General features: G+C 69.4%; 53 protein-coding genes and 3 tRNA genes (3 of these 56 cut by a window edge). 31 read left to right on the top strand and 25 right to left on the bottom strand.

The features are described from left to right. From ccrA to ACOGXE_RS08060, 6 genes are all read left to right on the top strand, one after another. Positions 1–1,247, top strand: the 3' portion of a protein-coding gene (gene ccrA / locus ACOGXE_RS08085; RefSeq protein ID WP_419933431.1) for a crotonyl-CoA carboxylase/reductase. Its footprint begins 121 nt before the window's first position; the window shows 1,247 of its 1,368 coding nt (coding positions 122–1,368); its start codon lies beyond the left edge, outside the window; it ends in the stop codon at positions 1,245–1,247. After that, positions 1,247–1,648 carry a methylmalonyl-CoA epimerase gene (mce, locus tag ACOGXE_RS08080; RefSeq protein WP_419933430.1) on the top strand — a complete coding sequence of 134 codons (402 nt, stop codon included), beginning with the start codon at positions 1,247–1,249 and terminating at the stop codon, positions 1,646–1,648. The genes ccrA and mce overlap by 1 nt, the downstream gene beginning before the upstream one ends. 66 nt (positions 1,649–1,714) lie before the next feature. Continuing rightward, positions 1,715–2,866 carry a BMP family ABC transporter substrate-binding protein gene (locus tag ACOGXE_RS08075; RefSeq protein WP_419933429.1) on the top strand — a complete coding sequence of 384 codons (1,152 nt, stop codon included), beginning with the start codon at positions 1,715–1,717 and terminating at the stop codon, positions 2,864–2,866. 52 nt (positions 2,867–2,918) lie between these two features. Next, positions 2,919–3,965, top strand: a complete 1,047-nt coding sequence (locus ACOGXE_RS08070; RefSeq protein ID WP_419933428.1) for an ABC transporter permease — start codon at positions 2,919–2,921, stop codon at positions 3,963–3,965. Further along, entirely contained in the window at positions 3,962–5,023 is a 1,062-nt protein-coding gene (locus ACOGXE_RS08065; protein ID WP_419933427.1) for an ABC transporter permease, read from the top strand. The genes ACOGXE_RS08070 and ACOGXE_RS08065 overlap by 4 nt, the downstream gene beginning before the upstream one ends. Continuing rightward, positions 5,020–6,684: an ABC transporter ATP-binding protein gene (locus ACOGXE_RS08060; protein WP_419933426.1), complete on the top strand. Its 1,665-nt coding sequence runs from the start codon at positions 5,020–5,022 to the stop codon at positions 6,682–6,684. The genes ACOGXE_RS08065 and ACOGXE_RS08060 overlap by 4 nt, the downstream gene beginning before the upstream one ends. 25 nt (positions 6,685–6,709) lie before the next feature. Here the strand turns inward: ACOGXE_RS08060 and ACOGXE_RS08055 are convergent, their stop codons facing one another. Together ACOGXE_RS08055 and mtnA are read right to left on the bottom strand one after the other, a co-directional pair. Beyond that, positions 6,710–8,740: a bifunctional aldolase/short-chain dehydrogenase gene (locus tag ACOGXE_RS08055; RefSeq protein ID WP_419933425.1), complete on the bottom strand. Its 2,031-nt coding sequence runs from the start codon at positions 8,738–8,740 to the stop codon at positions 6,710–6,712. Next, positions 8,734–9,822: an S-methyl-5-thioribose-1-phosphate isomerase gene (mtnA, locus tag ACOGXE_RS08050; protein ID WP_419933424.1), complete on the bottom strand. Its 1,089-nt coding sequence runs from the start codon at positions 9,820–9,822 to the stop codon at positions 8,734–8,736. The genes ACOGXE_RS08055 and mtnA overlap by 7 nt, the downstream gene beginning before the upstream one ends. Before the next feature lie 94 nt (positions 9,823–9,916). Between mtnA and ACOGXE_RS08045 the strand changes: the two genes are divergently transcribed. Then, positions 9,917–11,023, top strand: coding sequence for an AMP-binding protein (locus ACOGXE_RS08045; protein WP_419933423.1), 1,107 nt, complete (start codon positions 9,917–9,919; stop codon positions 11,021–11,023). Here the strand turns inward: ACOGXE_RS08045 and menC are convergent. Then, positions 11,020–12,060 carry an o-succinylbenzoate synthase gene (gene menC / locus ACOGXE_RS08040; RefSeq protein ID WP_419933422.1) on the bottom strand — a complete coding sequence of 347 codons (1,041 nt, stop codon included), beginning with the start codon at positions 12,058–12,060 and terminating at the stop codon, positions 11,020–11,022. The two genes, ACOGXE_RS08045 and menC, sit on opposite strands and share 4 nt — an antisense overlap. Positions 12,061–12,280: 220 nt before the next feature. On the opposite strand from menC, the gene ACOGXE_RS08035 reads away from it, so the two are divergent. Beyond that, positions 12,281–12,688 carry a cytidine deaminase gene (locus ACOGXE_RS08035; protein WP_419933421.1) on the top strand — a complete coding sequence of 136 codons (408 nt, stop codon included), beginning with the start codon at positions 12,281–12,283 and terminating at the stop codon, positions 12,686–12,688. A gap of 35 nt (positions 12,689–12,723) precedes the next feature. Here ACOGXE_RS08035 and menH read toward each other — a convergent pair whose 3' ends face one another. The 4 genes from menH to ACOGXE_RS08015 all read right to left on the bottom strand — a co-directional run bounded on the left by menH (position 12,724) and on the right by ACOGXE_RS08015 (position 17,468). After that, a complete protein-coding gene (menH, locus tag ACOGXE_RS08030; protein ID WP_419933420.1) occupies positions 12,724–13,545 on the bottom strand; it encodes a 2-succinyl-6-hydroxy-2,4-cyclohexadiene-1-carboxylate synthase in 822 nt (273 codons plus the stop codon). Between the two features lie 76 nt (positions 13,546–13,621). After that, positions 13,622–14,767 (bottom strand): hypothetical protein, encoded by a 1,146-nt coding sequence (locus tag ACOGXE_RS08025; RefSeq protein WP_419933419.1) that lies wholly within the window; start codon positions 14,765–14,767, stop codon positions 13,622–13,624. Further along, positions 14,761–15,324: a 2-succinyl-5-enolpyruvyl-6-hydroxy-3-cyclohexene-1-carboxylic-acid synthase gene (menD, locus tag ACOGXE_RS08020; protein ID WP_419933418.1), complete on the bottom strand. Its 564-nt coding sequence runs from the start codon at positions 15,322–15,324 to the stop codon at positions 14,761–14,763. Before menD ends, ACOGXE_RS08025 begins: the two co-directional genes overlap by 7 nt. An 8-nt stretch (positions 15,325–15,332) precedes the next feature. After that, entirely contained in the window at positions 15,333–17,468 is a 2,136-nt protein-coding gene (locus tag ACOGXE_RS08015; protein WP_419933417.1) for an isochorismate synthase, read from the bottom strand. Between the two features lie 176 nt (positions 17,469–17,644). Between ACOGXE_RS08015 and ACOGXE_RS08010 the strand changes: the two genes are divergently transcribed. Both ACOGXE_RS08010 and ACOGXE_RS08005 read left to right on the top strand, forming a co-directional pair. Then, entirely contained in the window at positions 17,645–18,247 is a 603-nt protein-coding gene (locus tag ACOGXE_RS08010) for a TetR/AcrR family transcriptional regulator (RefSeq protein WP_419933416.1), read from the top strand. Positions 18,248–18,319: 72 nt separating this feature from the next. Beyond that, positions 18,320–19,834 carry a trimethylamine methyltransferase family protein gene (locus tag ACOGXE_RS08005; RefSeq protein ID WP_419933415.1) on the top strand — a complete coding sequence of 505 codons (1,515 nt, stop codon included), beginning with the start codon at positions 18,320–18,322 and terminating at the stop codon, positions 19,832–19,834. On the opposite strand, the gene ACOGXE_RS08000 is transcribed toward ACOGXE_RS08005, so the two are convergent. Continuing rightward, positions 19,831–21,369: an AMP-binding protein gene (locus ACOGXE_RS08000; protein ID WP_419933414.1), complete on the bottom strand. Its 1,539-nt coding sequence runs from the start codon at positions 21,367–21,369 to the stop codon at positions 19,831–19,833. The genes ACOGXE_RS08005 and ACOGXE_RS08000 overlap by 4 nt on opposite strands. 152 nt (positions 21,370–21,521) lie before the next feature. Between ACOGXE_RS08000 and ACOGXE_RS07995 the strand changes: the two genes are divergently transcribed. Next, entirely contained in the window at positions 21,522–22,442 is a 921-nt protein-coding gene (locus tag ACOGXE_RS07995) for a 5'-3' exonuclease (protein WP_419933413.1), read from the top strand. 33 nt (positions 22,443–22,475) lie between these two features. Here ACOGXE_RS07995 and ACOGXE_RS07990 read toward each other — a convergent pair whose 3' ends face one another. Then, on the bottom strand, positions 22,476–22,835 hold the full coding sequence (locus ACOGXE_RS07990) for a VOC family protein (protein WP_419933412.1): 360 nt from the start codon (positions 22,833–22,835) through the stop codon (positions 22,476–22,478). Positions 22,836–22,910: 75 nt separating this feature from the next. Here ACOGXE_RS07990 and ACOGXE_RS07985 point away from each other — a divergent pair, with 75 nt between their 5' ends. The 3 genes from ACOGXE_RS07985 to ACOGXE_RS07975 are packed head-to-tail and all read left to right on the top strand — an operon-like array spanning position 22,911 to position 25,853. Then, positions 22,911–24,467, top strand: a complete 1,557-nt coding sequence (locus ACOGXE_RS07985) for an acyl-CoA carboxylase subunit beta (protein ID WP_419933411.1) — start codon at positions 22,911–22,913, stop codon at positions 24,465–24,467. A gap of 25 nt (positions 24,468–24,492) precedes the next feature. Then, positions 24,493–24,699: a hypothetical protein gene (locus tag ACOGXE_RS07980; protein WP_419933410.1), complete on the top strand. Its 207-nt coding sequence runs from the start codon at positions 24,493–24,495 to the stop codon at positions 24,697–24,699. A gap of 2 nt (positions 24,700–24,701) precedes the next feature. Beyond that, positions 24,702–25,853 (top strand): CaiB/BaiF CoA transferase family protein, encoded by a 1,152-nt coding sequence (locus tag ACOGXE_RS07975; RefSeq protein ID WP_419933409.1) that lies wholly within the window; start codon positions 24,702–24,704, stop codon positions 25,851–25,853. Here the strand turns inward: ACOGXE_RS07975 and ACOGXE_RS07970 are convergent. From ACOGXE_RS07970 to ACOGXE_RS07950, 5 genes are read right to left on the bottom strand one after another with little or no spacing between them, the layout of a single operon-like run. Further along, entirely contained in the window at positions 25,850–27,280 is a 1,431-nt protein-coding gene (locus ACOGXE_RS07970; protein WP_419933408.1) for a DCC1-like thiol-disulfide oxidoreductase family protein, read from the bottom strand. The genes ACOGXE_RS07975 and ACOGXE_RS07970 overlap by 4 nt on opposite strands. 3 nt (positions 27,281–27,283) lie before the next feature. Next, complete coding sequence (locus tag ACOGXE_RS07965; RefSeq protein ID WP_419933407.1) at positions 27,284–27,829, bottom strand: hypothetical protein; 546 nt, start codon at positions 27,827–27,829, stop codon at positions 27,284–27,286. Between the two features lie 22 nt (positions 27,830–27,851). After that, positions 27,852–29,897 (bottom strand): methylmalonyl-CoA mutase family protein, encoded by a 2,046-nt coding sequence (locus ACOGXE_RS07960; RefSeq protein WP_419933406.1) that lies wholly within the window; start codon positions 29,895–29,897, stop codon positions 27,852–27,854. A 13-nt stretch (positions 29,898–29,910) separates the two neighbouring features. Beyond that, positions 29,911–30,618 (bottom strand): leucyl/phenylalanyl-tRNA--protein transferase, encoded by a 708-nt coding sequence (aat, locus tag ACOGXE_RS07955; protein ID WP_419933405.1) that lies wholly within the window; start codon positions 30,616–30,618, stop codon positions 29,911–29,913. Between the two features lie 56 nt (positions 30,619–30,674). Beyond that, entirely contained in the window at positions 30,675–31,610 is a 936-nt protein-coding gene (locus ACOGXE_RS07950; protein WP_419933404.1) for a peptidylprolyl isomerase, read from the bottom strand. A gap of 67 nt (positions 31,611–31,677) precedes the next feature. On the opposite strand from ACOGXE_RS07950, the gene ACOGXE_RS07945 reads away from it, so the two are divergent. After that, a complete protein-coding gene (locus ACOGXE_RS07945; protein WP_419933403.1) occupies positions 31,678–32,904 on the top strand; it encodes an aspartate kinase in 1,227 nt (408 codons plus the stop codon). A 175-nt stretch (positions 32,905–33,079) separates the two neighbouring features. Next, positions 33,080–34,096: an aspartate-semialdehyde dehydrogenase gene (locus ACOGXE_RS07940; RefSeq protein ID WP_419933402.1), complete on the top strand. Its 1,017-nt coding sequence runs from the start codon at positions 33,080–33,082 to the stop codon at positions 34,094–34,096. Between the two features lie 154 nt (positions 34,097–34,250). Here the strand turns inward: ACOGXE_RS07940 and ACOGXE_RS07935 are convergent, their stop codons facing one another. The 3 genes from ACOGXE_RS07935 to ACOGXE_RS07925 all read right to left on the bottom strand — a co-directional run bounded on the left by ACOGXE_RS07935 (position 34,251) and on the right by ACOGXE_RS07925 (position 35,944). Then, positions 34,251–35,258, bottom strand: a complete 1,008-nt coding sequence (locus ACOGXE_RS07935) for an NAD(P)-dependent oxidoreductase (RefSeq protein WP_419933401.1) — start codon at positions 35,256–35,258, stop codon at positions 34,251–34,253. 145 nt (positions 35,259–35,403) lie between these two features. Then, positions 35,404–35,477, bottom strand: a tRNA-Pro gene (locus ACOGXE_RS07930). 80 nt (positions 35,478–35,557) lie between these two features. Then, the gene (locus ACOGXE_RS07925) at positions 35,558–35,944 is read right to left on the bottom strand and encodes a response regulator (RefSeq protein WP_419933400.1); all 387 of its coding nucleotides are present in this window, start codon (positions 35,942–35,944) and stop codon (positions 35,558–35,560) included. Between the two features lie 108 nt (positions 35,945–36,052). Here ACOGXE_RS07925 and ACOGXE_RS07920 point away from each other — a divergent pair, with 108 nt between their 5' ends. After that, positions 36,053–37,489, top strand: a complete 1,437-nt coding sequence (locus ACOGXE_RS07920; protein WP_419933399.1) for an NfeD family protein — start codon at positions 36,053–36,055, stop codon at positions 37,487–37,489. Positions 37,490–37,554: 65 nt separating this feature from the next. Then, positions 37,555–37,821 carry a WhiB family transcriptional regulator gene (locus ACOGXE_RS07915; protein WP_419933398.1) on the top strand — a complete coding sequence of 89 codons (267 nt, stop codon included), beginning with the start codon at positions 37,555–37,557 and terminating at the stop codon, positions 37,819–37,821. 11 nt (positions 37,822–37,832) lie between these two features. Here ACOGXE_RS07915 and selB read toward each other — a convergent pair whose 3' ends face one another. From selB to ACOGXE_RS07895, 4 genes are all read right to left on the bottom strand, one after another. Beyond that, positions 37,833–39,557, bottom strand: coding sequence for a selenocysteine-specific translation elongation factor (gene selB, locus ACOGXE_RS07910; RefSeq protein ID WP_419933397.1), 1,725 nt, complete (start codon positions 39,555–39,557; stop codon positions 37,833–37,835). Between the two features lie 115 nt (positions 39,558–39,672). Then, a tRNA-OTHER gene (locus ACOGXE_RS07905) sits at positions 39,673–39,745 on the bottom strand. A gap of 127 nt (positions 39,746–39,872) precedes the next feature. Next, positions 39,873–41,135 (bottom strand): L-seryl-tRNA(Sec) selenium transferase, encoded by a 1,263-nt coding sequence (gene selA, locus ACOGXE_RS07900; protein ID WP_419933396.1) that lies wholly within the window; start codon positions 41,133–41,135, stop codon positions 39,873–39,875. Positions 41,136–41,177: 42 nt separating this feature from the next. Further along, positions 41,178–42,368: an Mrp/NBP35 family ATP-binding protein gene (locus ACOGXE_RS07895; RefSeq protein WP_419933395.1), complete on the bottom strand. Its 1,191-nt coding sequence runs from the start codon at positions 42,366–42,368 to the stop codon at positions 41,178–41,180. Positions 42,369–42,501: 133 nt separating this feature from the next. Between ACOGXE_RS07895 and erpA the strand changes: the two genes are divergently transcribed. The 5 genes from erpA (at position 42,502) to ACOGXE_RS07870 (ending at position 45,684) form a co-directional block, all read left to right on the top strand. Continuing rightward, positions 42,502–42,837: an iron-sulfur cluster insertion protein ErpA gene (erpA, locus tag ACOGXE_RS07890; RefSeq protein ID WP_419933394.1), complete on the top strand. Its 336-nt coding sequence runs from the start codon at positions 42,502–42,504 to the stop codon at positions 42,835–42,837. Positions 42,838–42,950: 113 nt separating this feature from the next. Continuing rightward, entirely contained in the window at positions 42,951–44,471 is a 1,521-nt protein-coding gene (locus ACOGXE_RS07885; protein WP_419933393.1) for a 2Fe-2S iron-sulfur cluster-binding protein, read from the top strand. Positions 44,472–44,678: 207 nt separating this feature from the next. After that, positions 44,679–45,140: a pyridoxamine 5'-phosphate oxidase family protein gene (locus ACOGXE_RS07880; RefSeq protein ID WP_419933392.1), complete on the top strand. Its 462-nt coding sequence runs from the start codon at positions 44,679–44,681 to the stop codon at positions 45,138–45,140. Between the two features lie 19 nt (positions 45,141–45,159). Further along, positions 45,160–45,507, top strand: a complete 348-nt coding sequence (locus ACOGXE_RS07875) for a RidA family protein (protein WP_419933391.1) — start codon at positions 45,160–45,162, stop codon at positions 45,505–45,507. Between the two features lie 21 nt (positions 45,508–45,528). After that, positions 45,529–45,684: a hypothetical protein gene (locus ACOGXE_RS07870; RefSeq protein ID WP_419933390.1), complete on the top strand. Its 156-nt coding sequence runs from the start codon at positions 45,529–45,531 to the stop codon at positions 45,682–45,684. Between the two features lie 4 nt (positions 45,685–45,688). On the opposite strand, the gene ACOGXE_RS07865 is transcribed toward ACOGXE_RS07870, so the two are convergent. Both ACOGXE_RS07865 and ACOGXE_RS07860 read right to left on the bottom strand, forming a co-directional pair. After that, positions 45,689–46,372: a winged helix-turn-helix domain-containing protein gene (locus ACOGXE_RS07865; RefSeq protein WP_419933389.1), complete on the bottom strand. Its 684-nt coding sequence runs from the start codon at positions 46,370–46,372 to the stop codon at positions 45,689–45,691. A 10-nt stretch (positions 46,373–46,382) separates the two neighbouring features. Beyond that, a complete protein-coding gene (locus ACOGXE_RS07860; RefSeq protein ID WP_419933492.1) occupies positions 46,383–47,762 on the bottom strand; it encodes a glutamine synthetase family protein in 1,380 nt (459 codons plus the stop codon). Between the two features lie 238 nt (positions 47,763–48,000). On the opposite strand from ACOGXE_RS07860, the gene glnII reads away from it, so the two are divergent. Further along, on the top strand, positions 48,001–49,014 hold the full coding sequence (glnII, locus tag ACOGXE_RS07855) for a glutamine synthetase GlnII (protein WP_419933388.1): 1,014 nt from the start codon (positions 48,001–48,003) through the stop codon (positions 49,012–49,014). 27 nt (positions 49,015–49,041) lie between these two features. Here the strand turns inward: glnII and ACOGXE_RS07850 are convergent, their stop codons facing one another. Next, positions 49,042–50,850 carry an NAD+ synthase gene (locus tag ACOGXE_RS07850; protein ID WP_419933387.1) on the bottom strand — a complete coding sequence of 603 codons (1,809 nt, stop codon included), beginning with the start codon at positions 50,848–50,850 and terminating at the stop codon, positions 49,042–49,044. A gap of 160 nt (positions 50,851–51,010) precedes the next feature. Here ACOGXE_RS07850 and ACOGXE_RS07845 point away from each other — a divergent pair, with 160 nt between their 5' ends. Beyond that, on the top strand, positions 51,011–51,952 hold the full coding sequence (locus ACOGXE_RS07845; protein WP_419933386.1) for a sigma-70 family RNA polymerase sigma factor: 942 nt from the start codon (positions 51,011–51,013) through the stop codon (positions 51,950–51,952). 219 nt (positions 51,953–52,171) lie between these two features. Here ACOGXE_RS07845 and ACOGXE_RS07840 read toward each other — a convergent pair. Then, positions 52,172–52,267 (bottom strand) — tRNA-Sec (locus ACOGXE_RS07840). A gap of 152 nt (positions 52,268–52,419) precedes the next feature. On the opposite strand from ACOGXE_RS07840, the gene ACOGXE_RS07835 reads away from it, so the two are divergent. Next, positions 52,420–53,070 (top strand): hypothetical protein, encoded by a 651-nt coding sequence (locus ACOGXE_RS07835; protein WP_419933385.1) that lies wholly within the window; start codon positions 52,420–52,422, stop codon positions 53,068–53,070. Between the two features lie 41 nt (positions 53,071–53,111). Beyond that, positions 53,112–54,161, top strand: a complete 1,050-nt coding sequence (locus tag ACOGXE_RS07830) for a CpaF family protein (RefSeq protein WP_419933384.1) — start codon at positions 53,112–53,114, stop codon at positions 54,159–54,161. Further along, positions 54,155–54,793 carry a type II secretion system F family protein gene (locus ACOGXE_RS07825; RefSeq protein ID WP_419933383.1) on the top strand — a complete coding sequence of 213 codons (639 nt, stop codon included), beginning with the start codon at positions 54,155–54,157 and terminating at the stop codon, positions 54,791–54,793. The genes ACOGXE_RS07830 and ACOGXE_RS07825 overlap by 7 nt, the downstream gene beginning before the upstream one ends. After that, positions 54,757–55,506, top strand: a complete 750-nt coding sequence (locus tag ACOGXE_RS07820; protein ID WP_419933382.1) for a type II secretion system F family protein — start codon at positions 54,757–54,759, stop codon at positions 55,504–55,506. Before ACOGXE_RS07825 ends, ACOGXE_RS07820 begins: the two co-directional genes overlap by 37 nt. A 43-nt stretch (positions 55,507–55,549) precedes the next feature. Beyond that, positions 55,550–55,812, top strand: the 5' portion of a protein-coding gene (locus ACOGXE_RS07815; protein WP_419933381.1) for a Flp family type IVb pilin. The gene runs 1 nt beyond the window's last position; the window shows 263 of its 264 coding nt (coding positions 1–263); its start codon is at positions 55,550–55,552; only part of the stop codon is in view: it crosses the right edge, with 2 bases visible at positions 55,811–55,812. Next, positions 55,738–55,812: the start of a TadE/TadG family type IV pilus assembly protein gene (locus ACOGXE_RS07810; RefSeq protein WP_419933491.1), read on the top strand. It continues 450 nt past the right edge of the window; 75 of the gene's 525 nt are visible here — the first part of the coding sequence; the start codon lies at positions 55,738–55,740; its stop codon lies beyond the right edge, outside the window. The genes ACOGXE_RS07815 and ACOGXE_RS07810 overlap by 76 nt, the downstream gene beginning before the upstream one ends.

Below are 55,812 nucleotides of genomic sequence, written 5' to 3'. Positions count from 1 at the left end.
GCCGAGCCTCGGCGGACAAGGATCCCCGCGAGGCCACCCACATCGGCGAGGTCGCCACTCCCGAGCTGGCGCCCGATGAGGTGTACCTGGCGGTAATGGCCAGCGCCATCAACTTCAACACGGTGTGGACCTCGATATTCGAGCCGCTGTCGACGTTCGGCTTCTTGGATCGGCTGGGTCGTGAGAGCAGCTGGGGTGCCCGGCACGCGCTCGACTATCACGTGCTCGGCTCCGACGCCTCCGGCGTGGTGCTGCAGTGCGGCTCGGCGGTGCGCAATTGGCGCCCGGGCGACCGGGTGGTCGTCCACTGCAACTACGTGGACGATCAGGACCCCGCCGCCCATGAGGACTCGATGAAGGCCTCCAACCAGCGGATCTGGGGCTTCGAGAGCAACTTCGGCGGTCTTGCGGACCTGTCCATCGTCAAGGCCAACCAGCTCATGCCAAAGCCGGCGCACCTCTCCTGGGAGGAAGCCGCGGTCAACGCGCTGTGCGCCGCGACCTCGTACCGGATGCTGGTCGGCGACAACGCCGCTCGCATGAAGCAGGGCGATTCGGTGCTGATCTGGGGGGCCACCGGCGGGCTGGGGGGCTACGCCTGCCAGCTCGTGCTCAACGGCGGCGGCGTTCCCATCGGCGTCGTCAGCTCGCCCGACAAGGCGGAGCTGCTCGGCCAGCTCGGCGTCGAGCACGTCATCGATCGGAGCGCCGAGGGCTACCGCTTCTGGAGCGACGCGCACACCCAGGACGAGAGCGAATGGCGGCGCCTCGGCAAGAAGGTGCGCGGCCTCATCGGCGACGACCCCGACATCGTGTTCGAGCACCCCGGCAGGTCCACCATGGGCGCATCGGTGTTCGTCGCCAAGCGGGGCGGCACGGTCGTGACCTGCGCTGCCACCAGCGGGTACATGATCGAGTACGACAACCGGCATCTGTGGATGAAGCTGAAGCAGATTCTGTCGAGCCACTTCGCCAACTACGCCGAGGCGTGGGCCATGAATCACCTGATCGACCAGGGGCGCATCCAGCCGATCCTGTCCAAGACGTTCACGCTGGAAGAGACCGGCCTCGCTGCCTGGCAGGTCCATCACAACCTGCACGAGGGCAAGCTGGGCGTGCTGTGCCTGGCCCCCGAGCCGGGTCTGGGCATCACCGATCCAGAAAAGCGGGAACGCATCGGCGACGACCGCATCACGCTGTTCGCTCGCCACGCTGCATCGCTGGAAGCTGAACAGGGGGCAGCCTGATGATCCTGACCGAGATCGACCACGTCGCTATAGCCGTGAAGGATCTCGACGCCGCAGTCGCCTACTACAGCGACGCATTCGGCGCCGAGGTGGCCCACCGGGAGGTCGTCGACTCCGACGGTGTCGAAGAGGCGCTGATCAAGGTGGCCGACAGCTACATCCAGCTCACTGCTGCGACCCGTCCGGATTCGCCCATCGCCAAGTTCCTCGAGCGCCGGGGCGAAGGCCTGCACCACATCGGCTACCGCGTGGACGACTGCGCTGCAGCGCTCGCGGCCATGATCGACGCCGGGGCGGTGCCCATCGACACCGCGCCGCGGCCGGGCTCCCGGGGCACCACCGTCGCCTTCGTCCACCCGAAGGGCAATCTCGGCACCCTCGTGGAGCTCGTGGAGGAATAGAGTCAACACGGTCAGGGCGTACGGGTGCATGGACCAATCCCGCCGCCCGCACACGGGAGGCCCCAGATGACTGCATTCACCAGACGGCTCGCGATGGTGCTGGCTGTCGTGTCGATGCTCGCCGCCGCATGCTCTGGCAGCGATGAGCCGGAGACGACGGAGGCTGCTGCTGCGGCGACCACGGCTGCCGCTGCGGCCGATGAACCGAGCGGTGACATGGACGACGGCGACGGCATGGACGACGGCGACGACGGCATGGACGACGGCGGCGACATGGACGAGATGGACGATGCCGAGCCGTTCAAGATCGGGCTCGTCACCGACACCGGCAAGGTGGACGACAAGAGCTTCAACCAGTCGGCATGGGAAGGTGCGGAGCAGGCCGCCGCCGCGCTGGGGGCTGAGGCGAACTACATCGAGACCGAGGAAGCCAAGGACTACGAGAACAACATCGGCCTGTTCATCGACGACGGCGTCGATGTCATCATCACCGTCGGATTCGGTCTCGGCGACGCCACCATCGCCGCTGCACAGGCAAACCCGGACATCTTCTTCATCGGCGTCGACCAGTTCCAAGCCGAGGCGCTGCCCAACCTGGCCGGGCTGATCTTCCCCGAAGACCAGTCGGGCTTCCTGGCCGGCGCGCTCGCCGGCATGCTCACCGAGAGCAACATCGTGGGCGCCGTGCTGGGCACCGACCTGGTGCCGCCCGTCGTGGCCTTCAAAGAGGGCTGGGAGCACGGTGCGCGCTACACCAACCCCGACGTGCAGACGATCTCGACGTACCACCCGGGCGGTCTTGACGTGGCCTTCGGCGACCCGGACTGGGGTGCGGCCACCGCCCGTCAGGCACTCGACCAGGGCGCCGACATCATCTTCGGCGCAGGCGGTGCTACCGGCAACGGGGCGCTCATCGAGATTGCCTCGCAGGAAGGCGCCTACTGCGTCGGCGTCGACACCGACCAGTGGAACACGGTGCCCGAGGCGCGGCCGTGCCTGGTGACGAGCGCAATGAAGCTCATCACCCCGGGCGTGGCCGACCTGATCGCTCAAGCCCAGAGCGGCGACTTTGCCGGGGGCAACTATCTCGGCGAGGTCGGTCTGGCGCCATTCCATGACTTCGACGACATCGTCACCGACGACATGCGGGCAACACTCGCCGACGTCCTTGCCGGCCTGAACGCCGGTGAGATCGACACCGGGTGGCCGCCGGGCTGATCCCGGGGACGCTCGCGAGAGCTCCATGCGCGGGGTGATGCGCTCCGCTGCGGTGCCGTTGGCATCCGTAGTGCTGGGGCTGGTGCTCGGTGCAGTGCTCATCGCAGTGCAGGGGCACTCGGTCTCCAGCGCGTACAGCGCGCTGGTGCTCGGCGGGGCGGGCGACGCCGATGCGCTGCTGCGCACACTGCAGAAGGCGACACCGCTGGTCTTCGGCGGGCTGGCGGTCGCCTTCGCCTTCAAGGCGGGCCTGTTCAACATCGGCGGGCAGGGCCAGCTGCTGGTCGGCGCGGCGTTCGCCGCCGGCGTGGGCTTCGGGCTCGAGGGTGTGCCGCTGGTGGTGCATCTGCCGCTGGCGCTGCTGGTCGGTGCGGCTGCGGGCGCCGCATGGGGCGCCATCGCCGGGGTGCTGAAAGCCACGTCGGGTGCGCATGAGGTGATCGTCACCATCATGCTCAACTTCGTGGCCGGCAATCTCACCGACTGGCTGGCCGCGAACCCCTGGCAGGACCGATCGGGTTCCAACATCATCGCCCGGACCCCGCTGGTCCAGCCGTCGGCAGAGATACCCACGTGGGGATGGCTGCCCGCAGGCTTCGTGCTCGCGGTGATCGCCGCATTCGCCTGCTGGTTCATCCTGGAACGCACCACCTACGGCTTCGAGGTGCGAAGCGTGGGGGCGAACCGGCATGCAGCCCGGTACGCCGGGATCTCGGTGGGCTGGATCATGGCCTCGACGATGGCGGTGGCGGGGCTGCTGGCCGGCCTCGGCGGGGCGATCGAGTCGCTCGGCGTCGACGGTCGTTTCGAGGCCGGGGTGAACGTGGGCCTCGGCTTCGAGGGCATCACGATTGCGCTGCTGGCTCGCACCAACCCCATCGCCGTCATCCCCGCTGGCCTGCTGGTGGGGCTGATGGAGGCGGGCGCCGCGAAGATGCAGTTCGAGTCAGGGGTCGCGCCCGAGATCATCGACGTGATCCAGGCGCTCATCCTGCTGTTCGTGGCAGCGCCGCTGATCGTGCGCTGGATCCTGCGGCTGCGTGACCGGCCTGATGCGCCCGATCGCCGCCTGACGCTCGGTGCGGGGTGGGGCCGATGACGGTCACACACGACGCTGGCGCTGGCTCGGACGCGAGGTCGGCATCGGGAGGTGCCGGCATGGGCGGCTGGTCGCCGCAGCGCGTGTGGTCGGTGGCGGGGGCCGTTGTGCTCGTGGCGTGCGTGTGGGGTTTCTACGCCTGGGACGGCGCGCAGACCACAGCAGTGCTCGGTGGCACCGTCCGCGCCGCCACGCTGCTGGTGCTGGGCGCCATGTGCGGCATGATCGGTGAGCGTTCGGGAATCGTGAACATCGGCATCGAAGGCCAGTTCCTGATGTCGGCGTTCACGGCGTTCACCGTCGCGTCGATATCGGGCTCGCTCTTCTTGGGCGTCGTCGCGGGCGTCAGCACCGGTCTGGCGATGGGCTGGATGCTGGCCGCGATGTCGGTCGGGCTGCGAACCGACCAGATCATCGCCGGCACGGTCCTGAATATCGCGGCGCTGGGCCTGACCTCGTTCTTCTATGACCGGGGGCGTTCGCTGGGCCAGCCGAAATACCAGTCGATCGAGCTCGGCCCGCTCGCCGATCTGCCCGTCGTGGGCACGGCGCTGTTCAACCGCCCGCCGCTGACGTACCTGGCGCTCGTGCTGGTCGTGGTGCTTCACGTGCTGCTGCTGCGCTCGGTGTGGGGAATGCGCACGACCGCTATCGGCGAGCACCCGGGTGCCGCGGCCACCGTGGGCATCGATGTGATCCGCCTGCGTTACTGGAATGTGACGCTGGCGGGCGGATTGGCCGGCCTCGGCGGCGCGTACTTGGCGCTGGAGTCGGTGGGCACCTTCACCCGGGCGATGTCGGGCGGGCGGGGCTTCCTGGCGTTGGCGGTGATGATCTTCGGTCGCCGCACCCCGCTGGGCGCCTACGCAGCGGCGCTGTTCTTCGGCTTCACGACGGCATTGCAAGGCCAGTTCCAGCTCAACGACACGTTCGACATCCCGGCGCAGTTCGTGGGGATGCTGCCGTTCGTCGTCACGATCATCGTGGTGGCGGCAGCAGGTCTGTTCGGCCGCATGCGCGACCCGGCTGCGCTGGGCCAGCCCTACGAGGTCCGATGATGGCTGCAACCGCCGAGGCTGCTGCTTCGCAGGCTGAGCCCGAGGTGCTGCTGGCCGGCCACGGCATCACCAAGCGCTTCGGCTCAGTCGTGGCCAACGACGACGTGTCGGTGGAACTGCGGCCTGGGCGGATCCTGGCGCTGCTGGGCGAGAACGGTGCCGGCAAGAGCACCCTCGTCAACGTGCTTTTCGGCCTGCACCGCCCCGATGCGGGCCAGGTCGTGATTGCCGACGAGCAGGTCGAGCTGTCGAGCCCGCACGATGCCATCGCCCGCGGCGTCGGCATGGTGCACCAGCACTTCCAGCTCGTGCCCCCGATGAGCGTCGTGCGCAACATCGTGCTCGGCGCCGAGCCGCGCAAGCTCGGCATGATCGATGTGGCCCAGGCCCGCCGCCGGGTGATGGACTTGGCCGACCGGTTCGGGCTCCATGTGGACCCGGACGCGGCGGTGGAGGACCTGCCGGTCGGCGCACAGCAGCGGGTCGAGATCCTCAAGGCGCTGTACCGCGATGCCCGCGTGCTGATCGCCGATGAGCCGACCGCCGTGCTCACCCCGCAGGAAACCGACCACCTGCTCGGCGTGCTGCGCGGGCTGACCGAGCAAGGCGTGGGCATCGTGTTCATCACCCACAAGCTGCGCGAGGTCATGGCCGCGGCCGACGACATCGTCGTGCTGCGCGAGGGCAAGGTGGTGGGCACCACCACGCCCGCGCAGACCAGCGAGGCAGCGCTGGCGGAGCTGATGGTCGGCCGCGCTGTCGATTTGCATGGCGACCGGTTCGAGTCGGGTGCCACCGGCGTCGGATCGGCAGTCGCGGTGGTGACCGGGCCCGACGGCGCGACCCCGGCCGCCGAGGCGACGAACGCTGAGGACCCGGGGCGACCCGTGGTGCTCGACATCGCCGGCCTCTGTGCCGATGACGACCGCGGCCAGCGTGCCGTCGACGAGCTGTCGCTCGCCGTGCGCGCCGGCGAGATCGTGGGGGTCGCTGGCGTGGAGGGCAACGGTCAGCGCGAGCTGGTCGAAGCCATCACGGGCCTGCGCCACGCAACCGCCGGCACCGTGTCGATCAGCGACACCGATGCGTCGGGAGCCCGGCCCCGCCAGGTCACGGTCATCGGCGTGGGGCACATTCCCGAGGACCGGGCCAAGCACGGTCTCATCGGCTCCTACTCGGTGGCCGACAACTCAGTCCTGAACCGCTACTTCAGGCGGCCCTTCGCTGCGGGCGGCATGCTGCGGCGAGACCGCATCGACTCCCACGCTCGCGATGTCGTGGCCACCTTCGACGTGCGCACCCCCGACGTGGAGTCCCCGGCCGACAGCCTGTCGGGCGGCAACAAGCAGAAGCTCATCGTGGGCCGCGAGTTCTCCGACGAGATCGACCTGCTGATCGCGGCGCAGCCCACCCGTGGCATCGACATCGGTGCCATCGAGTTCATCTGGCGTCGCATCCGCGAGCGCCGAGACGAGGGCACAGCCGTGCTGCTGGTGTCCGCCGAGCTCGACGAGGTGCTGGCACTCAGCGACCGTGTCGCCGTCATGTACGAGGGTCGCATCGTGGCGACCGTCGACCCCCGCACGGCCACCCGCGAGGAGATCGGCCTGCTCATGGCCGGCGCAGCGCCAGTGCCGGAGAGCTCAGCATCGGGCGGCTAGAGGCCTCGCTCGGCGACAGCGGCGACTAGACAACCCTGTCGCTGCCGCCGTCCTGGGGGATCTGGGCACCGGTGGTGTGGGCGAAGGCCGGTCCGCACAGCTGGGCGATGAGGGCGCCGACATCGGCCGATGCCAGCTCGTGGCCGAGCAGGTTGCGCCGCCGGTACTGCTCGGACGTGAGCCCATAGGCAGCAGCGCGCTGGTCGATGAGCTCATCGGACCACAGCCCGGTGTCGAATACGCCGTCGGGGTGTACCACGTTGACGGTGATCCCGTCGGAGGCCCATTCGAGGGCGGCCACCCGGGCGAGCTGGGTGAGCGCGGCCTTGGATGCCGAGTAGGCCGCTGCGCCCCGGCCAGGTGCGGGCACGTTCTTCGAGCCGACTATGACGACCCGCCCGCCTGCCGGGGAGTGCCCCAGCACCCGATGCGCAGCGGCGAGCGTGTTCGCCGCGCCGCTCACGTTGATGTCGAAGGTCTGCTGCCATGCAGCGCCGAGGCTGGCGTCGTCGGCCAGGTCACCCAGCGCCGCCGAGGGTCCGAAGATGCCTGCCGCCGCCACCACGATGTCGATGCCGCCGAATCGCTCCACCGCGGCGGCCACTGCTCGGGCCACCGCACCAGAGTCGGTGACGTCGGCAATGGCGTGATGGCGCGCCGGCCCGGCGGTGCCCGCGGGTGCCGGCGCGAGGTCGATGCCGACCACCGCGGCGCCCGCGGCAGCGAGCGTCTCGGCCGCGGCGCGCCCGATGCCCGACGCGGCTCCGGTCACGAGCGCCACCTGGCCGGCCAGGGCGGCGGGCGTGCCCGCTTTCGCCAGCTTGGCCTGTTCCAGCTCCCAGTACTCCACATCGAACAGATCGGCCTCGCTGAGCGCGACGTAACCCCCCAGCGTCTCGGCGGCGCCGATCACGTCGATGGTGTGCAGGTAGATGTCCGCGGCGATGTCGCAGTCGACTGCCCTGCGGCCTGCGGTCCGCAGGCCGAGCTGGGGGTCCAGGACCACACGCGGTGCCGGGTCCAGCATGGTGAGGGCAGCCCGCGAGCCGTCGGCGTCGTGCCGGGCGCTGTTGCGCTCGAAGTAGGCGCGGTAGCCCTCGACGAAGGCGTCCACGTCTCGGCCCACCATCGGGAATTGCTTCGTGCGGATGATGTGATCCGGAGTCGCCGGCCCGCGGCAAGCCACCGACGCCACATCGTTGCGGGTGCAGAACGCTTCGGCACGCGGGTCGCGCACGGCGCGCAGCAGCACCGGCACGCCGGCAGCAGCGGAAAGAGCGGCCCGCAGTTGCGCCACCGTCTCGACTTCTTCGGCGCTGATGCTGCGCGTGCTGTCGTCATCCGCCGCGTCCGCACCGGCCTCGCCGAACGACGGCACGCCGGCCTGGGCGAGGGACTGCTCTGCTTCGCTGATCCGATCGATCATCGAGTCATACGCCTGGCGCGTGGTCTCGCCGAAGGTGAAGATCCCGTGATTCAGCAGCACCATCGCCTCGGTGCCGGCATGGGCCTGCGCCTGCCACTCGTCCGCACAGCGACGGGCCAGGTCGAAACCGGGCATCACGTAGGGCACCACCACCACCCGGTCGCCCCAGAGGTCGCGCACCCGCTCGTGGCCGTCGGCGGTGTTGGTGAGCGCCAGCACGGCGTCGGCGTGGCTGTGCAGCACCGCGCGATGAGGCAGCAGCGCATGCAGGATTGCTTCCACCGACGGGTTCGGGGCGCTGGCGTCGAGCAGATGGATGCGCAGCTGGTTCACCATCTCGGTGTCGCTGAGCTCCGCCAGCTCGGCCAAGCGCCGCACGGGCTCCAAGCGCAGCGGCGCAAAGCCGGGCGGCTCGATGGTGGCGAGATCCCAGCCGCTGCCCTTCACCCACAGCGTCGGGACCGGTTCGCCCCAGGCGTCGGTGCTGGTGCCCTTGACAGAGGTGTTGCCGCCGCCGTGCAGCACCAGTGCCTCGTCGGCGCCGACGAGGCGCGAGCCGTAGGTGATCTCGCCGAGATCGCCGAGCTCAGCCCAGCGAGCCGACTCAGTGTCATCCCAGCGATTCAGCATCGGCGATCTCCCGGTTGCCCACAACGGGTTGCGGCCAGAGCCGCAGCAATGGATTCGCCATAGGGCGGATGCAGGACACCTGCGTCGGTGATGATCGCGCTGATCAGGCGTGCGGGTGTCACATCGAAAGCCGGGTTGATCGCCTCCACACCGATCGGCGTGAGACGGCTGCCGCCGGCGTGATGCACCTCGTCGGGATCTCGCTGCTCGATGACGATGCGATCACCCGACGTCACCGCTGGATCGATTGTCGTAGTCGGCGCCGCGACGTAGAAGCCGATTCCCGCCTCGGCGGCAGCCAGGGCGTGCATCAGCGTGCCGACCTTGTTGGCGGTGTCGCCGTTCGCAGCGATGCGATCCGCTCCCACGATCACGGCGTCCACCTCGCCTCCGGCGATCAGCGACACCATTGCGGCGTCGGCGACCACCGACACGTCGATGCCCGCGTCGGCCAGCTCCCACGCAGTAAGACGAGCGCCCTGCAACAGCGGGCGCGTCTCAGCCGCCAGCACGCGCACCGGGTCTCCTCCGGCGGCCTTCGCGTAGGCCACGGCCAGTGCCGTGCCCGTGCCCGCCGTGGCCAGCCGCCCGGCGTTGCAGTGCGTAGCGATCACGGTGGCCTCCGCCAGCAGCTCGCGCCCGAGTCGCCCGATCTCAGCGCAGGCCCGCGCGTCCTCCTCGCTGATGGCGAGTGCTTCGCTGACGAGCCGCCGCCGCAGCTCAGCGACGCTGCGAACCGCCGCGTCGCCCAGCGCGGCGTCGATCGTCCGATCGACCGCCCAGCGCAGGTTGACCGCCGTCGGTCGGGCATCGCCGATCTCGGTCCTGAGTCGCTCGAGCACGGCGCGGGCCTCGGTCGTCGAGGCGGGCTGTGCCTCGTCCAGGCCGACGACCAGCGCGAGCGCCCCGAACGCCCCAAGTGCAGGCGCGCCCCGGATGGCCAGCCGCTCGATGGCGTCGACGGCGGTGGCCACATCACGCACGTCGATCAGCTCGAGCTGCGCGGGCAGCCGCGTCTGGTCGATGATCTCGATGCTGTCGCCGGTCCAGCGCAGCGTCGGCGTCTGAGCTGCTGTGCCCATGCAGCGGACAGTCTCGCGCCGGTGGCTGACAACTCCTCCGCCGCTGGCAAAAAACAGGGCAGCGACTGCGGATCCCGTCGCTAGCGTCCGCGCCGTGCATCGACTGGTGGCGCTGGCGCTAGGAGGCGGCGAACGATTCGTCGCCGAACTGCAGCGCGCCTGGGAGGCCGGCGACGCGGTGCTGCCGGTCGATCAGCGGCTGCCCGCTGGGGCCCAGGAGTCCCTCGTCGAGCGAATGGGCGCCGGCTTCGTAGTAGACAGCACCGGCCGTCACCGCCGCCGGGGCGGCTGGGACGTCGAGCCGGGCGATGCGCTGGTTATGGCCACCAGCGGCAGCACGGGCGAGCCGAAGGGCGCCGTGCTCACCCACGCTGCCATCGAGGCCAACGCGATGGCGACGAGCTCGGCGCTGGCGGTCGACCCCAGCACCGACCGCTGGTTGTCGTGCCTGCCGCTCGCTCACGTCGGCGGGCTGGCCGTCGTGGTGCGAGCACTGCTGACCGACACACCGCTGGACGTCCACGACGGCTTCGAGGCAGCCGCTGTCGAGGCGGCCGCCCGTCAGGGCGCGACGCTCACATCCCTGGTTCCCACTGCCCTCGCCCGCATCGACCCGTCGGCATTCCGGGCGATCCTGCTCGGCGGCTCCGCCATGCCCGCCCAGCGCCCGGCAAACACCGTCGCCACCTACGGCATGACCGAGACCTTCAGCGGCGTGGTCTACGAGGGTTGGCCGCTCGACGGCGTGGAGTTGCGCATCCACGACAACGAGGTCCAGCTGCGCTGCCCGATGCTGCTGCGCTGCTATCGCGACGGCACCGACCCCAGAACTGACGACGGCTGGTACCCCACCGGCGACGCCGGTGCCCTGTCAGACGACGGCCGACTCTCAGTGTTCGGAAGAGTCGACGACATGATCACCACCGGCGCCGAAAAAGTCTGGCCGGTAGCAGTCGAGCGGATTCTGACGGCGTTGCCGGGTATTGCTGATGTGGCGGTCGTCGGCAGACCAGACCCCGAATGGGGCCACGCCGTGACTGCCGTCGTCGTCCCGACCGATGCTGCTCGGCCACCCGAACTCGAATCGCTCCGAGACGCGGTCAAGACACACCTTCCGGCCTACTGCGCCCCCCGTGCACTAGAGCTAGTCAAAGAGCTCCCCCAAACCCCCCTAGGCAAAACCCAGCGCTGGCGTCTCTAGCTGGTGCTGGCAGAAGCCTCGGTGGGAACAGGCAGGTAGCCGCCGCTGGGTGTCACATCTTCGGGCAGCGGATCGGCGAACAGCGTGGCGGTGCCGATGCCGTGCACGCCACGCGGGTCGACCGCGACGGCGGTCTCACGGGCGATGCGCAGCCCCGCAGGGCCGCAGATGAACGATGACACCACCGAGCGCACACCGCGCATCGCCGCCCGGCGGGCCATGTCGTAGACCGCGTGCGGGCCGCCCAGCACCGCCGGCTTGAGCACGGCGACTTCGATGGCACCCACCTCGATCAGCCGGTCGAGCGCATCGGCGTGGCGCAGGTGCTCATCCGCAGCGACCCGGATGCCGACGGTGCGGCTGATCTGTGCCCAGTCAGCCGGCTGAGGCGTGGGTTCTTCGACGAACTCGATGTCGAGGTGGCCGACGGGACGCAGCACCTTCACTGCCGTAGAGCGATCCCAGCCGCCGTTGGCATCCAGCCGCAGGGCCACGCCGGCAGGCAGGGCGCGGCGGACGTGCGCGATCCGCACCGACTGGTCAGTGGCGGACATGGCAGCGCTGCCGTTGCCGTCTGAGCCATCGCGATCGTGGGCCGCAACCTTGAGCTTCACGGCGAGGTGACCCGCCGCGGCGGCGTGCGCTGCGCGTTGGGCCGCAGCCTCGGGATCCAGATCGGACACCAAAGCGTGGGTGGCGATACGCCGCTGCTTCGGCGCAGCCTCGGTCAGCAGCGTGGACAGCGTGACGCCCTCGATCTCGGCATCGAGCTGTGTGAGCGCTGATTCCACGGCGGCGGCGGCGCACGGCTCGCTGGGCGGTTCGCCCTCCGGGTACTCAGCCCAGCGCTCGAGCGCCGCCAAGGCTTCGTCGTAGGTCTCGACACCGAAGGCCGGTAAAGGTGCCGCTTCGCCTGCCCCGACGCAGGCATCCTCGCCGGCGCGCACCTCGATGCCCCGCCGCACCGTGATCGAGCCGTGCGCGGTCTGCAGCGGCCGCAGCAGCGGCAGCTCGAATTCCCGCAGCGTCACCTGCACTCCGTGAACGCTATTGGGCTTCGGCCCCAGAGAACCAGGGGCGGGCGGGGGCAGGTGCACCCACGCGCAGTTCGCAGCGCCACAGCCCATCCACCCTGCAACGGGCGGCGCTGCGCATGTCTGAGCATGGGTGCACCTGCCCCCGTCCGCCCCGGAGGGCAGTCGCGCCAGCCACACAACCCATACCCTCGCGACCATCCAACCGAGGAGTCGCGCCCACATGCCAAGCGACACCGCAGTCGGCGACACCGCAGTCGATTGGGCCGATCTGCGCGCCCGGGCACACGAAGCGTCCCGCACGGCATACGCGCCGTACTCGAACTTTCACGTCGGCGCGGCAGGCCTCGTCGACGACGGCCGGATCGTCACCGGCTGCAACGTCGAGAATGCCTCGTACGGGCTGACGCTGTGCGCCGAGTGCGCGCTGGTCTGCGACTTGCATCGCAGCGGGGGAGGCCGCCTGGTCGCGGTGACGGTCACCGACGCAAACGGCGACCTGCTCGCCCCATGCGGCCGCTGCCGGCAGCTGCTGCTCGAAGCAGGCGGTCCCGACTGTGCCGTCAACGAGCACACCACCGTCGCCGAACTGCTGCCCGGCGCCTTCGAGTTCCCGCTTCCGGAGGGTTAGCGGGAAACGAGAGGCGTGACAACGGGGAGGATCGCCTACCCGCGCAGCTCCGTAGAGGCCGCTAGGTGCTTGGCGATGGCCCGGGCACAGGAATCGGGAGCCTCGAGATGGACGGCGTGGCCGACGCCGGGCATCACTGCCAGTTCGCTGTTCGGCAGCAGCTCCGACATGCGGCGGCCGAGCTCGACGAACTTGGCGTCCAGCGCCCCGCAGACGACCAACGTCGGCACGGCGAGCGCGGCCAAGCGGTCCCACAGGGGCGTCATGGATCCTGTCCCGCCGGCACGCAGCGAGTTCGCCAGCCCCACCGGATCGCAGCTGCGCCGCTGGCGCACTGAGGCCTCCCACTCCGACGGGCGCAGGCGCGCCCGCAGCGTGTCCCACATCGGCAATGCCATCCACTCGTCGACGAAGCCCGCCAGGCCATGCTCGTCGATCCGGTCGGCGAGTGTCTCGTCTGCGCGGCGACGCTGTGCCCGTCCCGCGGCATCTGCGATGCCGGCGGTTGCACTGATGAGCGTCAGTGACCTGCACACCTCCGAACGCGCCGACGCCAGCGCAAGCGCCACCCGCCCGCCCATCGAGTAACCGACGACGTGGCACGGCCCGTCGGGCACTGCGGCTGCCAGTCCAGCGACTGACTCCGCCAGCGCTTCGACGCTGTAGCAAGACAGCTTCGCCGGTGCCGAACTGCGGCCGTGACCTGGGAGGTCCACCGCTATGCGTCGCCAACCGTCCAGCCGGTCGACGAGCGGCGCCATTGCCTCGCCGCTGCCGGTGAAGCCGTGAATGACCACAACCGGTTCGCCGCTGCCCTTCGTCGCGGTTGCCAGATGCATCCCGGGGTTCTCGCTCATGACAGCAGGCAAGGAGCTGTGCCGCTGGCTGCGATCGCGGCGCCGCCGTTGGGTCGCAGGCATCGCGGTCTCGAGGTCACGGCGAGCTGGGCCCTGCGTCCCCGACTGCTGTCGCGACTGCATCGGCCAGGCGCCGGTGCTGGTCGCGGTTTGCGTCTGCGTCGATGTCGATGGTGATGACGCGCACGCCCCGATTCGACCCGGACCCAGACAGCAGCGCATGCAGTTCGTCACACGATTCGATGTGGTGGTGCTCGCAGTCCATGGCTGCTGAGAGTCCGCTCGCCAGCTCCGCGCTGCTGCGCCCGGGCGGCGTCGTCAGCAGACGGTCGAACGCTGCGGGGTCGATGACCCCGTAGGCAGGCAGGAATGAGAAGATCGTGCCGCCGCCGTTGTCCACGACCACCACGGTGAGATCGAATCCGCCGGGACCGCCATGCGCGGCCGGCTCAGTGTCGAACGCACCGACGAGCCCGCCGAGGTCGTGGCGGAATGCCAGATCGCCGACCAGCACCGTTGTCGGCGTTCCCGACGCAGCCACACCAGCCGCGGCCGAGATGATGCCGTCGATGCCGCTGGCACCGCGGTGGGCATGAACCGTCGAGGGCTCTGAGCGGGCTCGCAGGTACGAGTCGACATCGCGCACCGGCATCGAGTTCGACACGTACAGCGCGTGACCTCCGGGAAGGCTGCGCCCGAGCTGGCGAGCCACGCCCGCTTCGAGCAGCGGCTCGGCGTCGAGCACAGCGTCGATTGCCGCGCCAGCGCGTGCATCGGCGTCGGCCCATCGCTGCGCCCACCCGGATTCCACGAAGGCCAGCTTCCCGGCAGCGTCAGCCACCGCGTCCGGCCCGACGGGCAGGTGCAGCGAGACGCTGAAGCTCGCGTCGGTCCAGGTGCTGGCCGGGTCCACCAGCGCGAAGGCGGGTCGGTGGCGCTCGGTCCACAGTCGCAGGGGCTTGCACGTCGGCGCCCCGCCGACACGCAGCACCGCATCTGGGGGCTCAGCATCCGCCCATGCCGTGCGCAGCAGCAGATCGTGATGATCAGTGACCACCACGCCGTCCAGCTCGCGCCGCAGCTGCGAGCACGGCTCGGCCAGCAGCGGCCACCCGGCCCGGCGGCAGAACGCCGCCACTGCATCCGCCCACCGGTCCCCGTCCCACATGGGACCGGCCACCACCACGCCCCGCTCGTGCGCCTGTGCCCATTCGGTCAGCACGGCAGCGGCTCCAGCGGTTCCCGGAACGAGACGTTGAGATGGACGGGACCGGGATCGACACCGGTGGCCAGCGAGACTGCTCGGGCCGCGGCCAGTCCGAACCACCGCACCGCCTCCGGCGGCGGCAGTTCCGACGCCACGGGGGTCTCGCAGAACCAGCGCACGTGGCTGCCGTACAACCGGTGCTGATCGATGGTCTGGCCCGCTCCCCAGCCGCGCAGTTCCGGCGGGCGATCTGCGGTCACCACCACCAGCGGCACGCCGGAATAGTGGGCTTCGACCACCGCCGGCAAGTAGTTGGCCGCCGCAGTGCCCGAGGTGCACACCAGCATCACAGGCCGCCCCGAGCCCTTCACCAGCCCGAGCGCGAAGTAACCGGCGGAGCGCTCGTCGATCCGGACCCAGGTGCGCAGCCCGGCGGTTGCGTCGACGGTGAGGGCCAGCGGCATCGAGCGAGAGCCCGGCGATACCACCGCATCGGCGACGCCCGCAGCAACCAATCCCTCGCAGAGAGACCGGCAGGCCAGGTAGGCAGCATCGTCGTCGGAGATCTGCATGCTGCCGCTCAGTCGTCCTCGAGCGCGTACAGGAGGGCCTCGAGCTTGATGGTGGTCTCGGCCAGCTCGGCATCGGGCACTGCACCCTCCACGATGCCGCCGCCCGCGAACAGCCGGGTCTCGGCGGGACCGGTCAGCGCGCAGCGCAACGCGACGCGGAACTCGCCCCGCCCGTCCAGCGTCGTCCAGCCGACCGGAGCTGCGTACCAGCCGCGTTCGAAGTCCTCGTGGTGTGAGATCCAGTCGCGGGCGACGCGCCGCGGGAGTCCTGCGACTGCCGCGGTCGGGTGCAGCGCGGCCGCAAGCTCCAGCACCGTCGTGCCGGTGGGGACACGCCCGCTGATCGGCGTGTGCAGGTGCATGATGCGCCGCAGTTCCATGACGCCGGTCGGCGAGGGGGCGTCGAGTGCCGCGCCGCACGCCCGCAGCGTGTCGCGCACGTCGGTGACGACCATCGCGTGTTCGGTCAGCTCCTTGGGATCGCGCTGCAGCTCGGCTGCAAGTTCACGGTCGCGTGCCGGATCGCCGACACGGCGGCCCGAGCCGGCCAGCGCGTCGGTCTGCAGCCGCAGCCCGTCGCAGTTCACCAGCTGTTCGGGCGTGGCGCCGAAGAAGGTATGCGGCCCGCGCCCGAACGCAAACGTGACGCACGACGGGTAGCGCGACCGCAGGCGGTTGAGCACCGCGATGGGCTCAAGCCCCGATGCGATGTGCAGCTCGCGGGCCGTCACGACCTTGTCCAGCCCCCCTTCGGCGATCCTGTCGAGGGCGCGCCGCACCAGCTCGGTGTAGTCATCGTCGGCTTGGTAGCTGCCGCCGAGCGCGGCCAGCGCCGCCGCGTTCAGATCCCGCGCGGGACCCTCCGCCAGTTCGGGGTCGTCGTAGACGCACGCCGCCGGCTCAGCCTCTAGACCGCAGACACCGCTGCCGTCGGCCACTCCGCAGGTTGCGCAGACCGATTCGACGCCTGATCGAGCCGCAGCCATGATCGGGCTCATGTCGGCGCCCGGCACCGCTGTCAGCCAGGATGCGCCGCCGCTGCGCACCAGGAGCACCTCGGGCAGGGTCAGCCAACCCCTGCCGAATGGCTCCCACGCGGAGCCAGCCGGCGATTGCTCGTCGCTGAAGGCGAACCCTCCGACGAGCAGGGGCCCCGTCGGATCACCGCTGTCGCCGGTCACCGTGACATCGAGGTAGCTCATTGCCTCAGCGACGGAGGCGAAACGGTCGGCACCGGCCTCGGCGCTGGCCTCGAAGACGCTGCCGAGCGCGCAGAACTCCAGATCGTCGTCCGGACACGCCCAGTACACCCGCTGGTGCGCAGCGGAGGCTGCGAACACCGCCAGCGGGTCCAGCTCGCCGGACAGCTCACGGCAATCCAGCGTCAGCGCCTGCCGGGCGCGCAGTCCTGCCGAGGCGCCGGGCGTACTCGACGCCGCCGCTGCAACGTCGGCGATGTCGCCGGACAGGATGCGCTCGGTGGCGCGCTCGACGAGCGATTCGCGAAAGTGCTGAGCCACCAGGTCGGTGACTAGCGGGATCAGGCGAGCCGCCAGCTCGGCACGTTCCGCCGCGGGCCGGTCGGCGAAACGGTCGGCGAACAGCTCGACCGCGTCCGCGGCGACGGCTTCCATATTCGACGCGTGTCGCAGCGCGAGGCCGACGAGATCATCGAGCGGCATCTCGGCGGCCAGCAACTCGGTCGCTGCGCGCAGCATCGTCAGCGCACCGGTGCTGTACAGCGCGTCCGCGCCGCCTCCGCTGGCTGGCTTCGCCGACTCGTCGCTGCTGCGCAGCGAACTGCGCAGCGGTCGAACCAAGCCGGTGTCGGTCGCCAGCCGGACGAGCTCGGCGTCGAGCCCGGACTGCTGCACCAGGTCGTCGAAGGTCAACGTGTCGTCGCGGCGGGCACCCAACGCCACCAGCATCGGTTCGTCGGAGCCATCAGCGAGTTGGCCGATCTGCGCCAGTGAGAAGCCCGCTTCGGCCAGGCGCCGGATCTCGCCGAGCCGTCGATCGTGGCTCTCGTCGTAGGCCGCCACCCGCCCCCGGCGAGTGGGCGGGTGCAGCAACCCGATCTTCTGGTAGTAGCGCACGGTGTCGACGCTCACCGAGTGCGCCGACGCCAGCTCTTCGACCCGCACCAGTTACTTCCCGCTCTTGTTCGCTCCGCTCACGGGCCGCTCGGGCCACGGCTTCGCCTACCGGCTCAGCCTCCTCAGCGTAGGCCGATTGTGGGAGCGATGACTCCCACAATCGCTGCTCCCATCATGACGAGCGTCCAAATCGCCCCGTCAGGGCAGGTGGCTAGGGTGACCCGATGGCTGAGCGGGCGCGCCTGAGCGCTGACGACTGGGTGACGGCCGCACTGGACGTGCTGGTCAACGACGGCATCGGCGCCGTCAAGATCCTGCCGCTCGCCAAGAGGCTCGGCGTCACCCGGGGCAGCTTCTACTGGCATTTCGAGAACCACGAAGCGCTGCTCAACCGCCTGCTGGAAGTCTGGGAGGAGACCAACTCCGGGACGATCATCGCGGCTGCGACGCTCCCCGGCGGCATCATCGAGCGCTATGTCGCCCTGATGCGCTGCTGGCTATCGATGGAACGGTTCGATCCGCACCTCGAGGTCGCAGTGCGCCATTGGGGGCGCAGCAATCCCGAGCTGTGGGAGCGCCTGCGTGAGGCCGATGAGCGACGGATCGACGCGTTCGTGGCGATGCTGTCACCCGAGGTGCCCGACCCCACGATGGCCCTGCACCGAGCCCGCACCATGTACTACCTGCAGATGGGCTGGTATGAGCTGGAGGTGGATGTGCCGCTGGATGCCCGGATCGCGTCGTGCACGTACTACTTCGAGATCTACGTGGGCCGCGCGCCGTCCGATGACGAGCGAGCGGCCATCCTCGCCGGGTTGCGCGTCTGACATTCTGTTCATGCAATCCCGGCATCTCGTTCATATTGACGACGTCCAGACAGCACCGTACGGTGCGCTGCAGTGACGCGTCGAGGTCGTAAACGTCGGGATGCCGCCGCGGCCCCGGCGGCGCCTCGACAGCAGGCACGCAACACGTTCACGCCGCTCGAGCTCATCAGCGCCGACGAGGTGGAGCGCATCCACGAGTCGTCGCTGAGAGTGCTGTCCGAGATCGGCATGAACTTCCTGCTGCCCGAGGCGGTGCAGATCCTGTGCGAGGCCGGTGCGAGCTCTGACGACGGCGTGCGGGTGCGGCTGCCGCCCGAGATGGTCACCGAGCAGGTCGCGCTGGCACCGTCGCAGTTCACCTTGCATGCGCGCGACCCGGCCAACAGCGTCAACTTCGGCGCCGATTGGGTGGTGTTCGGCATGGTCGGCAGCCCGCCGAACGTGTCCGACCTGGACCGCGGCAGGGTCTCCGGCAACTACGTCGACTACTGCAACATGCTGCGCCTGCAGCAGGCGCTCGACGCCGCAGACACGTGCACCGGTCACTCCGTCGAGCCCATCGACCTCGACGTGCGCACCCGCCACCTGGACGCGGTCTCCGCGATGTACACGCTGTCCACCAAACCAGGGTTCTGCTACTCGCTGGGCCGCACCCGCGTCAGCGACGCCATCGAGATCGCCCGCATCGCCCGCGGCATCGACCACGACACGCTGCTGCGCGAGCCGTCCATTCACACGGTTGTCAACGCCAACTCGCCGCTCGTGTACGACGCACCGATGCTGGAAGGCGCCATCGAGCTGGCCCGCCACGGCCAGCCGGTCGTGTACACGCCGTTCACGCTGGCGGGTGCCATGGCACCCGTCACCATCGCCGGTGCGCTCACCTTGCAGAACGCCGAGGCGCTCGCCGGCATCACGCTGTCGCAGCTCGTGAACCCGGGGGTTCCCGTCGTGTACGGCAGCTTCACGTCGAATGTCGACATGCGCTCGGGCGCGCCGGCGTTCGGCACGCCCGAGTACGCCAAAGCCACGATCATCAGCGGGCAGCTGGCCCGCCGCTACGGCTTGCCGCTGCGTGCTTCGAACGCGAACGCCTCCAATGCTCCCGATGTGCAGTCCGCCTACGAGTCGCAGATGTCGCTGTGGGCGTGCGTCGTCGGCGGCATCAACTACGTGCTGCACGGTCTCGGCTGGATCGAGGGCGGGCTGTGCGCCTCGTACGAGAAGGTGATCATCGACGCCGAGATGATCCAGATGATCCGGGCGATGCTGCAGCCCACCGTCATCGACGATGCCTCGCTCGCGGTCGATGCCATCGCCGAGGTCGGACCTGCCAACCATTTCTTCGGTGCCGCGCACACGCTGGAGCGCTACGACAGCGCCTTCTACGAGCCGATGCTGTCGGACTGGCGCAACTTCGAGACGTGGCACGAGGACGGGGCCCTCGATGCCACCCAGCGGGCGAATCGCATCTGGAAGCAGCTGCTCGCCGACTACGAAGAGCCGCCGATGGACGACGCCATCCGCGCCGAGCTCACCGACTTCGTGGAGCGCCGCCGCTCAGAAGGCGGCGTCGAACCCCTCTAGTTGATCTGCTTCTCCATGCCTTCCCAGTAGGGCGCACGGAGCTTGAACTTCTGCAGCTTGCCGGTGGCGGTGCGGGCCAGCTCCTCACGGAACTCGACGCTGGTGGGGCATTTGAAGTGCGCCATCTTGTCCCGGCAGAAGTCGATGAGGTCGCGGTCGGTCACGGCGTCGGCTGCGGCATCCACGACCACGAGGGCCTTGATGGTCTCGCCCCACTTCTCGTCGGGAACGCCGATCACTGCCACCTCGGTCACTGCTGGGTGGCTGAACAGCACGTCCTCCACCTCGATCGACGACACGTTCTCACCGCCCGAGATGATCACGTCCTTCTTGCGGTCCGAGATCGTGACGTGGTGCTCGTCGTCCATCGAGCCGCCGTCGCCGGTGTGGAACCAGCCGTCGACGATCGCCTCCGACGTGGCTTCGGGCTGCTCCCAATAGCCCTCCAGCACGACGTTCGCCCGGGCCAGGATCTCGCCCTGGTTGTCCACGTCGATCTTCACGCCGATCGCCGGCGCACCCGCCCGGCTCAGCTTGCGGGCCTTCTCGTCTGGTTCGAAGTCGTCCCACTCGGGCCGGCAGCGATTCATGGTGAGCAGCGGCGCCGTTTCGGTGAGGCCGTAGATCTGGATGAACTCCCAGCCCAGCTCGGTCTCCATCCGGGCGATGGTGCGCGTGGGGGGCGGGGCGCCCGCTACCACCATCCGCACCCGCCCGTTGCCGGGTATGGGCCCCTCCCACTCGGAGGCTGCGTCCAGCACAGCGGCCACCACGGCGGGAGCGCCGCACATCAGCGTCACGCCGTGGTGCTCGATGCGCTTCAAAATCTCGGGACCGCGCACCTCACGCTGCACCACGTGCTTGCCGCCCATGCCGGTCACCGCGTAGGGCATGCCCCAGCCGTTGCAGTGGAACATCGGCAGCGTGTGCAGGTAGACGTCGCGGTCGCTGACGCCCGAGTGCCAGCCGAACGTGGTGGCGTTCACCCACAGCGCCCGGTGGGTCTGCTGCACCCCCTTGGGGCGGGCAGTCGTGCCCGAGGTGTAGTTGATGGTGGCGGTGACATCCTCGTCGGGCGTCCAGGGGGCGGGCTCCACGCCCGGCGCGTACATCTGGTCGTCGGCGTCGGTGCCCATCACCACGAAGTGCTCGACGTCGATGTCCTTGCAGGTGTCCTCCATGGACGGGTCCACCAGCAGCATCGTGGCGCCGCAGTGATCGATGATGTAACTGATCTCGTCGTGGCTGAGGCGGAAGTTGATCGGCACGAAGATGCGGCCGTAGCCCGACACGCCGTAGAACGACGTCATCAGCCGGCCGGCGTTCTGCGACACCATCGCCACCCGCTCGCCGTGCCCGATGCCGAGCTGGTCCAGCTTGGCTGCCTGGGCCCGCACCAGCTCGCCGAACTGGGCGTAGGTGATCTCACCGAGCCCGCCGCCGGGCGCCTCGGGCTCGTCGGCCAGCGCCACCCGGTCCGGGTAGACGTTCTCAGCCCGGTACAGGAAGTCGGAAACAGTAAACGGAACCTTCATGTCGTCCCCTCAGGGTCATGGGTTGTCGTACGCGGTGGTCGCCGTGGTGTGCGGTGCCCCGCCGGAGATGTCTCCTGGCGGATCGGCCGCGCCAACTCTAGAGCGGCCTGCCGCGGCAGTGCCCTGTGCGGCGGCCTTCTAGGGTCGCGGCAATGGAGGGATCAGCGGGCGCGCCGCCGACCGGCGGACAGGTCGACGTTCACCTGATCGACGGCACCTACGAGCTGTTCCGCCACTTCTTCGCGGTGCCCGGCCGCAAGGCGTCCGACGGCAGCGAGGTAGGGGCGCTGCGGGGCGTGCTGGGCAACATCGTGATGCTGCTGGAAGGCGGTGCCACGCACGTGGCTGTGGCCACCGACCATGTCGTGGAGTCGTTCCGCAACGATCTGTGGCCCGGCTACAAGGACGGCTCGGGCATCGAGCCCGACCTGCTGTCGCAGTTCCATCCGACCGAGGAGGCGCTGGGACTGCTGGGCGTGGCGGTGTGGCCGATGGTGGAGTTCGAAGCCGATGACGGCATGGCAGCCGGCGCGGCGATGGCTGCAGACGACGACCGTGTCCGGCAGGTGTTCATCTGCACGCCCGACAAGGACTTGGGCCAGTGCGTCGGCGGCAAGGTGGTGCAGTGGGACCGCCGCGCCGACGAGATCATCGACACCGCCGGCGTCGAGGCCAAGTTCGGCGTGCGGCCCGAATCCATACCTGACTACCTGGGCCTGGTCGGCGACAGCGCTGACGGCTTTCCGGGCCTGAAGGGCTGGGGCGCCAAATCGACGTCGGTGATGCTGTCGCACTACGGCCACATCGAGGACATCCCGGTCTCAGCGGACGATTGGGCAGTGAAGGTGCGCGGTGCCGCAGGCCTTGCTGCCACCTTGGATGCCGAGCGCGACCTCGCGCTGCTGTTCCGCCGCATCGCCACGGTGCGCACCGATGCGCCGGTGTCAGACGGCGTCGACGAGTTGGCCTGGCGCGGACCGCACAGCGGGTTCGAAGACCTCTGCGAGCAGATCGGCGCCGGCCCGCTGTTCGAGCGGGTGATGAACCTCGCGGCCTACCGCGCTGACCTCTAGCAGAGGCGACGCTGGATTGTCGCGGCGCCGGTCTCAGGCGGGCTGGTTCAGCTCGATCATGTTGCCGGCCGGGTCGAAGAAGAACGTCTGGCGGGCGGTCGTTCCCGGCAGCGGCACCGGGTCTTTGACCTTCACGCCGGCGTCACGCAGCTCGGCCACGGTGGCGTCGATGTCGTCCACCCTGAACGCCCAGTGCTGGCCCTTGGGCGGCACCCAGTCGGCCACCTCGATCAGGTGCACCTCGCCGCCGCCCGGCGTCTGCAGCCACCGCCCGTTGAACCCGAAATCGGGCCGATCCAGCAGCTTCATGCCCAGGATGTCGGTATAAAACGGCGCCGCAGCGTCAACGTCGGCGCAGTTGATCGAAACGTGATGCACAGGCCCCAGTTCCATGAGGGGAGCTTAGGCTCACCCTCACGCCCCTGTCCGCTGAGCTACACCACAGCTGGCTCTCGTAGGCTCTGCTGAATGTCTGAGCCGACGATGGACGAACGGCTGGAAGAGCTGGCCCGTCGCCGGGAAGAGGCGCGCAACGCCGGCCCGGAGCGGGCAGTCCAGCGCCAGCACGACAAGGGCAAGATGCTGGCCCGCGAGCGCATCGAGTACCTGTTCGACGAGGGCACGTTCCACGAGCTCGACATGCTGGCCCGCCACCGGGCCCACGATGTCGGCCTCGACGAGCGCCCCTACACCGACGGCATCATCACCGGCTGGGGCAACATCGACGGCCGCAAGGTCTTCGTGGCCAGCCAGGACTTCACCGTGTTCGGCGGCGCCCTCGGCGAGGTGTTCGCCGAGAAGACCCACAAGGTCATGGACCTCGCCGAGTCGGTCGGCGCGCCGATCATCGGCCTGAACGACGGCGCCGGCGCCCGCATCCAGGAGGGCGTGGTCTCGCTGGCGGGCTACGGCGGCATCTTCCGGCGCAACGTGCTGGCCTCGGGCGTCATCCCGCAGATCAGCGTCATCATGGGCCCGTGCGCCGGCGGCGCCGTCTACTCGCCCGCCATGACCGACTTCATCTTCATGGTGCGCGACTCCAGCCACATGTTCATCACCGGGCCCGACGTGGTGAAGACGGTCACCGGCGAGGACGTGACGCTCGAGGAGCTCGGTGGGGCCGGCTCCCACAGCACCAAGTCGGGCGTGGCCACGTTCGTCGCTGCCGATGAGAAGGCCGTGCTCGACGACGTGCGCTACCTGCTGTCGTTCCTGCCCTCGAACAACCTGGATGCACCGCCGGTCACCGAGGCCGCCGACGAGCCCGATCGCTGGTGTCCGACGCTGCGCGACCTAATGCCGCAGAGCCCCAACGTGCCCTACGACATGAAGCAGGTGATCGGCGAGGTCGTCGACGACGGCGAGTTCTTCGAGTACCACGCCGCGTGGGCGGGCTCCATCGTGTGCGGCTTCGCACGCCTCAACGGCCGCTCGGTGGGCGTTGTGGGCAACCAGCCGATGGTGATGGCCGGCGTGCTCGACATCGAGTCGTCCGAGAAGGCGGCCCGCTTCGTGCGGTTCTGCGATGCCTTCAACATCCCGCTGCTGACGTTCGTGGACGTGCCCGGCTTCCTGCCCGGCGTCGACCAGGAGCACGGCGGCATCATCCGCCACGGCGCCAAGCTGCTCTACGCCTACTGCGAAGCCACCGTGCCGCGGGTGCAGGTGATCACCCGCAAGGCCTACGGCGGCGCCTACGTCGTCATGGACTCCAAGTCGGTCGGCTGCGACGTCAGCTTCGCCTGGCCCACGGCTGAGCTCGCGGTGATGGGGCCGCAGGGAGCGGTCGAGATTCTGAACCGGCGCGAGCTGCAGCAGGCCGCCGACCCCGAGGCCCGCAAGGCGGCACTGGTCGACGAGTACAGCCGCAAGTACGCCAACCCCTACATCGCAGCCGAGCGCGGCATCGTGGATGCGGTCATCGACCCGGCCGAGACCCGCCAGAAGGTCATTGCCGCGTTCGACATGATCGGCGCCAAGCGCGAGGAGTTGCCGCGCCGCAAGCACGGCAACGTGCCGCTGTAGCGCCCATGGAACGAGTGGGCGACCGGTGACCGCACCCGTGATCGACGCGTCGCACGTGGCCATCAGTCCTGCGGCGACTGCGGAAGAGGCCGCCGCCATCGTCACGGCGCTCGAACTGCTGTGGCCCCGTCCCGCCCCGGCCGACCCGCATGCGGTCCGGTCCAGCAAGTGGCGCTTCAGCGGCCGTCCCTGGCAAGCTCCCACCTCCTGGCCCGCCGTCCGCTACCGCTAGCCGTGCCCGCTGGCCCGAATCCCGCCGCAGCCATGCCGCTCGACGGCCTGCGAGTCGTGGATCTCTCATCGGTGTTCGCCGGGCCGCACTGCGCCCGCTACCTGGCCGACTTCGGCGCCGATGTCATCAAGGTGGAACGCCCCGGCGGCGACACCGTCCGCAACATGGGCTGGCGCGACGCGCAAGGCGAGACCCTGTGGTGGCGCCTGGTCAACCGCAACAAGCGCTGTGTCACGCTCGACCTCAAGCACGCCGGCGACGTGGCACTGCTGCGGCGGCTGCTAGCTGTCGCCGACGTGCTGGTGGAGAACTTCCGGCCCGGCAAGCTCGAAGCGCTCGGCCTGGAGCCGAGCGAGCTGATCGACGCCAACCCGCGGCTCGTCATCGTGCGCCTGACCGGCTTCGGCCAGGACGGCCCGTACCGCGACCGCCCCGGCTTCGCCACGCTGGCCGAGGCCATGAGCGGTTTCGCCTCCATGAACGGCGAGGCCGGCGGCGCACCGCTGCTGCCGCCGGTTGCGCTCACCGACGAGATCGCTGGCCTCGCCGGAGCGTTCGCCGCCATGGTGGCCCTGCGCAGCGGCGTCGGCCAAGTGGTCGACGTCAACCTGCTCGAGTCGATGTCCCAGGCCATGGGCCCGCTGATGACCGCCTGGCACAGCGAGGGCTACCTGCAGCCCCGCCTCGGCGCAGGCATCCCCTACAGCGTCCCCCGCGGCACCTACCAGGCATCCGACGGCGGCTGGCTGGCAGTCAGCACCTCCACCGACTCGGTGGCCGCCCGTGTCATGGAGATGATCGGCATCGGCGACGACGAGCGCTTCACCACCTTCGAAGGCCGCATGGCCCACCGAGCCGAGCTCGACGAAGCAATGGCCGACTGGGTGTCACAACGCACGCTCGACGAGGCAGTAGCAGCATTCGACAACGCCCAGGCAGCCGCAGCACCAGTCCTCGACATGAGCCAGCTCGCCACCGATCCCCACACCATCGCCCGCGAGTCCTTCGTCGAAGTAGACGGACTCGTTCAGCAGAACGTAATAGCCCGCCTCAGCGCCACCCCAGGCCAAGTCCGCTGGACCGGCCGCGACGAAGGCGCCGACAACAACTGCCTCGCCAACCCTGACCCAGACGACCCCTGGCCCAAGGCCTAGGAATCGATCCGCTCCACACCCTTCAGCTTCAACAACACCCACCGCCCACCCCGCATCAGCGGGTACGTAAGACGAGCGATCAGCGGCGACCTGAACGCCAACCGGTTGAACTTGCTGAACGCCCCACGATCCTCAGCCAGCAGCGCGAGCACGCGCAGCGCCTCGTGCCCCACGAAGAACCGGTCGCCGATCTTCACCACCATCCCGTCGTTGAGATCGTGCGGCAGCCCCCGCACCTCGTCGACGATCGGGCCGCCCTGGCGCGCGTCAACCAGCACGAACTCGCCGACCGACTGCTGCAGCCGCAGATATTGGGCGTAGTTGTTGCACATCGGGCATTCGCCGTCGTACACGAGCCAGACCCGTTCGGTGTGTCGGGGCTGCTGTGACTGCTGCCGGCGTTTCATGAGGCGGAACGGAATGCCCACGATCGGCAGCGACCGCACGGTCCCCGACAGCGAGAACCGGGCGGGCGCCAGCGGCGACAGCAACAAGAACAGGCCCACCATGACGATGTTGAGGTTGAAGGTGATGCCCATGAGCAGGTTGCTCGTGATGTGGAACATCATCAGCACTGCGCCGATCGGCCGATGCAGGTGGGGCCGGAACACGACGAGCAGCGCAAAGATCTCGATGTAGAGCGTCAGCCACCACATCGATTGGCCCAGCCAGTCGCGCTGCGCCACGAACGGCAGCAGCATCGGCGATTCATCGGCTTCGGCGAGCGATCGGTCCAGCAGGATGCGCGTCAAGGCATCGGACGAGAACAGCTCAAGCCGGCCGTACCAGATCTTCCAGACGCCCGACAAGGTGTACGTCAGCAAGATGACGCTCTGCGCCAGCCACAGGGTCGTCAGGCACGCACGCACGTTGCTCCGCCCGGCGCGCAGGTCGCTTTGGCGGCCCGGCAGGAACAGGAGTGCGAAGCCGACCAGCAGCAGGACATGCACGCCGTGGTTGATGGAGCCGTACGAGTTGCGGATAGCGACGTGCAGCATGAGGTGCAGGAAGGCGCCGAACCGCAGGATGAAGAGCCTTGGGGAGGCTGCAGCCCCGAGCGCGAACAGCAGGCCTGCCGCCATCAGCGCAAGCTCGTGCCGCAGCCAGGCTGTCCCGGCAAGCTGCTCGAGGAGTCTGATCGGCCACAGCGGCGCTGTTGGGGGACCGCCGGAGTAGGCGTCCCCGAACGGGTAGCGGGAGGTGCCGACCATGAAGGCGAGGAACAGGTAGTAGAAGCGGCTCAGCAGCACCACTTCACTCGCGCTGCGCGTCAATTCAGCGGGCGTTCGAGGCTCCCCGACGCCAGCGCCGAGAATCGACTTGCGGATCTGTCGCAGGAGGCGTCGGATCCGCACTGAAGTGCCCGCCGAGCTGCGTCTCGGCACCTCGACGGGTGGAGACTGGTCTGCGACGGCTTCGGGTGCCATCGCTCAGCCGCTGTCCATCAGGGTGTCGGTGCGGCCCGTGTGGGTGTTCCAACGGACGATCACTTTGCTGGGTCGGAAGAAGTCGGTCCTGGCCAGCCGTCCGTCGACGAAGTCGACGATGTTGTCCTGCACATCGTGCAGATCGACGTCTGCTCTGATGATGCTGAAATCGACGCTTCGCTCGCCGAGCGCTCGCCGAATGATCGGATCCAGCACTTCCGTCACGTTCTCATCGCAGCCTCGATCCTTCTCGCATGCGATCGCGACGCGACGCAGCGCCTTCCAGTCCCGGACGTCCTCGCTCGGAATCAGATAGCGGGTCTCTGCGGGCGTCTCCCCGTCGATCGCGTCGATGACCAAGGCGTACTCGAACGTCTCCCAGTCGGGAATGTGGGTGAAGAGCTTCCACTTGAAGAAGGGGAAGACCTCGACGTGCTCGGTTTCCAGGACGGAATTGAGCGGGATCATCGCGAGGTACAGCACCAGGAAGGCAGGTATCAGCCACTTGAACCGTCGAGATCGTTTCGTGACCTCAGCGACGTTGCTCATCAGGCGGCGAACCTCGCTGCTGTCAGGTCGAGCGAGCCTGCTCGGCCAATGCTGCGATATCGGCCATGATCGCGGACAGCTCGAAGTCCTTCGGGGTGTAGACGGCGGTCACGCCGGCATCGCGCAAGAACTGATGATCTGCGGGCGGGATGATGCCGCCGACCACCACGGGGGCGCTCACGCCTTCGGCTTCCAGACACGACAGCACCTCGGGCACGAGTTCGAGGTGCGAGCCCGACAGGATCGACAGGCCCACCACGTCCACGTCCTCGTCACGGGCTGCCGCGGCAATGTGGGCGGGTGTGAGGCGGATGCCCTCGTACACCACTTCCATGCCGGCGTCGCGGGCGGCGACCGCCACCTGTTCAGCGCCGTTGGAATGACCGTCCAGGCCGGGCTTGGCGACCAGCACCCGGGGCGGCCCGCCCGCCATCGCCGCACATCGCTGTGCAACCGAGGCCAGTCCCGGGCCTCGTGATCGGGCGCCCCCAGCACCGGCGGCGCCTGTTGCCCCGAGGCCGGTGGGCGCACGGAACTCGCCGAACACCTCGCGCAGCGCCTCGGCCCACTCGCCGGTCGTCACCCCGGCATGGGCCGCCTCGATGCTCGGCCCCATGATGTTCACCTCGCCGGAGGCGGCCACCCGCAGGTCGTCCAGGGCGGCGACCACCCGGTTCGAGTCGCGTGCGGCCCGCCAGCGCTCGAGGTCGGCGACCAGTCCGGCCTCCACCTCGGGATCCACTCGCAGGATCGACTCGTCGCCCTCCAGCGGCGACGGTGCCGTTTCGGTGAACTCGTTCACCCCCACCACGGTCATCTCGCTGCTCTCGATCTGGCGCACCCGCTCGGTGTGGCTGGCCACCAGGCGCCGCTTCAGCTCCGCGATCGCGGCGAAGGCGCCGCCCATCTCGAGCACGTCGTCGAGCTCAGCCTGTGCTGCCTCCACCAGTTCGGCCGTGCGACCCTCGACCACCACCGAGCCGTCGAAGATGTCGCCGTACTCCAGCAGGTCGGTCTCGTGGGCCAGCACCTGCTGGATCCGCAGCGACCACTGCTGGTCCCAGGGCCGCGGCAGCCCCAGCGCCTCGTTCCAGGCGGGCAGCTGCAGCGAGCGGGTGCGTGCCCGCTGCGACAGCGTCACGCCGAGGGCTTCGAGCGTGATCCGGGCCACGTTGTTCTCAGGCTGCGCTTCGGTCAATCCCAGCGAGTTCACCTGCACGCCATAGCGGAAGCGCCGCAGCCTGGGGTCGGCCACGCCGTAGCGCTCGGCGCAGATCTGGTCCCACATCTGGGTGAAGGCCCGCACCTTGCAAACCTCCTCGATGAACCGGATGCCGCCGTTCACGAAGAACGAGATGCTGCCCACCGTGGCGTCGAAGCGCTCGGCCGGCACCTTGCCGCTGTCGCGCACGGCGTCCAGCACGTCGATCGCGGTCGCCAGCGCGTAGGCGATCTCCTGGGTGGGTGTCGCGCCGGCTTCCTGCAGGTGGTAGCTGCACACGTTGATCGGGTTCCACTGCGGCAGGTGGGCCGAGCAGTACGCCACGACGTCGACCGTGAGGCGGCGGCTGGCCTCGGGGCTGTAGATGTAGGTGCCCCGGCTCAGGTACTCCTTCACGATGTCGTTCTGGGTGGTGCCCCGCAGTGCCCCCGCCGCCACCCCGGCGTTCTGTGCGTTGGCGATGTAGAGGCTCAGCAGCCACGGCGCGGTGGCGTTGATGGTCATGGACGTGTTCATGGCATCGGGCGGGATGCCGTCCATGAGCTCGGCCATGTGACCCAGGTGGGTGACGGGCACGCCGACCTTGCCGACTTCGCCTTGCGCCATCGGGTGGTCAGGGTCGTAGCCGGTCTGAGTGGGCAGGTCGAACGCCACCGACAGCCCCGTCTGGCCCTTGGCCAGCATCGACCGGTACAGCTCATTGGACGCCCGGGCGGTGGAATGCCCCGAGTAGGTGCGCATCAGCCACGGCCGCGAACGTCCTGGCGCATCTTTCCGCGGCGTCGGCAATTGTTTCGCGCTCTTGTTCGCTTCGCTCACGGGCCGCTCGGGCCACGGCTTCGCCATTCGGCTCAGCCTCTTAGCCTTCGAGCATGCGGAAGACCATCGGGCGCAGCCAGATCTCAGGCAGCGGCCGGGTGATGGCTTCGGCCAGCAGCTCCAGGTAGGCCGCGCGCTCGATCTCGACGGCACCGAGCCCGGCCAGGTGCGGTGTGGACCACTGCACGTCCAACAGTGCGCCGCCGGTCACCTTGAGCGCATCCACCAGTGCCACCAGCGCCACCTTGGAGGCGTCGCTCTCGGTGTGGAACATCGACTCGCCGGCGAAGAACGCACCTACCGCCACCCCGTAGAGGCCGCCCACCAGCTCATCGTCCAGCCAGGTCTCCACGCTGTGTGCCCACCCGAGTTCATGGAGCTGCAGGTAGGCGTTGTGCATGTCGTCGCTGATCCAGCCGTGCGGCCGGGCGGGATCGGCGCAGGACTCCAGCACCTGTTCGAAAGCGGTGTCGATGCGGATGTCGAAGCGGCGGCAGGCCTTGCGCAGCGAGCGGCTGACCCGCAGGTAGCTGAGCGGCAGGATGCCGCGCGGGTCCGGCGACCACCAGCCGACGGTGTCGCCGAGCGGCATGGGAAACAGGCCTGAGCGGTATGCGCCGAGCAGCGTGCCCGCTTCGAGGTCGGCTCCCGCCCCGACGAGACCGTTCTCGTCGGCTGTCGACGCGGGCGGGAATGACCATCCCGATGAGGGCGGCTCCGTAGGGCCGTCTTCTGACTGGCGCTGCATCGAAGCGAGCCTACGCCTGATCGCTTCGCTGCGTTGGGCCCGGCGGCACGCGCGAGCTAGCTGCGCGCATCGGTGTAGGCGTCGATCTGGGCCTGCGTGGCCTCGGTGATCGTCACGCTGCGGACCACTACCTCGCTGATCGGCTCGTCGCCCGGTCCGGTGTCGACGCCCTCGATCTCCATGACGACGTCCATGCCCTCGACGACGTGGCCGAGCGGCGAGTACAGCGGCGGCAGCCCGGCGCCGTGGGGGCCGGTGATCACGAAGAACTGTGAGCCGTTGGTTGCGGGATTGCTCCGGTTGGCCATGGCCACCGAGCCGATCCGGTACCAGTCGTCGGCTGGGGGGAAGCCACCGGTGAACTGGTAGCCGGGGCCGCCGGCGCCGTACTGCAGTTGAACATCGCCGCCCTGGATCACGAAGTCGGAGATGATCCGGTGGAACAGCGTCCCTTCGTAGGCGCCCCATCTCGCCAAGACGATGAAGTTGTTGACGCTCACTGGGTCCAGCGTCGGGTCGAGCACCATCGTGAAGGGGCCCATGTTGGTGTCGAAGGCTGCGGCGTAGAGCACCTCGTTGTCGATGCAGACCGGCGGCGGCGCAGGGAACTGGTTGAGCGGGCCGTCGCTGCCGTCGGCGGCCGGGCAGGCGGTCGGATCGGGTGCCGTGGCCGCGTCCGGGCTGTCGTCGGCCTCAGCCTCGGCCGCTGCTTGGGTGGCCGGGGGCGCGTCGTCGCTCGGCTCGTCGGTCTCGAACGCGGTCGCGTCGTCGGCCTCGGTGTCGGCGGCCACGGCGGCATCGCCGTTGTCGCTTTCCTCGGGGTCGTTGCCGGTGAAGACGCTCCACAGCCACAACGCGATCAGCACTGCTGCCACCGCCAGCACGATCCTCAGCACCCTGCGTGTCGTGCTCGAACGCTTCTTGGCGCGTTCGGCAGCGGCCACTGCCCGCATGCGGTTCTCGCGTTGGCGCTGTCGCTTCTCGCTGCTCATGAGTGCCCCTGAGGTGTGCCGGCGGTCACACTACCGACGCCTCACCCCGCCGGTACCCTCGCCCAGCGTGCCGTTGGTCGTGCAGAAGTTCGGTGGAACGTCGATCGCCAGCGCGGCGCGCATGCGAGAAGTTGCCGACCACGTGAAGCACTGCCGCAGCCGCGGCGATGAGATCGTGCTCGTCGTCAGCGCCATGGGCTCGGAGACCGACGAGCTCATCGCGCTGGCCTCCCAGATCACCGACGATCCGTCGGGTCGCGAGCTGGACATGCTGATCACGGCGGGCGAGCGCAAGGCGATCGCGCTGATGTGCATGGCGCTGCACGACGTGGGCGTACCGGCTGACTCGTTCACCGGCAGCCAGGCGGGCTTTCTCACCGATACGAACCATCGCAACGCCAAGATCCTGTCGGTGACGCCGAAGCGGGTGACCGAGTCGCTCGAAGCGGGCCGGGTCGCCGTCGTGGCGGGAGCGCAGGGCGTGTCGACCGACAACGACGTGACCTTCCTGGGCCGCGGCGGGTCCGACACCACCGCCGTCGCGCTGGCGCACGGCCTCGGCGCCGACGCGTGCGAGCTCTACACCGATGTCTCGGGGGTCTTCACTACTGATCCCCGCGTGTGTCCCCGAGCTCGCAAGATCGCACGAATCGGGTTCGACGAACTGCTCGAGATGACCGCGATGGGCTGCCCCAAGCCGGCCGCCCGCTCGGTCGAGGTTGCCCGCACGTACGGCGTTCCCCTGCACGTGCGCTCGGCATTCACGTGGGAACCGGGAACATGGGTCGTCGACACGGAGTCAGGCATGGACGCGAGGGAAATGGAAAAGCCGATCGTGACCGGCATCGTGCCGGACACATCGCAGGCCAAGGTGACGCTCGTCGGCGTCCGCGATGAGCCGGGCATCGCCGCCAAGGTGTTCCGCACGCTCGCCGACGCGGCGGTGGTCGTCGACATGATCGTGCAGAACGTGGGCGACCACGACCGCACCGACATCTCGTTCACCGTTCCGGCCGAGAGCGCCGATGAGGTGGCAGCCATCTGCGAAGCCATGGTGGACACGGTGGGCTTCTCGTCGACGAATACCGATGCCGACATCGCCCGGGTCTCCCTGGTCGGCGCCGGCATGGCCAGCCACCCCGGTGTGGCCGCCACCATGTTCGAGACGCTGGCGGCGCAGGACATCAACATCGAGATGATCTCCACCTCGCCCATCCGCATCTCCTGCGTGGTAGCAGAAGCAGACGTAGACCGAGCCACCGTCGCCCTCCACACCGCCTTCGGCCTCGACTGAACGAGGGGTGGGCAGGGGCAGCAGTGCCCACGCGCAGTTCGCAGCGCCACAGCCCATCCACCGTGCAGCGGGCGGCGCTGCGCATGTTTGAGCATGGGTGCTGCTGCCCCTGCCCACCCCGGGGAGCAGATAAATCACGGGAGCCAGCAGAACAGTCGTCGGTAGCCTCGGACCCATGCGAGTAGGAATCGTCGGAGCCACCGGCCAGGTCGGCGGCGTCATGCGAGCCATCCTGGCCGAGCGAAGCTTCCCCATCGACGAGCTGCGGCTCTTCGCATCGGCACGTTCAGCCGGTCGCAAGCTCGCCTGGAACGGCCACGAGATCACCGTCGAGGACGCCGCCGAGGCCGACTACCGCGGCCTCGATATCGCCCTGTTCTCCGCAGGCAAGACCACCTCGCTGGCGATCTCCGAGCGTGTCGCCGCGCAAGGCCCGACCGTCATCGACAACTCCTCTGCCTGGCGCATGGATCCCGACGTCCCGCTGGTGGTGCCCGAGGTGAACGCCAAGGAGGTGTTCAACGCACCCAAGGGCATCATCGCCAACCCCAACTGCACGACGATGGCGGCGATGCCGGTGCTGGCGCCGCTGCATGCCGAGGCCGGCCTGACCTCGATGGTGGCAGCCACCTATCAGGCTGTGTCGGGCGCCGGCCTCGCCGGCGTCGACGAGCTGGAACGGGCATTGGACGCGACGAACCCCGACGCCGCCGCTCTCACCTTTGACGGCGACGCCGCCACCCATCCGGCACCGGACAAGTTCCCGGGCCCGATCGCGCACAACGTGCTGGCCCAGGCCGGCAGCTTCGTCGACGACGGCTTGGGCGAGACCGACGAGGAGCAGAAGCTCCGCAACGAGAGCCGCAAGATCCTGGGCATCCCCGGTCTCGCGGTGTCGGGCACCTGCGTGCGGGTCCCGGTGTTCACCGGCCACTCGCTGTCGCTGAACCTGCGCTTCGAGCGCCCCATCTCCCCCGAGCGAGCCACCGAGCTGCTGGCCGAGGCGCCAGGCGTAGAACTCGCCGACGTGCCCACACCCCTCCAGGCAGCAGGCCGCGACCCCTCGTATGTAGGCCGCATCCGCCGCGATTCCACCGTCGAGCACGGCCTAGCGCTCTTCGTAGTAGGCGACAACCTACGAAAAGGCGCCGCCCTCAACGCCATCCAGATCGCAGAAACCCTCGCCGCCTAGCACGCCGGTCGAGAGTCGCAGACAGGACGAGGGCCGGGCGGGGGCAGGGGTGCCCACGCGCAGTTCGCAGCGCCACAGCCCATCCACCCTGTTACGGGCGGCGCTGCGCATGTCTGAGCATGGGTGCGCCTGCCCCCGCCCAGCCCGGGCACACCTATAAGCCGCGACGCACAACGACCTCGGCACCAGCAACCTCAGGCTCGTCATCAACAATCTCAGCCGGAAAACCAGCAGCCGTAACAGCCCGCCCAGTGGCCTCCTCCAACCGGCGGATGATGTTCGGCGACCACTCCCGTTCGCCGTAGCGGGCGGCCCCGTCGGCGAACACGTCCACCAGCACCGGTGACAGTTCCAGCGGCAGATCGTGCTCGGCGGCGATGTCGGCGAACAGGCCGATGTCCTTGCACACCAGGTCCATGGTGAAGTTGATGTCCCGCGAGCCGTTCAGAATCACCTGGCTCTCGGTCTCGTGGACGAACGAGTTGCCCGAGCTGATGCGGATGGCTTCGTATGCGGTGGCCAGGTCCATGCCCGCCGCCTGCGATGTCGTCAGCGCCTCGCACAGCGAGACCAGGTTGGCGGTGGCCAAGTAGTTCGTCACCACCTTGAGAATCGAGGCCGAGCCCAGCGGCCCGGTGTGCAGAATGCGACGCCCCATGGTGGTCAGCAGCGGCAGCATCGCCTCGAAGGTGTCGCGCTCGCCGCCGGCGAAGATCGAGATGTTCCCGGTGGCGGCCCGATGGCACCCGCCCGACACCGGGCAGTCGATGGCAGCGCCGCCAGCCGCTTCCACCAAGGCGCCCAGCCGGCGCACCTCATGGTGGTCAGTGGTGCTCATCTCAGCCCAGATCTTGCGGCCCGAGCCAGATGAGTCGGCCGCCGCAAACCCGGCCAGCACACCGTCAGCAGCCTCGAGCACCGCAGCAACCGCAGCAGGCGACGGCAAGCAGGTGATCACCACATCACAGCGTTCGGCCAGCTCAGCCCCAGTAGCGGCGGTCTCAGCACCGGCTTCAAGAAACGGTGCCATCGCCTCCGGGTCCAAGTCGCGCACCACCAGCTCGAACCCATTGCGCAACAAAGACCCAGCCAGCTTCCCCCCAACATTCCCCAGCCCAACAAACCCGACAAGCGGAAAGGCCCCCACCGCGTAGCTGTCCATCAAGCTGACCCCCCGTATTGGCGCCCAGATGGCAGAGCTGCGGAGGCGGCAGGAGATTCGGCGACGTTGCGACCTGCCGGATCGCTGGTCGCAGAATCTCCTGCCGCCTCCGCGGCGGGCACGACTTCGTGCTCGCCGATCCCAGTCGGGCAGGCGGGATTTGAACCCACGACCTCTTCGTCCCGAACGAAGCGCGCTACCAACCTGCGCCACTGCCCGTGTGCGACCGCCGTTGGCGGATCGCTCCGGCCGAAGCTACCGGTCCGACACGCAGGAGCGCTACAGGAATTCCAGCCCGCTCAGCCCGTGCTGGCGGCGTCCCGCTGCAACAGCTCGTGCGCGGTGCGCCGCAGCTGCAGCGGGTTGAGCGGCTTGACCAGCCACGCGTCGGCGTCGGAGCGCCGGGCCAGGAAGATGTCGGCCTCGCGGTCGGCCAGCATCAGCACCGGTACCCGCGGCAGCCGTCCCATGCCCGATTCCAGGCGCAGGTCCAGGCAGGTGGCCATGCCGCCCATGTTGCCGATCTGGAAGTCGAGGATCACCAGGTCGGGGGTGCTCGCCGTCACCGCAGGCCGTACGTCATGCCCCGATCGCACCACCCGGAAGGTCACGTCGGGCGCCGACAGCGCAGCCGCTACCTCTTCGACGACCCAGTCGGCATCGGTGGCCAGCAGCACGTCGGTCACGGGCCGCAGCGTAATGGGGCGAACATCGGCATCTACGGTGATGCACTGTTCCGCCAAAGCCGGGGCACACCTCTAGAGTTCGCGCCGACTGTGTCCAAGGGAGCCCGGGTGAACGCACATCAGCACCGCCGCAGGTTCACGCGTCTTGTGGCCGCGACGCTGCTGCTGTCCGCCGTGGTGGGTCTGGCCGCCGCGCCGGCATCTGCTCATGATGACCTGGAAGACGACTCCCACGACCCGGACACCCCTCACATCGTCGGCGACGAGCGCCCGCGGCAGATCGTGGTGCTGGAGGTGCATGGGCTGATCGACCCGATCATGGCGTCCTACATCAAGCGGCAGCTCATCACGGCGACCGGGCTCCATGCGATCGGCGTGGTGCTGCAGATCAACAGCGCAGGCACCACGCTCGATGATGCTGCGCTGGTCGAGCTGCTCGACAGCGTTCGCCTCGCGCACCTGCCGGTGGGCGCTTGGGTCGGCCCCAGCGGCGCACAGGCGCTGGGGGGTGCCGCCCACCTGGTCACGGCGGCCGATTTCTCCGCAATCGCGCCCGGCGGACGCATCGGCGACTTCACCTCTGTCAGGGATCTCGTTCATGTGCACGGAACGGGCGCCTATGGGCTCGACCCCGGCGACGTCCACAGCCATGACGGCGACGCGCTGCATTCGGGCGCCGTCGTCCGCCACTACGACGCCGACACGGCGATGGGTGCAGGCCTCACCCACAGCACAGCGCCGGTGCTCGGTGAGTTCCTGTTTGCCATGTCCGACGCGGGCCTGCTGCCGCCGATCACGCAAGACGTGACCGGCGACGACGGCATCGTCCGGCGGCCTCTGGCCGACGACGTGGTGGTGTCGTTTGTGAAGCTGCCAGTGCTCGACGGCCTATTCCATACTGCTGCTAGCCCTGCGGTGGCCTACCTGCTGCTGCTCGCAGGGCTGTCGCTGCTGCTGCTCGACTTCTACACCGGCGGCATCGGCATCGCTGCCGTCGTCGCCGCGGTGTGCGGCCTGCTCGCTGCGTTCGGCTTGGGCACGCTCGACATCCGGCTGTGGGCGCTCGCACTGCTCATGGCCGGCTTTGTGGCGTTCGCGGTGGACATCCAGACGGGTGTGCCGCGCTTTTGGACAGTGGCGGGCGGTGCGGCGGTGCTCGCTGGCTCGCTGACGCTGTTCGGCCAGCACTCGATGAGCTGGATCCCGCTGCTCGTGGGCCTGGTGGGCGTCGGCGCGTTCGTGCTGTCGGGTCTGCCCGCGCTGGTGCGGACCCGCTATGGCACGGCCACCGTGGGCCGGGAGTGGCTGATCGGGGTGGAGGGGACGGCGGTGACCGACGTCGATCCCGACGGGACCGTCGAGGTTCATGGCGCCCAGTGGCGCGCCCGAGTCAACCGCCTCACGCCGCTGCAGGCGGGCGAGCCGCTGCGCGTCAGCGGCCTGAGCGGCGTGGTGCTCGAGGTGGAGCCGCTGGAGGGCGCGGCCGTCGACTACCGCGAGATGCGCCGAAAACGGGCCGATGCGACGGTTTCCGAAACCGAATGAGGTTTCGTTTACCTCTTGTCAAGCGAATTCTCGTGCTCTAGTGTCCCCTCCGACAAGGGGGACACATGAGCGCTCTGCTGGTCGATGAGTGGCAGGACAAGGCAGCCTGCAGAGGACCTCAGGCGGCGGTTTTCTTCCCGCCGCCCCGCACCGAGCGGCGCGACGAGAAAGCTGAGCGCGAAGCCCGAGCCAAGGCCATCTGCGGCCAGTGCTCGGTGATCAGCGATTGTCTCGATCATGCGCTGGACGTCGGTGAGGCGCATGGCATCTGGGGCGGGCGCAACGAGATCGAGCGCCGCAACATGCTGCTCTTGCGCGGCGAAGCCAGCTAGAGCTCTCCGCCTCAATCTGATACTTCGGGCAGCCGGGGCCCGGCGATGCGCAGGTCGCCCCGCCGCCGCGTCACACCCGTCCGGTCCAGGTAGCCCACCAGCGGCAACGCGTACTTGCGCGTCGTGCCGAGCGCTTCTCGGATCTCGGCCACCGTGATGCCCTCGGGCTGAGCACCCAGCAGGCCGGCGATCTGCTCGGCTGCGGCCTCGATGGCGGAGGCTGCAAACCAGATCCCGTCCGCGTGCACAAGATCGCCGCGCGCTGCCAGCGCCAGCAGTTCCCGCTGGCTGGCAGTGCTCGGGGCCGGCGGCGAGAAGGGTGCCGCTGCCAGCTCAGCGATGACGGGATGGTCGGCCAGAACGTCGTCGGCATCGGCGCGAAGCGCCCGCCCGGCTTCGACAGTGATCCCGTCGAGCGTGTCCAGCGCGAGCCGCTGGCGTTCGTCGAGTCCGGCCAGGTCCAAGCCGAGGGGGCCGGCGCGTTCGATCCGGTCTCGAAGATCGTCGACCAGCGCCTCGACCAGCTCCGGCACCGCCACCCAGCCTCCCAGCACCGGCTGTGCCCGCTCGCCGGTCAGCCGCTCGAGCTGCGTCGCCTCGATCCAGCCGCGCTCGGCCACCATGCGCTCGGGGCGGGCGTCCGGCCTGGCAACCGAGGCCCGCAGCTGGGGATCGGGATCGAGCACCGTGCCGCCGCCGACAGTCTGTCCCCGCCCGAAGTCCCGCAGCACGAAGCGGTCTCCCATCACGAGCGGCAGCGCTACCGGCAGGTGCAGCCGGGCGTAGCCGGTCTGGCCGGGGGCGATGCGTTCGGGCCCCAGCACGCGCAGCCGCACCGGCCACTCGCCCGAGCCGAGATACAGCGCATAGGCGCCTCGCCGGGTCACATCGTTCCGCACACCATCGAGCACAGCGAGTTCCACGTCGATGCTGCGGGTGTGGTGCCACTGGTCGGGCCGCACCAGGGCGATGCCGCGTCCCAGGTCGTCGGCATCGACGCCAGTGAGATTGAGCGCGACACGGTGGCCCGGACCAATCCGCTCGACGGCGGTGCTCTGGGTCTGGATGGCCCGTACCCGGGCAGGCCGGCCGCCGGGTGCGGTCCGCAGCTCGTCGCCGGTCGAGATGGGCCCACCCGCGAGCGTGCCGGTCACGATCCGGCCGGCTCCCGTCGCAGCGAACGACCGGTCGATCCACAGGCGGGGCCGGTCGCGGTCGACAGCCGTGGGCGTGGCAGCGCAGAGGTCGTCAAGCGCCGACCGAAGCTCGTCCAGGCCGGTGCCGTCGATGGCGTCGGTGGCGATCACCGGCGCGTGCTCCAGGAACGTGCCCTCGACGTGCTCGGCAATGTCCAGCCTGGCCAGCTCGGCCAGCTCGTCGTCCACCAGATCGATCTGGCTGAGCACCACAACGCCGTGCGAGATGCCGAGCAGCTCCAGGATGGCCAGGTGTTCAGCCGACTGCGGCTTCCAGCCCTCGGGTGCCGCCACGACGAACAGGCAAGCGTCCACCGCCCCGACGCCGGCCAGCATGTTCTTCACGAATCTGATGTGGCCGGGCACGTCCACGAAGCTGACCTGCCGGCCCGACGGCAAGGTGCAGAACGCGAACCCCAGGTCGATGGTGAGCCCGCGCGCTTTCTCTTCGGCCAACCGATCAGGATCGGTGCCGGTGAGGGCGCGCACCAGCGTCGACTTGCCGTGGTCCACGTGGCCCGCGGTGCCGACGATGTGCACGCCGCCAGCTTGCCCCGCCGGGGCTGCTGCGTGTCGATTTGTCTCGAGCGAGCCGGCTGACGTGCCCGGCGCCGGAATCGGCTTGTGTAGCGTGTCGGTGCGACCGTAAGGTCGCTGGTGGACCTAGACGGAATCGAACCGTCCGAGGCGGGGGTATCAATCCAGCTCGGCGCACCAGCGCTAGGCCCTTGAGAGCCGCACCCTTTCGGGGTGCGGCTCTCGCTATGCTGGCAGGCCGAACGTCATGTTCTTTCATGAATTTCTGATCCGAGGACTGTGCGCGGCAGAGCGGAGCCGGGGGCCCTGCACCGCTATTCAGGATTGCTGGTCGAGCGTCTGGCGGGCGGCGGCGGCCACGATGGCGTCATCGGCTGGATCGATGGTGCGCAGGTCGATCACCGTGGTCTGCTCGTTGACGCGGGCGATCACCGGCGGGTCGTGCGCCCGCAGCGATGCGGCGTGGTCGCCGTCGAGTTCGATGCCGGCCGAGGGAATCTCCTGTCCGGGCAGGGAACCGGCGCCGGCGATGGCCGTGGTGCGAGCCGGCCGGCCTACGCCGAGGGCATCGGCACGCTCGGCAAGGTCGTCGACCGGCACCCGGGCCATGCGCCAGAACGGGATGGCGTCGGCGTCCCGGCGCAGGTAGGCCATCGCCACCGACTGCAATGCGTCGAGCACCAGCGATCCGGGCCGGAAGGCTCGCATCAGCGGGTGCGCTGCGCAGGCGGCCACCAGGTCAGCCTTCCCGCAGATGATCCCGGCTTGGGGTCCGCCCATGAGCTTGTCGCCCGAGAACGTCACCAGCGCTGCGCCCGCCGCCAGCGTCTGTCGGGCGCCCGGCTCGCCGGCCAGCCAGTCGGGGCGCTGCCCCAGCCAACCGCAGCGTTCATCCAGCAGGCCCGAGCCCAGGTCGGACACCACCGGCGGTCCGATCTTCGCCAGGTCCGCCACGTCGGCCTCTTCGGTGAAGCCGGTGATGCGGTAGTTGGACGGGTGCACCTTCAGCAGCAAGGCAACGTCGTCCCGCTCGGCGGCTGCCCGGTAGTCGGACGCCCGGGTGCGGTTGGTGGTGCCCACCTCCACCAGCCGCGCCCCCGACTGCTCCATCACCTCGGGCACCCGGAAGCCGCCGCCGATCTCCACCAGCTCGCCCCGCGACACGGCCACGCCCCGGTCACGCGCCAGCGCCGCCAGCACCAGCGTCACCGCGGCGGCGCAGTTGTTGACGACGAGCGCCGCTTCGGCACCGGTCAGCGTCGCCAGCAGCAGCGAGGCGTGCGAGGCACGCGAGCCGCGCCGGCCCGTTTCGATGTCGAACTCCAAGTTGCTGAACCGCACCGGCCCGCCGCGGCCAGCTTCCAGTCCCAGTGGCGCTCGGCCCAGATTCGTGTGCAGCAACACGCCAGTGGCATTGATCGCGGGGCCCAACAGGCTGCGCCGCAACCGGTGCGCCTCGTCGGCCGCCGAGTCGGGATCGCCCGCCGCAATGGCGGCACGAGCGGCAATCACCAGCAGAGGATGCGGCAGGCCGACGTCCGCGATGGAAAGCGCCAAGTCGTTCACCGACGGCGGCCTCATCGCCCGGACCCTACCGGCACCCCCTGTGCACCTCCGGGCGAGTCAGCGACGAGCGCTGAGCGTGACGGGAATCGGCCCGTCCATGCGTGCGGTGCAGGTGCCCATGTCAACCGGCGGGCAGATCTCGGCAACCAGCCGCTCGGTGATCTGCTCGAACACCGCTGCCGCCGGGCCCCCAGACCCGTCGCCCGTCACCGGCTCGCCGGCATCGCCGCCGGCAGACACCGCAGGCTCCAGGGGCACTGAGCCCAGCAGCGGGACGCCCAGGTCGGCGGCGAGGCGCTCCCCGCCCCCCTCGCCGAAGAACGACCACTGCTGCCCGTCGGGTGCGGTGAACGCACCCATGTTCTCCACCACGCCCACGATCGGCATGTGGCTGCGACGGGCCATGTCGGCCACGCGCACCGCCACCTTCTGCGCGCTCAGCGCGGGCGTGGTCACCACCAGCATCTCGGCCTGGGGCAGCAGGCGGGCGAGCGCCATCTGCACGTCGCCGGTGCCGGGCGGCATGTCGATGAGCAGGTAGTCCAGCTCGCCCCAGTCCACGTCGTGCAGGAACTGCTCGACGGCCTTGGCCAGCATGAGGCCCCGCCACATCAGGGCGGTTTCCTCGGTCTCCACCAGCAGCCCGGTCGAGACCACCTTCAGCATCCCGTCGCCCAGCGGCTGTTCGTCGGGCACGATCTTGCCGCGCTCCTCGCCCTCGGCAGGGGGCCGAGCCTCCAAGCGGCCTTCCATGCCCAGCATGCGGGGGATGCTGAAGCCCCAGATGTCGGCATCCATGACGCCCACCACGAACCCGCGGGCCGCGAGCGCTGCCGCCAGGTTCACCGTGACCGACGACTTGCCGACGCCGCCTTTGCCCGAGGCCACAGCCAGCACCCGGGCGCTGGCCGGTACCTGTGTCGGCGCAGCCTTGTCGCGTGCAGTACGCCGGGCACGTTCCATCACCCGGGCCTTCTCGGCAGCGTTCAGCTCGTCCCAGTGCAGTCGCACGTTCTCGATGCCGGCCAGCCCGGCGACCCGCGTCTCGCAGTCCCGCTTGATGGTGGCGCGCAGCGGGCAGCCGGCCGTGGTCAATGCCACGGTCACGTGACCGGTGGTGCCCTCGCGGTAGGCGTTGCGCACCATGCCCAAGTCGACGATGTTGTCGCCCAGCTCGGGGTCCATGACCCCGCGCAGGATGGCGATCATCGCCTCGTCATTCGCAGGAGCATCGGTGGCGGTGCTCACGCTTCCGCAGGGTAATGGCGGCCCGAGGCTGAGCCGCCAAGCCCAGTGTGCTCACCTGTGCATTCGGGCCTGATGGCACTAGCATCGGTGGCAGAACGTTTGCCCGTGTGGGGCTGATTCGGGAGTCGCTGTTGTGATCACCCTGACCGATACCGCCGCAGAAAAGGTGCACGAACTCATCGCCCAGGAGCAGTCCGAGGCGGGAGGCGAGACCGAGCTTGCGCTGCGTGTCGCTGTGCGGCCGGGCGGCTGCTCGGGCTTCAGCTACGAGATGTTCTTCGATTCCGAAGTGGCCAACGACGACATGTCGCAGGCATACGGCGACGTCAAGGTGGTGTCCGACCCGATGAGCGCGCAGCTGCTCGAAGGCGCCACGCTCGACTTCACCGATGGGTTGATGGGATCAGGCTTCGCGATCGACAATCCCAACGCGCAGCGCACCTGCGGCTGCGGCAACTCATTCAGCTGAGCCGCACTGAACCCGAAGCCGGGCCCTCCCCGGCGGGTACCAGCAGCACCATCACGTTCGTCGTCGACGGCCATGCCGTCGAAGTTCCCGACGACGGCGACACGCTGCTCGGCGTGCTGCGCGACCGCCTCGGCATCGAATCAGTGCTCGACGGGTGCAGCCCGCAGGGCCAGTGCGGCTGCTGCACGGTGCTGGTCGACGACGCGCCCCGCGTGGCCTGCGTCACCCCGGCACGCCGCGTCGCCGGCCGCCAAGTCACCACCGCCGCCGGTCTGAGCGCCAGCGAGCAGCAACGCTGGGCCGAAGCATTCCTGTCCTGCGGTGCAACCCAGTGCGGCTTCTGCACACCCGGCATCGTGTGCCGTCTTGTAGGCCACGAGCGACGCGGCGCCAATCTGTCAGATCGCACCACGGTCGACAAGGCGCTCGCCGCCCACCTCTGCCGCTGCACCGGCTGGCAAACCATCCGCGAAGCAGCCACCCACGCCGCCGCCCCAGCCGAGCGGTCGACCCCCGCGCCCGAGCGCGATCAGAACGCCGCCGCCCGCCGCGCCGCCCTAGAGACGGGCGGCCCCCAGCAGTCAGTGCCCGCCAGCGTCCTGGGCGCGTTCAGCTTCGGCGCCGACGGCGCACCCGCAGGCACGCTCACGGCCGTCGCCGGGCCGAGCGGTGAGTGGCACGCAGCCGAGACCCTGGATCAAGCCCGCCGTCAAGCCGGCAAGGTCCAAGGCCGCCGCACCACCCTCGAGCCCAAACCGCCCATAGCGATCCCCAAGCCCCCGCCAGGAACCGAGTGGGACGTTCAGCTCGCCACCTGCTGGACCGAACCCGGCTATCTGGAGACCGACGCAGCCTGGTGCGAACCCGGCGCCAACCCCTCCGACCCGCTGGCAAACGGCGGAGCCTTCGGCGGCAAGACCAACTCACCCGTCCGTGAAGAAGCCCGTCAGCTCGCCACAGAACTGGGACAACCGGTCCGCGTGCTGTGGTCACGCGAAGACGTCGTGAGGCGTGGCCCGAAGCGTCCGCCGTTGGCGGCGGGGCTACGAGCGGACGGCTCCGGTGTCATTCGGATTGCGCGTACGGCTGGCGCGGCCGAGGCGCTGCGCTCCGCGCTGCCGGACGCCGAGATCGTCGAGGTCGACGTGCCGGGACCGCCGACGTCGATGGACCTCCGCGCGGCGGTCTGGGCCGAGGCACAGATGCTGGCTTCGGCCCTGAACCGGCTGCAATCCGGCGAATCGCTTGACGCGGGCACCTCCACGGTCGAAATGACGTCTCCTGCGGGTGCCACCGCACGAGCCACCATCAACCAGGCCGGCATCGAGGTGAAGGTCGATGCCGGCGAACCGCTCGATACGACGACGCTGCGCAGCTACGTAATAGGCGCCACCCACATGGCCTGGAGCTGGGTTACATCGGAGGCGCTGACCGTCGACGCCGAAGGCGAGGTTCACGACCTCACCATCCGCAGCTTCGGCATAGCCCGCTCAGCCGACACCCCAGAAATAGAAGTCACGATCCAACCGCCGCGACAGTCGCCCGTCCCCGCAGGCGAAGCAGTATTCGCAGCAGTAGCAGCAGCCACCTGGCTCAGCCGCGGCGCGCCCGCCCACCTCCCCACCGGCAGGTAGAGCGCACAGCAAAACAAGGGGTGAGCGGGGGCAGCAGTACCCACGCGCAGTTCGCAGCGCCACAGCCCATCCACCTCGCAACGGGCGGCGCTGCGCCTGTCTGAGCATGGGTGCTGCTGCCCCCGCTCACCCCGGGGGGAGATGGGCACCGCTGCCCCCGCTCACCCCGGGGGGAGATGGGCACCGCTGCGCTAGCGTCGATCCGCAATGGCCGAACCAGCACAAGACAAGCTCCGCCGCCTAGTAGCCGCAGAAAACGGCCTGTGCAGCTTCGTCTGCCTAGACAGCAGCGGAAGCCCGCACGTATCCATCATCAACGCCGGCGTGATGGACAACCCCGTGACCGGCGAGACCAGTGTCGCCTGCGTAGTGCGCGCCAACGCCCGCAAGGCCCGCCTGCTGCGCAGCGACCCGCGAGCAGCAGTGGCATTCCGCCACCGGTGGGACTGGGTAGCCGTCCACGGCAGCGCCCAGCTCATCGGTCTCGACGACCCGGCCGACGGCGTCGCCGATGCCGACATCCCCGAGCTGCTGCGCGAGGTCTTCCGCTCGGCCGGCGGCACCCACGAGGACTGGGACACCTACGACCGGGTGATGGCCAAGGAGCGCCGCCTGGCAATCTTCGTGACGCTCGATCACATCACTTCCAACGCCGGCACCATTTCCTGAGCAGAACAGGAGGATCCCGATGGCCGCACCCGTCGCTCACTATTCGAAGTGGTACCGAGCCGGTGACTTCGTGTTCGTCTCCGGCCAGATCGGCCTCGCCGGCGGCGCGCTCGTCGAGGGCGTCGAGGCGCAGGCCCGCGCAGTGCTCGCCAATGTCTCCGAAGCGCTGGCAGCGGCGGGCGGCACCTTCGACGACGTCGTCAAGTGCCTCGTGTTCATGACCGACATCGGCAACTTCTCGCTGATCAACTCGATCTACGCAGAGGCGTTCGGCGAGCACCGCCCAGCCAGAAGCGCGATCGGCGTGGCAGCCCTGCCCTTGGGCGCCGAGGTGGAGATCGAAGCCATCGCCTTCCTCCCTGAATAGCAGCGAAGTACGCTGCCATCCATGTTCGGCGCCATCGTCATAGTGGTCGTGCTCCTCCTGAGCCCGTTCATCATCACGATCTCCCTGGCAGCAGTGGCGGCAGCGCTCGGCAAGCTCCTGCACGAAGACGCCGAAGACCGCCACGAGGGCAGCTCGCTCATCCAGACCAACGTGTAGCTGTTCAGCGCCAGCGGTAGGTGCCCAGGCGGTAGCCGACGGAGCGAACCGTCTGGATCAGGTCCGCGTTCTCCTCGCCCAGCTTCGCCCGCAGCCGCCGGACGTGGACGTCCACGGTCCGCGCGCCCCCGTAGTACTCGTAGCCCCACACCTGGTTCAGCAGCGCCTCGCGGGTGAACACCCGTCCGGGCTGCGATGCCAGGAAGCGCAGCAGCTCGTACTCCATGTAGGTGAGGTCGAGCGGGCGTTCGTCCACCACGGCCTCGTAGGTGTCGAGGTTGATGCGCAGCGGCCCGTATTCGATGATCTCGGTCGATCCGCCGTTGGATGCCGCTGCCAGGTGCGCCAGCCGGGCTTCGAGCTCGCGCGGGTGGAACGGGTCGAGGCAGAAGTCGTCGAACAGCTCGTCGCGCATGGTCAGCTCGTCGAGCGCGTTGCCGCGCACCAGCACCAGCACCCCCAGCGTGGCTGCGGCCTGCTCGCGCAGCGCCCGCGCCACCGCCCAAGCCGTGTCGGTGCCTCCCTCGCCCTCGCCGCTGTCGAGCCGGATGATGGCCCCGGCCCAGCCCTCGGGCGGCGCGCCGGTGGTCACATCGGCCGCGCTGGACACCGGTTTCCAGGCATACCCGCCCAGATCCAGGAATTGCGCCAGCTCGGCACTGGCAGCGGCGGGGTGAACGGCGTACATGAGGGCAGCTTCAGATGGCGGCGAAGTAGTTGTCCAGTTCGAATTGGGTCACTTGCGACTGGTATGCCGCCCATTCTCGCCGCTTGTTGCGCAGGAACCATCGGAACAGGTGCTGTCCGAGCGTTTCGGCCACGAGCGTGCTGCCTTCCATCTCGTCGAGCGCCTCGTCCAGCGAGGCCGGCAGATGGTGCCCGTAGGCCGGCCCGCCGTGGTCGCTGTAGCCGGTGATGGACGGGGGAGTCTCGGGCGGCAGCTCGTAGCCCTCTTCAATGCCCTTCAGGCCGGCGGCCAATATGACGGCGAACGCCAGGTAGGGGTTGGCGGCGGGGTCCGGTGCCCGGTATTCGACGCGTGTCGCCTCCTCCCCCTCGTTGCGGGTCGGCGGCACCCGGATGAGCGCTGCGCGGTTGCTGCGGGCCCACGAGATGGCCACCGGTGCCTCGTACCCGGCGATCAGCCGCTTGTAGCTGTTGACGAGCTGGTTGGTCACGGCGGTGATCTCGCGGGCGTGAGCGAGCAGCCCCGCTACGAATCCCCGCGCCACGTCGGACAGCCCGTCGGCCGAGTTCGGGTCGCTGAAGGCGTTGCGCCCGTCTGCGAACAGCGACATGTGGGTGTGCATCCCCGAGCCCTGCACGCCGGTGAGCGGTTTGGGCATGAAGGTGGCGTGCACGCCGTGCTCGAAGGCGATCTCGCGCACCAGCAGCCGGAAGGTCATCACGCTGTCGGCCATGGTGAGCGCGTCGGCGTAGCGCAGGTCGATCTCGTGCTGCGACGGCGCGTCCTCGTGGAACGAGTACTCGACCGGTATGCCCATCGCCTCCAGCGCGCTCAGCGTGCGGTGCCTGATGTTGGACGCGATGTCGGCGGTGGTGAGGTCGAAATAGCTGCCGGCGTCGAGCGGCACCGGCCGCCCGTCGACCCGATCGGGCTCGAACAGGAAGTACTCCATCTCGGGCGCGACGTAGAACGTGTAGCCGGCCTCGTGCGCACGGTCCATGACCCGGCGCAGCACACCCCTGGGGTCGCCATCAAAACGGGTGCCGTCGGCGCCGGTGATGTCGCAGAACATGCGGGCGGAGATCTCGTCGCTGCTGTTGCCGTTGCGTGCCGGCATCAGCTCGAACGTCTCGGGGTCGGGCACGGCCACCATGTCGGCCTCGGCGATGCGGCTGAAGCCCTCGATGGACGACCCGTCGAACACCATGCCCTGGGTGAAGGCCGCCTCGAGCTCGGCAGGCGAGATGGCGAACGACTTGAGCTGCCCCGCCACGTCGGTGAACCACAGGCGGATCAGCCGCACGCCGCGTTCGGTGACGCGGCGCAGCACGTAGTCCTGGGGTCGTTCCCGTGCTGGGTTGGCTGGATTCGGGATCGTCGCATCCGGCATCGTCACGGCGGCCTTCCCTTCCTGGTCGGGCCGCGGGCTGGCTGAGCCCGCAGCGGGGCGCGTCGCACCCCGATGGCTGAGCCCCCATTGTCGGGGGTGTTTCGCTGCCCGATCCAGACGCGGGGGCGAGCTTCACGCGCTGTTCACAATTGGGCAACGGCCCGGAAACCCTGGGTGGTTTGTATCGTGCGGACGGATAGTTGACTCACATGCGATTGATTCAGCGAAGGAGCATGCAGTGACCTACCGGGCTGAGTACATCTGGACGGACGGCACCGAGCCCACGGCCGAAGTGCGGTCCAAGACGAGAGTCCTGGCCGACGGCGACGAGCCGGGCATCTGGGGCTTCGACGGTTCGAGCACCAACCAGGCCGAGGGCAGCGACTCTGACGTCGTGCTGCAGCCGGTCTACACCTGCCCCGATCCGCTGCGCGGCGGCAACGACATCATGGTGATGTGCGAGACGTTCCTGCCCGAGACGATGGAGCCCCACCCCACCAACATGCGGGCCAAGACCCGGGCCATTCTCGACAAGTACGGCGATCAGGACTTCTGGTTCGGCCTCGAGCAGGAGTACACCATGCTCGACCCGGTCACCAAGTGGCCCTCGGGCTTCCCGCCCAACGGCTTCCCCGGCCCCCAGGGCCCGTACTACTGCGGCGTGGGCGCGCTGCGCATCCACGGCCGTGACGTCGTCGAGCAGCACACCACCTGGTGCATCGAGGCGGGTCTGAACATCTCGGGCACCAACGCCGAGGTCATGCCCGGCCAGTGGGAGTTCCAGATCGGCCCCGTCGACGCGCTCACAGTAGGCGACGAGATCTGGCTGGCCCGCTACCTGCTGTACCGCGCCGGCGAGGATCACGAGATCGAGGTGAGCCTGGCCGCCAAGCCCATGCAGGGCGATTGGAACGGTGCGGGCATGCACACCAACGTGTCCACCAAGGCGATGCGCGAGAACTACGACGCCGTCGTGAAGGCCGCGCAGTCGCTGGGTGCGCCGGGCAAGCCCGAGCAGCACATTGCCGGCTACGGCCACGGCATCGAGCTGCGCCTGACGGGCGAGCACGAGACCGAGCGCTACGACACGTTCAGCTACGGCGTGTCTGACCGCGGCGCCTCGGTGCGCATCCCCTGGCAGGTCCACCAGGACGGCAAGGGCTACATCGAGGATCGCCGGCCGAACGCCAACGCCGATCCCTACGTGGTGACCGCCCTGCTCAGCCAGACCATCGGCGAAGCCCTGGCCTGAGCCGATTGGCTCGGGCCCGCCGGGGCTTCAGCGAAAGAAGTTCGTGATCGGCATGCGCCGATCCTTGCCGAAGCTCTTGGCTGTGATGCGAGGGCCCGGCGGCGACTGACGCCGCTTGTACTCGGCGATGTCGACCAGGCGTGTCACACGGTGCACGAGGTCGGCATCGGCGCCGTGGCGGCCCGCCGCCTCCACCACCTCGGCGGCGCTGAGGTCGCCTTCCACGTAGGCCTCCACCAGCGGGTCGAGCAGTTCATACGGCGGCAGGCTCTGGTCGTCGCGCTGGTCGGGCCGCAGTTCCGCTGACGGGGGCTTGGTCAGGCTGGCCTGCGGGATGCGCTCGCCGTCGCCCTGGCGGTTGCGCCACTCGCACAGCTCGTACACGAGCAGCTTGGGCACGTCCCGGATGACCGCGTAGGCCCCGGCGGTGTCGCCGTACAGCGTGGTGTAGCCCACCGAGGTCTCGGTCTTGTTGCCGGTGGTGAGCACCAGCCAGCCGTGCCGGTTCGACAGCGCCATCAGCAGCACGCCCCGGATGCGGCTCTGGATGTTCTGATCGGTGAGATCTGCGGCCGCCGCATCGGCAGGATCGTCTGCGGGCTCTGAGGCCGCGCCGGTCCCGCCGGCGTGGGTGTCCAGCATGCCGGCCAGCGCAGCATGAGCCGGCTCGATGGAGACCGTGCGGAAGCCGATGCCGAGGTTCGCTGCGAGCTGGGCGGCGTCGGTGCGCGATCCCTCGCTGGAGTAGCGAGACGGCATCGAGACGCCGTGCACGTGTGCCGGCCCGAGCGCGTCGGCGGCGATGGCCGCCACCGCGCTGGAGTCGATGCCGCCCGACAGGCCGACTGCCACGTCGGTGAACCCGTTCTTGCGCACGTAGTCGCGGGTGGCCACCACGAGCGCCTGCCAGACCTCGTCCAGCGGCTCGAGCATCGGCGTCAGCACGCTGTGCGAGGTGCCGTCGCCCGCTGGGCCAGCACGCGTCGAGCCACGGGAGCCTGCCGCCGCGGCATGCTCGCTGGGGGCCACGGCGACGTCGCAGACAGCAACCTGCTCGACGAATGCCGGCAGCCGGCACACCACGTTGCCGCCCGCGTCGGTGACGAACGAGCTGCCGTCGAAGACCAGCTCGTCCTGCCCGCCCACCTGGTTGACATACACGACCGGGACGCCGAGCGCCGATGCGCGGGTGCGGGCGACGGCTTCGCGGTCGGCCTGTTTGCCGCGCCGGTAGGGCGATCCGTTCAGGTTCACCAGCAGCTGCGCGCCCATCGCAACCTGTGCCAGCGCCGGACTCGTGTCGGCCTCGCCGCCGACGACCGACGGCAGACCGCCGTCGTCAGCGGCCGCGTCAGCAGTGCGGGGCGGCCCCCACAGGTCTTCGCACACCGATACGCCCAACTGCACGCCGCCGATCTGCAGCAACGGCCCTGCCTCAGTCCCGGGAAGGAAGTAGCGCTGCTCGTCGAATACGGCGTAGTTCGGCAGCAGGTGCTTGCGGAAGACCCCGCGCACCGCACCGTCGGAGCACATCGCGGCGGAATTCCACAGCCGGACCGGCCCGGTGCGCCCCGTGTCCTCCGGGAAGCCCACGACAGCAGGCACTGACCCCGTGTGCTGAGCGATCCGCTCCAGCGCCAGCGAGGCTCCCTCCACGAAGGCCGGCTTCAGCAACAAATCCTCCGGCGGGTAGCCGGTGACGGTCAGTTCGCTGAAGACCACCACGTCGGCGCCGAGTGCCACGGCTTCGTCGTAGGCAGCCATGATCATGTCGGCGTTCCCGTCGAGGTCGCCGAGGCGAAGGTTCAGCTGCGCCAGTCCGACACGCACTGCCACCGGCTCACCCTACGCCCGCCCCTCACACCCAGCACTCGGGCGCAAGCATCGGCGCGCGGAGGTAACGGGGCGAGTGATAGGTACGCTCACCCCTCACCGGGGGACGCAGCAGCGGCTACCGGTGGGCAGGCAAGCGGGGGACGACCAGCGAGGTGGCGCGGTGGCCAAAGAGAGGGTCGAACGTGACGAGGAAGATCTCGTCCGCCTGTACCTGACCGACATCGGCCAGTACCCCCTGCTGAACAAGGACGACGAGGTCCGGCTCGCCCAGCAGATCGAGAAGGGCATTGCTGCCAAGGAATCGCTCGAGTCCAACCGCGCCAAGGACCTGTCGGGAGCGCAGCGCCGCCGCCTCATGCGCACCCAGCGCGAAGGTGCCCGTGCCGAGCGCACGTTCGTGCAGTCGAACCTGCGGCTCGTGGTGTCGATCGCCAAGAAGTACCAGGCCTCGGGGCTGCCGCTGCTCGATCTCATCCAGGAGGGCAACCTGGGCCTGATGCACGCAGTCGAGAAGTTCGACTGGCGCAAGGGCTTCAAGTTCTCCACCTACGCGACGTGGTGGATCCGCCAGGCCATCACCCGCGGCATCGCCAACACGGGCCGCACCATCCGGCTGCCTGTGCATGCGGGCGACACGCTGGCGCGCCTGCAGAAGGCCCGCTCCCGGCTCGAGCTGAAGTACGGCCGCCCGGCCACGCTGGGCGAGCTGGCGGTCGAAGTCGACATGCCCGAGCAGAAGGTCACCGAGGCGCTGCGGTTCGCTGCAGAGCCGCTGTCGTTGTCCGAGCCGCTGCGCGAGGACAGCGACGCCGAGCTGGGCGACGTCGTGGAGGACCGCGCTGCCGAGTCGCCCTTCGAGGTGGCCGCCACCACGCTGCTGCCCAGCGAGATCACCCGGTTGCTGTCACCGCTGGACGAGCGTGAGCGCGAGATCCTCAAGCTCCGCTACGGCCTCGACCGCGGCGAGCCCCGCACGCTCGAGGAGGTGGGCGAGCATTTCCAGCTCACCCGTGAGCGCATCCGTCAGATCGAGGCGCGGGCCATGTCCAAGCTGCGCCACCCCAGCACTGACACCGGAGCCCGCGACCTGCTCTCGGTCTAGGGGCTAGGCGTCGGTCAGGCGTCGAACCACGATCACGATCAGAGCGCCGACGATCACGGCGAGCAACAGCTTCTTCATGGTGCTTCGTCCTCTGTGCGGGATGGCTGTGCGAGACAACTGGGCGGATGACCGGGGTCACCGGCACAGCGAATGCTAGGGGCACATCTGTCGAACCCGACGCACGGGTTGGTGGGCGCGAAGTCATCGGCGCGACGTGATTGGCGGAGGTGGACGGGAATCGAACCCGCCGGACGGGGATCACCCGTCCCGCCCGCTTTGAAGGCGGGGGAGCCCACCAGGCGCTCAGACACCTCCGCTCGCCATCTTTGCCCACGCTCGCAGTCCGCGCCAGCGGCGGAACACAGCGCGCCAGCGGTCGGGCACGAGGCGGAGCATCAGAAAATCAGTTGATCGCGTGCCATCACATCGGCAATGTTCAGAGCTCACAATGAATTTCATTTGTTGTCATGTATTCAGGAGCATCCATGATCTATGCGTATGTGGGCGCGAAGGGCGGCGTCGGCAACACCGTGACCGCCCTGCTCGCCGCGAACAGTGCCAAGCGAGCCGGCCGTGATGTGGTGCTCGTCGATCTCACCGGCGATTTCGGCGTGGTGCTGGGAACCGCGCCCGACCTGCCGGGAATCGCCGAGTGGACGGCGGCCGAGGAGCTGTCGCTGGGTGCGGCGTCTGCGCTCGCCGTGGACGTTGCGCCCGGCGTCAGCCTGCTGCCGCGTGGCAGCGGCGACATCGACCATGCCCGGCTCGGGACGCTGTGGTCGCTGCTGGCCGGCAAGCCGCGGGTCAACATCGTCGACGCAGGGCGCGGCCCTGAAGCCCTCGAGCAGGTGGCGGGCCAGCGGGTCCGGCGCCTGCTCACCATGACCTGCTGCTACCAGGCGTTGCACCGCGCACGGCAGGTCGTGGCCGAGGTGGACGACGTGATCGTGCTGACCGACACGCAGCGCGCGCTGGGCCTCGCCGACATCGAAGCCGCGCTGGGGCGCCACGCCGATGCGGTCGTGGCCGTCGATCGCTCGATCTCGCGCTGGGCCGATGCGGGACTGCTGCTGGACCGCTGCGCGAAGTCGGCGCGCTCGCTGGACGTGTTCCTGTGAGTCGCATCACGCGCGCCGTCGCACGACACCCGGCTAGCCGGGTGCCATCGGACGCAGGCCCGGCCAGCCGGGCGTTCGTGGAGGAGATCCACGAACGCTTCCTTCCGGCGCCCGCGCCTGCAGCCCGCGAGGTCGCTGCCGCTGTCGAAGGAGCGGCGCCGCTGCTCGATCACGACCTTGCGGCCGATCTCGTCTCCGAGGTGCTGGCCCGCCTCGCGGGCATCGGGCCGCTTGCAGAGATCTGGGCCGACGACGAGGTGACTGAGGTGATGATCAACGGCCCCGGGCCGATCGTCATCGAGCGGCGCGGCCGGCTGGCCGCAGCAGGTCGCATCAGCACTGCGGAGGTGCATCGCCTGGTCGAGTACCTGCTGGGCCCGACGGGCCGCCGTGTGGACCGTCGCGCGCCGATGGTGGACGTGCGGCTCGACGACCGCACCCGTTGCCACATCGCTGTGCCGCCGGTCGCAGTGGACGGCCCGTACATCACGCTGCGCCGTTTCCCCGCCGGCGCCCGCCGCCTCGATGAGCTCGCCGGCCCTGCGGTTGCCGCCCGCCTCGACCAGCTCATCGCCGAACGGGCCAACCTGATCGTCTTCGGCCCCACCAGCACCGGCAAGACGTCCTTGCTGGCCAGCCTGCTGGCCACGGTCGCCCACTGCGAGCGGCTCGTGGTGGTCGAGGAAGCCGCCGAGCTGCCCCGGCTCGGGGCCGGAACGGTTCGCCTCGAAGGCCAGCCGCCCAACGTCGACGGGGTCGGCGCAGTGACCATGGCCGAGCTGGTGGCCGCCGCGCTGCGGATGCGGCCTGATCGCCTGGTGATCGGCGAGGTACGCGGTCCCGAGGCGGCAGCCCTGCTGCAGGCGCTCACCACGGGCCATCGCGGCTCGCTGTCGACGCTGCATGCCGACGACCCCGCGCATGCGCTGTGGCGGTTCGAGCAGCTCGCACGAGCGGGCGGCGCCGTCGGCGACGTCGCCGCGCACATCGCGTCGGTTGTCGACGGCCTGGTCCACATGAGCCGGGGAGCAGCCGGCCGCAGAAACGTTGCCGCCGTCTATGAGGTGCGCAGCGACGGCTCGGCGTGCTGAAGCTCGTCGTGCTGCTGGCCTGCGTGGGAGCCATCACCTCGCCGGCGTCGCGTCGCTGGTTCCGCCTGCGCCGCGACCGGCGTCGAGACGCGATGGCGGTCGTTGCCCGCTCGGCGTGCATCGGCGACTTCTGCGCTGCGGTGTCGCGCGGGCTGGGCGGCGGCGACACGATGCTGCAGGCACTGCGGACCGCTGCCGACGGGCCCATGTCGGCGCCGTTGGAGCAGATCGCCGCTGAGCACGAGCGCGGAGTCACGCTGAGCCGTGCGGTGCAGCGATGGTCGGCGCGCGAGCAGACAGCGCAGGCGGCGCTGCTCTCGACGGCGGTCACGCTGGCCTCAGACCGGGTGGGCGCTCAGCCGCAGCTCTTCGATCAGGTCGCAGCGACCGTCCGGGCTCACGCCGACATGGCCGCCGAGGCACGTGTCCACGCGGCGCAGGCCCGAGCCTCGGTCTGGGTGGTGGCAGCGCTGCCGTGGGCGGTCGCGCTGGCGCTGCTCGCCGAGGGCGGTGCTGCCGCCCGGGTGCTCACCTCCACGCCGCTGGGCTGGTTCTGCGCCGGCGGGGCGCTCCTGCTCGAGCTGGCGGGTGTGTCATGGATGCGCACCACGGTCGCGCGGGCGCTGCGATGATCGCCGGTGTCGCTGCCGCGCTGGCCCCCGCGGGCCTGACGGGTACGCCGGCCGGCGCGCTGGTCGCCAACAGCGTGGTGCTGTCGAACCCGGTCGTCATCGGCGGCCTGGCGGCCGCGGCGGTGTGCTGGGGCGGTTTCGTGACCCGCCCCGATCCCGGCCGCCGCCGCGTGCTGCAGCTCGCGGCACCTGGCTGGCCTGCCGCTTCCACTGCCCGCGGCGAACGGGGTAACGCCGGCCCGCTGAGGGGGTGGGCGCGTCGCAGCGATGTCCCGCATCCCGACCGCGTGGCTGCAGAACTCGGAGCCGTCGTCGATGTGATGAGCGTGGCCTTGACGTCAGGGCTGTCGATCACCGCGTCGCTGCAGCTCACGCTCGATCATCTCGACCAAGCAAGCGCCATCAGGCGCCGCCTTGCGGGATCGGCTGCCTTCGAGCACGTCGACGACGCCCTGGACGAGTTCGGCCGCACCTGCGGCCCGCGCGCCCGCGCCTTTGCCGCTGCGGTCACGGGCTCCATGCGCACGGGCATCCCGCTGGCGCCCGAGCTGGAGCGCCTCGGCCGCGAGCTGCGCGAGGACCGCCGCCGCCGGCTCGAAGGCAAGGTCCGCCGCCTGCCGGTGCTGCTGCTGTTCCCGCTGGTGCTGTGCGTGCTCCCGGCGCTCGGGCTGGTCGCCATCGTGCCGGTGCTCGTCGCGGCCTTCGGCGGCTGACCTGTCCCGCTCTTACCACCGACCAGAACCCAAAGGAGTATCCATGCCCCAACGTTCGACCCAGCATTCGCCCGTCTCCGCGCGGAGCCCTCATCACCCGGTGCGTCGCACGCACCGGCTCGAGGCCGGTCCCGTCAATCAGACCAGTCGGACCAGTCAGGCCGGGCAGACCACCGCCGAGTACGCGCTGCTCACCGGTGCCATTGCCCTGCTGGTCGCGGCGGTCACCGCCTGGGCAACCAGCACCGGCAAGATCGGCCGCCTGCTCGACGCAGTCTTCAACTACCTGACCAAGGCCATCTCCTG

Origin of the sequence: Candidatus Poriferisodalis sp. (assembly GCF_965208555.1) — a bacterium.
Lineage (GTDB): Bacteria > Actinomycetota > Acidimicrobiia > Acidimicrobiales > Poriferisodalaceae > Poriferisodalis.
The sequence above is the reverse complement of the archived record's forward strand: the minus strand, read 5'-3'. Positions and strand labels throughout refer to the sequence as shown.

What these genes read in the sequence shown, in the direction of transcription:
- mce (WP_419933430.1), top strand. Translation starts at nt 1,247, where the DNA reads ATGATCCTGACCGAGATCGACCACGTCGCTATAGCCGTGAAGGATCTC.
- ACOGXE_RS08075 (WP_419933429.1), top strand. Translation starts at nt 1,715, where the DNA reads ATGACTGCATTCACCAGACGGCTCGCGATGGTGCTGGCTGTCGTGTCG.
- ACOGXE_RS08065 (WP_419933427.1), top strand. Translation starts at nt 3,962, where the DNA reads ATGACGGTCACACACGACGCTGGCGCTGGCTCGGACGCGAGGTCGGCA.
- ACOGXE_RS08060 (WP_419933426.1), top strand. Translation starts at nt 5,020, where the DNA reads ATGATGGCTGCAACCGCCGAGGCTGCTGCTTCGCAGGCTGAGCCCGAG.
- ACOGXE_RS08055 (WP_419933425.1), bottom strand. Translation starts at nt 8,740, where the DNA reads ATGCTGAATCGCTGGGATGACACTGAGTCGGCTCGCTGGGCTGAGCTC.
- mtnA (WP_419933424.1), bottom strand. Translation starts at nt 9,822, where the DNA reads ATGGGCACAGCAGCTCAGACGCCGACGCTGCGCTGGACCGGCGACAGC.
- ACOGXE_RS08035 (WP_419933421.1), top strand. Translation starts at nt 12,281, where the DNA reads ATGCCAAGCGACACCGCAGTCGGCGACACCGCAGTCGATTGGGCCGAT.
- menH (WP_419933420.1), bottom strand. Translation starts at nt 13,545, where the DNA reads ATGAGCGAGAACCCCGGGATGCATCTGGCAACCGCGACGAAGGGCAGC.
- menD (WP_419933418.1), bottom strand. Translation starts at nt 15,324, where the DNA reads ATGCAGATCTCCGACGACGATGCTGCCTACCTGGCCTGCCGGTCTCTC.
- ACOGXE_RS08010 (WP_419933416.1), top strand. Translation starts at nt 17,645, where the DNA reads ATGGCTGAGCGGGCGCGCCTGAGCGCTGACGACTGGGTGACGGCCGCA.
- ACOGXE_RS08000 (WP_419933414.1), bottom strand. Translation starts at nt 21,369, where the DNA reads ATGAAGGTTCCGTTTACTGTTTCCGACTTCCTGTACCGGGCTGAGAAC.
- ACOGXE_RS07995 (WP_419933413.1), top strand. Translation starts at nt 21,522, where the DNA reads ATGGAGGGATCAGCGGGCGCGCCGCCGACCGGCGGACAGGTCGACGTT.
- ACOGXE_RS07990 (WP_419933412.1), bottom strand. Translation starts at nt 22,835, where the DNA reads ATGGAACTGGGGCCTGTGCATCACGTTTCGATCAACTGCGCCGACGTT.
- ACOGXE_RS07985 (WP_419933411.1), top strand. Translation starts at nt 22,911, where the DNA reads ATGTCTGAGCCGACGATGGACGAACGGCTGGAAGAGCTGGCCCGTCGC.
- ACOGXE_RS07970 (WP_419933408.1), bottom strand. Translation starts at nt 27,280, where the DNA reads ATGGCACCCGAAGCCGTCGCAGACCAGTCTCCACCCGTCGAGGTGCCG.
- ACOGXE_RS07965 (WP_419933407.1), bottom strand. Translation starts at nt 27,829, where the DNA reads ATGAGCAACGTCGCTGAGGTCACGAAACGATCTCGACGGTTCAAGTGG.
- ACOGXE_RS07960 (WP_419933406.1), bottom strand. Translation starts at nt 29,897, where the DNA reads ATGGCGAAGCCGTGGCCCGAGCGGCCCGTGAGCGAAGCGAACAAGAGC.
- aat (WP_419933405.1), bottom strand. Translation starts at nt 30,618, where the DNA reads ATGCAGCGCCAGTCAGAAGACGGCCCTACGGAGCCGCCCTCATCGGGA.
- ACOGXE_RS07950 (WP_419933404.1), bottom strand. Translation starts at nt 31,610, where the DNA reads ATGAGCAGCGAGAAGCGACAGCGCCAACGCGAGAACCGCATGCGGGCA.
- ACOGXE_RS07940 (WP_419933402.1), top strand. Translation starts at nt 33,080, where the DNA reads ATGCGAGTAGGAATCGTCGGAGCCACCGGCCAGGTCGGCGGCGTCATG.
- ACOGXE_RS07935 (WP_419933401.1), bottom strand. Translation starts at nt 35,258, where the DNA reads ATGGACAGCTACGCGGTGGGGGCCTTTCCGCTTGTCGGGTTTGTTGGG.
- ACOGXE_RS07915 (WP_419933398.1), top strand. Translation starts at nt 37,555, where the DNA reads ATGAGCGCTCTGCTGGTCGATGAGTGGCAGGACAAGGCAGCCTGCAGA.
- selA (WP_419933396.1), bottom strand. Translation starts at nt 41,135, where the DNA reads ATGAGGCCGCCGTCGGTGAACGACTTGGCGCTTTCCATCGCGGACGTC.
- ACOGXE_RS07880 (WP_419933392.1), top strand. Translation starts at nt 44,679, where the DNA reads ATGGCCGAACCAGCACAAGACAAGCTCCGCCGCCTAGTAGCCGCAGAA.
- ACOGXE_RS07875 (WP_419933391.1), top strand. Translation starts at nt 45,160, where the DNA reads ATGGCCGCACCCGTCGCTCACTATTCGAAGTGGTACCGAGCCGGTGAC.
- ACOGXE_RS07870 (WP_419933390.1), top strand. Translation starts at nt 45,529, where the DNA reads ATGTTCGGCGCCATCGTCATAGTGGTCGTGCTCCTCCTGAGCCCGTTC.
- ACOGXE_RS07865 (WP_419933389.1), bottom strand. Translation starts at nt 46,372, where the DNA reads ATGTACGCCGTTCACCCCGCCGCTGCCAGTGCCGAGCTGGCGCAATTC.
- ACOGXE_RS07860 (WP_419933492.1), bottom strand. Translation starts at nt 47,762, where the DNA reads ATGCCGGATGCGACGATCCCGAATCCAGCCAACCCAGCACGGGAACGA.
- ACOGXE_RS07835 (WP_419933385.1), top strand. Translation starts at nt 52,420, where the DNA reads ATGTATTCAGGAGCATCCATGATCTATGCGTATGTGGGCGCGAAGGGC.
- ACOGXE_RS07820 (WP_419933382.1), top strand. Translation starts at nt 54,757, where the DNA reads ATGGATGCGCACCACGGTCGCGCGGGCGCTGCGATGATCGCCGGTGTC.